Source organism: Streptomyces sp. NPDC014656, assembly GCF_043084305.1.
GTDB lineage: Bacteria > Actinomycetota > Actinomycetes > Streptomycetales > Streptomycetaceae > Streptomyces.
Window position 1 is genome coordinate 528433 of sequence record NZ_JBIBZN010000004.1, and the last position, 53993, is coordinate 582425.

Annotated in this window: 54 protein-coding genes, 1 pseudogene and 1 riboswitch (2 of these 56 only partly in view); of the genes and pseudogenes, 29 read left to right on the forward strand and 26 right to left on the reverse strand. The window is 74.8% G+C overall.

All coding sequences use genetic code 11. The features are described 5' to 3' along the window. Both ACF1ED_RS13090 and ACF1ED_RS13095 read left to right on the forward strand, forming a co-directional pair. Positions 1–1154: the 3' portion of a hypothetical protein gene (locus ACF1ED_RS13090; RefSeq protein ID WP_391759609.1), read on the forward strand. Its footprint begins 37 nt before the window's first position; the window shows 1154 of its 1191 coding nt (coding positions 38–1191); its start codon lies off the left edge, out of view; it ends in the stop codon at positions 1152–1154. Between the two features lie 54 nt (positions 1155–1208). After that, positions 1209–1352 (forward strand): hypothetical protein, encoded by a 144-nt coding sequence (locus ACF1ED_RS13095; RefSeq protein WP_391759611.1) that lies wholly within the window; start codon positions 1209–1211, stop codon positions 1350–1352. A gap of 84 nt (positions 1353–1436) precedes the next feature. Here ACF1ED_RS13095 and ACF1ED_RS13100 read toward each other — a convergent pair whose 3' ends face one another. The 3 genes from ACF1ED_RS13100 to ACF1ED_RS13110 form a co-directional block, all read right to left on the reverse strand. Continuing rightward, positions 1437–2381 carry a 3-oxoacyl-ACP reductase gene (locus ACF1ED_RS13100; RefSeq protein ID WP_391759613.1) on the reverse strand — a complete coding sequence of 315 codons (945 nt, stop codon included), beginning with the start codon at positions 2379–2381 and terminating at the stop codon, positions 1437–1439. A gap of 76 nt (positions 2382–2457) precedes the next feature. Continuing rightward, the gene (locus ACF1ED_RS13105; protein ID WP_391759615.1) at positions 2458–3534 is read right to left on the reverse strand and encodes a Zn-dependent alcohol dehydrogenase; all 1077 of its coding nucleotides are present in this window, start codon (positions 3532–3534) and stop codon (positions 2458–2460) included. Between the two features lie 59 nt (positions 3535–3593). Then, a complete protein-coding gene (locus tag ACF1ED_RS13110) occupies positions 3594–4448 on the reverse strand; it encodes a MaoC/PaaZ C-terminal domain-containing protein (protein WP_391759617.1) in 855 nt (284 codons plus the stop codon). A 294-nt stretch (positions 4449–4742) separates the two neighbouring features. Here ACF1ED_RS13110 and ACF1ED_RS13115 point away from each other — a divergent pair, with 294 nt between their 5' ends. From ACF1ED_RS13115 to ACF1ED_RS13130, 4 genes are read left to right on the forward strand one after another with little or no spacing between them, the layout of a single operon-like run. After that, the gene (locus ACF1ED_RS13115; protein WP_391759619.1) at positions 4743–5738 is read left to right on the forward strand and encodes an ATP-binding cassette domain-containing protein; all 996 of its coding nucleotides are present in this window, start codon (positions 4743–4745) and stop codon (positions 5736–5738) included. Further along, complete coding sequence (locus ACF1ED_RS13120; RefSeq protein WP_391759621.1) at positions 5735–6475, forward strand: ABC transporter permease; 741 nt, start codon at positions 5735–5737, stop codon at positions 6473–6475. The genes ACF1ED_RS13115 and ACF1ED_RS13120 overlap by 4 nt, the downstream gene beginning before the upstream one ends. Before the next feature lie 14 nt (positions 6476–6489). After that, positions 6490–7632, forward strand: a complete 1143-nt coding sequence (locus ACF1ED_RS13125; protein WP_391759623.1) for a sensor histidine kinase — start codon at positions 6490–6492, stop codon at positions 7630–7632. Between the two features lie 52 nt (positions 7633–7684). After that, positions 7685–8317 carry a response regulator gene (locus ACF1ED_RS13130; protein ID WP_391759780.1) on the forward strand — a complete coding sequence of 211 codons (633 nt, stop codon included), beginning with the start codon at positions 7685–7687 and terminating at the stop codon, positions 8315–8317. On the opposite strand, the gene ACF1ED_RS13135 is transcribed toward ACF1ED_RS13130, so the two are convergent. From ACF1ED_RS13135 to ACF1ED_RS13150, 4 genes are all read right to left on the reverse strand, one after another. Continuing rightward, the gene (locus ACF1ED_RS13135; protein ID WP_391759625.1) at positions 8314–9768 is read right to left on the reverse strand and encodes an MFS transporter; all 1455 of its coding nucleotides are present in this window, start codon (positions 9766–9768) and stop codon (positions 8314–8316) included. The two genes, ACF1ED_RS13130 and ACF1ED_RS13135, sit on opposite strands and share 4 nt — an antisense overlap. Positions 9769–9850: 82 nt before the next feature. Next, positions 9851–11053, reverse strand: coding sequence for a lipid-transfer protein (locus ACF1ED_RS13140; protein ID WP_391759627.1), 1203 nt, complete (start codon positions 11051–11053; stop codon positions 9851–9853). A gap of 11 nt (positions 11054–11064) precedes the next feature. Then, positions 11065–13251: an acyl-CoA dehydrogenase gene (locus tag ACF1ED_RS13145; RefSeq protein ID WP_391759629.1), complete on the reverse strand. Its 2187-nt coding sequence runs from the start codon at positions 13249–13251 to the stop codon at positions 11065–11067. A gap of 76 nt (positions 13252–13327) precedes the next feature. Continuing rightward, complete coding sequence (locus ACF1ED_RS13150) at positions 13328–14092, reverse strand: MarR family transcriptional regulator (protein ID WP_391759631.1); 765 nt, start codon at positions 14090–14092, stop codon at positions 13328–13330. A gap of 254 nt (positions 14093–14346) precedes the next feature. On the opposite strand from ACF1ED_RS13150, the gene ACF1ED_RS13155 reads away from it, so the two are divergent. Continuing rightward, complete coding sequence (locus ACF1ED_RS13155; RefSeq protein ID WP_391759633.1) at positions 14347–15018, forward strand: DUF4097 family beta strand repeat-containing protein; 672 nt, start codon at positions 14347–14349, stop codon at positions 15016–15018. 73 nt (positions 15019–15091) lie between these two features. Here ACF1ED_RS13155 and ACF1ED_RS13160 read toward each other — a convergent pair. Both ACF1ED_RS13160 and ACF1ED_RS13165 read right to left on the reverse strand, forming a co-directional pair. Beyond that, positions 15092–15259, reverse strand: a pseudogene (locus ACF1ED_RS13160) (AraC family transcriptional regulator); the annotation flags it as partial. Next, positions 15217–16380 carry a hypothetical protein gene (locus ACF1ED_RS13165; protein ID WP_391759635.1) on the reverse strand — a complete coding sequence of 388 codons (1164 nt, stop codon included), beginning with the start codon at positions 16378–16380 and terminating at the stop codon, positions 15217–15219. The pseudogene ACF1ED_RS13160 and the gene ACF1ED_RS13165, both read right to left, overlap by 43 nt. A gap of 83 nt (positions 16381–16463) precedes the next feature. Between ACF1ED_RS13165 and ACF1ED_RS13170 the strand changes: the two genes are divergently transcribed. Beyond that, entirely contained in the window at positions 16464–16868 is a 405-nt protein-coding gene (locus ACF1ED_RS13170; RefSeq protein ID WP_391759637.1) for a DUF4259 domain-containing protein, read from the forward strand. A gap of 583 nt (positions 16869–17451) precedes the next feature. After that, on the forward strand, positions 17452–18057 hold the full coding sequence (locus tag ACF1ED_RS13175; RefSeq protein ID WP_391759639.1) for a DUF1349 domain-containing protein: 606 nt from the start codon (positions 17452–17454) through the stop codon (positions 18055–18057). Here ACF1ED_RS13175 and ACF1ED_RS13180 read toward each other — a convergent pair. The 3 genes from ACF1ED_RS13180 to ACF1ED_RS13190 are packed head-to-tail and all read right to left on the reverse strand — an operon-like array spanning position 18017 to position 19484. Then, the gene (locus ACF1ED_RS13180; protein WP_391759641.1) at positions 18017–18442 is read right to left on the reverse strand and encodes a hypothetical protein; all 426 of its coding nucleotides are present in this window, start codon (positions 18440–18442) and stop codon (positions 18017–18019) included. The genes ACF1ED_RS13175 and ACF1ED_RS13180 overlap by 41 nt on opposite strands. A gap of 24 nt (positions 18443–18466) precedes the next feature. Next, a complete protein-coding gene (locus ACF1ED_RS13185) occupies positions 18467–18676 on the reverse strand; it encodes a DUF397 domain-containing protein (protein ID WP_391759643.1) in 210 nt (69 codons plus the stop codon). Continuing rightward, entirely contained in the window at positions 18636–19484 is an 849-nt protein-coding gene (locus ACF1ED_RS13190) for a Scr1 family TA system antitoxin-like transcriptional regulator (protein WP_391759645.1), read from the reverse strand. Before ACF1ED_RS13190 ends, ACF1ED_RS13185 begins: the two co-directional genes overlap by 41 nt. Before the next feature lie 173 nt (positions 19485–19657). Here ACF1ED_RS13190 and ACF1ED_RS13195 point away from each other — a divergent pair, with 173 nt between their 5' ends. Both ACF1ED_RS13195 and ACF1ED_RS13200 read left to right on the forward strand, forming a co-directional pair. After that, positions 19658–19978 carry an ATP-binding protein gene (locus ACF1ED_RS13195; RefSeq protein WP_391759647.1) on the forward strand — a complete coding sequence of 107 codons (321 nt, stop codon included), beginning with the start codon at positions 19658–19660 and terminating at the stop codon, positions 19976–19978. 50 nt (positions 19979–20028) lie between these two features. Next, the gene (locus tag ACF1ED_RS13200) at positions 20029–20661 is read left to right on the forward strand and encodes a class I SAM-dependent methyltransferase (RefSeq protein ID WP_391759649.1); all 633 of its coding nucleotides are present in this window, start codon (positions 20029–20031) and stop codon (positions 20659–20661) included. Between the two features lie 55 nt (positions 20662–20716). On the opposite strand, the gene ACF1ED_RS13205 is transcribed toward ACF1ED_RS13200, so the two are convergent. After that, the gene (locus ACF1ED_RS13205) at positions 20717–21382 is read right to left on the reverse strand and encodes a dihydrofolate reductase family protein (protein WP_391759651.1); all 666 of its coding nucleotides are present in this window, start codon (positions 21380–21382) and stop codon (positions 20717–20719) included. A gap of 121 nt (positions 21383–21503) precedes the next feature. On the opposite strand from ACF1ED_RS13205, the gene ACF1ED_RS13210 reads away from it, so the two are divergent. Then, positions 21504–22082: a TetR/AcrR family transcriptional regulator gene (locus tag ACF1ED_RS13210; protein ID WP_391759653.1), complete on the forward strand. Its 579-nt coding sequence runs from the start codon at positions 21504–21506 to the stop codon at positions 22080–22082. A gap of 95 nt (positions 22083–22177) precedes the next feature. On the opposite strand, the gene ACF1ED_RS13215 is transcribed toward ACF1ED_RS13210, so the two are convergent. Beyond that, complete coding sequence (locus ACF1ED_RS13215) at positions 22178–24130, reverse strand: hypothetical protein (RefSeq protein ID WP_391759655.1); 1953 nt, start codon at positions 24128–24130, stop codon at positions 22178–22180. 494 nt (positions 24131–24624) lie between these two features. Between ACF1ED_RS13215 and ACF1ED_RS13220 the strand changes: the two genes are divergently transcribed. The 3 genes from ACF1ED_RS13220 (at position 24625) to ACF1ED_RS13230 (ending at position 27594) form a co-directional block, all read left to right on the forward strand. After that, positions 24625–25527, forward strand: a complete 903-nt coding sequence (locus ACF1ED_RS13220) for an N-acetylmuramoyl-L-alanine amidase (protein WP_391759657.1) — start codon at positions 24625–24627, stop codon at positions 25525–25527. Positions 25528–25627: 100 nt separating this feature from the next. Next, entirely contained in the window at positions 25628–26458 is an 831-nt protein-coding gene (locus tag ACF1ED_RS13225) for a DUF5336 domain-containing protein (RefSeq protein WP_391759659.1), read from the forward strand. 125 nt (positions 26459–26583) lie between these two features. Then, entirely contained in the window at positions 26584–27594 is a 1011-nt protein-coding gene (locus ACF1ED_RS13230) for an LLM class F420-dependent oxidoreductase (protein ID WP_391759661.1), read from the forward strand. Here ACF1ED_RS13230 and ACF1ED_RS13235 read toward each other — a convergent pair. After that, on the reverse strand, positions 27591–27956 hold the full coding sequence (locus tag ACF1ED_RS13235; RefSeq protein WP_391759663.1) for a MerR family transcriptional regulator: 366 nt from the start codon (positions 27954–27956) through the stop codon (positions 27591–27593). The two genes, ACF1ED_RS13230 and ACF1ED_RS13235, sit on opposite strands and share 4 nt — an antisense overlap. 66 nt (positions 27957–28022) lie before the next feature. On the opposite strand from ACF1ED_RS13235, the gene ACF1ED_RS13240 reads away from it, so the two are divergent. Then, positions 28023–29150 carry an alkene reductase gene (locus ACF1ED_RS13240; protein WP_391759665.1) on the forward strand — a complete coding sequence of 376 codons (1128 nt, stop codon included), beginning with the start codon at positions 28023–28025 and terminating at the stop codon, positions 29148–29150. Positions 29151–29165: 15 nt separating this feature from the next. On the opposite strand, the gene ACF1ED_RS13245 is transcribed toward ACF1ED_RS13240, so the two are convergent. The 4 genes from ACF1ED_RS13245 to ACF1ED_RS13260 all read right to left on the reverse strand — a co-directional run bounded on the left by ACF1ED_RS13245 (position 29166) and on the right by ACF1ED_RS13260 (position 33164). Next, a complete protein-coding gene (locus ACF1ED_RS13245) occupies positions 29166–29714 on the reverse strand; it encodes a hypothetical protein (protein ID WP_391759667.1) in 549 nt (182 codons plus the stop codon). A gap of 150 nt (positions 29715–29864) precedes the next feature. Then, positions 29865–30956, reverse strand: coding sequence for a prenyltransferase (locus ACF1ED_RS13250; RefSeq protein ID WP_391759669.1), 1092 nt, complete (start codon positions 30954–30956; stop codon positions 29865–29867). Next, a complete protein-coding gene (locus ACF1ED_RS13255; RefSeq protein WP_391759671.1) occupies positions 30953–31726 on the reverse strand; it encodes a class I SAM-dependent methyltransferase in 774 nt (257 codons plus the stop codon). Before ACF1ED_RS13255 ends, ACF1ED_RS13250 begins: the two co-directional genes overlap by 4 nt. Positions 31727–31808: 82 nt before the next feature. Further along, positions 31809–33164 carry a glycosyltransferase family 4 protein gene (locus ACF1ED_RS13260; RefSeq protein WP_391759673.1) on the reverse strand — a complete coding sequence of 452 codons (1356 nt, stop codon included), beginning with the start codon at positions 33162–33164 and terminating at the stop codon, positions 31809–31811. Between the two features lie 251 nt (positions 33165–33415). Here ACF1ED_RS13260 and ACF1ED_RS13265 point away from each other — a divergent pair, with 251 nt between their 5' ends. Continuing rightward, positions 33416–34084: a TetR family transcriptional regulator gene (locus ACF1ED_RS13265; protein WP_391759675.1), complete on the forward strand. Its 669-nt coding sequence runs from the start codon at positions 33416–33418 to the stop codon at positions 34082–34084. A 41-nt stretch (positions 34085–34125) separates the two neighbouring features. Here the strand turns inward: ACF1ED_RS13265 and ACF1ED_RS13270 are convergent, their stop codons facing one another. The 3 genes from ACF1ED_RS13270 to ACF1ED_RS13280 all read right to left on the reverse strand — a co-directional run bounded on the left by ACF1ED_RS13270 (position 34126) and on the right by ACF1ED_RS13280 (position 36371). Beyond that, positions 34126–34602, reverse strand: a complete 477-nt coding sequence (locus tag ACF1ED_RS13270) for a hypothetical protein (protein WP_391759677.1) — start codon at positions 34600–34602, stop codon at positions 34126–34128. 75 nt (positions 34603–34677) lie between these two features. Continuing rightward, entirely contained in the window at positions 34678–34911 is a 234-nt protein-coding gene (locus tag ACF1ED_RS13275; RefSeq protein ID WP_391759679.1) for a ferredoxin, read from the reverse strand. Beyond that, positions 34911–36371 (reverse strand): aldehyde dehydrogenase, encoded by a 1461-nt coding sequence (locus tag ACF1ED_RS13280; protein WP_391759681.1) that lies wholly within the window; start codon positions 36369–36371, stop codon positions 34911–34913. The genes ACF1ED_RS13275 and ACF1ED_RS13280 overlap by 1 nt, the downstream gene beginning before the upstream one ends. Before the next feature lie 110 nt (positions 36372–36481). On the opposite strand from ACF1ED_RS13280, the gene ACF1ED_RS13285 reads away from it, so the two are divergent. The 7 genes from ACF1ED_RS13285 (at position 36482) to ACF1ED_RS13315 (ending at position 44583) form a co-directional block, all read left to right on the forward strand. Continuing rightward, positions 36482–37519: an MBL fold metallo-hydrolase gene (locus ACF1ED_RS13285; protein WP_391759682.1), complete on the forward strand. Its 1038-nt coding sequence runs from the start codon at positions 36482–36484 to the stop codon at positions 37517–37519. A 353-nt stretch (positions 37520–37872) separates the two neighbouring features. Then, a riboswitch (cobalamin riboswitch) is annotated at positions 37873–37945 on the forward strand. 98 nt (positions 37946–38043) lie between these two features. After that, positions 38044–39303, forward strand: a complete 1260-nt coding sequence (locus tag ACF1ED_RS13290; RefSeq protein ID WP_391759684.1) for a prenyltransferase/squalene oxidase repeat-containing protein — start codon at positions 38044–38046, stop codon at positions 39301–39303. After that, entirely contained in the window at positions 39300–39962 is a 663-nt protein-coding gene (locus ACF1ED_RS13295) for an SCO2322 family protein (RefSeq protein ID WP_391759686.1), read from the forward strand. The genes ACF1ED_RS13290 and ACF1ED_RS13295 overlap by 4 nt, the downstream gene beginning before the upstream one ends. A gap of 11 nt (positions 39963–39973) precedes the next feature. Beyond that, positions 39974–41215, forward strand: coding sequence for an energy-coupling factor transporter transmembrane component T (locus tag ACF1ED_RS13300; RefSeq protein ID WP_391759688.1), 1242 nt, complete (start codon positions 39974–39976; stop codon positions 41213–41215). Continuing rightward, positions 41212–43017: an ABC transporter ATP-binding protein gene (locus tag ACF1ED_RS13305; protein WP_391759690.1), complete on the forward strand. Its 1806-nt coding sequence runs from the start codon at positions 41212–41214 to the stop codon at positions 43015–43017. Before ACF1ED_RS13300 ends, ACF1ED_RS13305 begins: the two co-directional genes overlap by 4 nt. Continuing rightward, on the forward strand, positions 43008–43874 hold the full coding sequence (locus ACF1ED_RS13310) for an ECF transporter S component (RefSeq protein ID WP_391759692.1): 867 nt from the start codon (positions 43008–43010) through the stop codon (positions 43872–43874). Before ACF1ED_RS13305 ends, ACF1ED_RS13310 begins: the two co-directional genes overlap by 10 nt. A 307-nt stretch (positions 43875–44181) precedes the next feature. Further along, entirely contained in the window at positions 44182–44583 is a 402-nt protein-coding gene (locus tag ACF1ED_RS13315; protein WP_391759694.1) for a transglycosylase SLT domain-containing protein, read from the forward strand. Positions 44584–44826: 243 nt separating this feature from the next. Here ACF1ED_RS13315 and ACF1ED_RS13320 read toward each other — a convergent pair whose 3' ends face one another. After that, positions 44827–46005, reverse strand: coding sequence for a steroid 3-ketoacyl-CoA thiolase (locus ACF1ED_RS13320; protein WP_391759696.1), 1179 nt, complete (start codon positions 46003–46005; stop codon positions 44827–44829). Positions 46006–46501: 496 nt separating this feature from the next. Between ACF1ED_RS13320 and ACF1ED_RS13325 the strand changes: the two genes are divergently transcribed. From ACF1ED_RS13325 to ACF1ED_RS13335, 3 genes are all read left to right on the forward strand, one after another. Continuing rightward, the gene (locus ACF1ED_RS13325) at positions 46502–47755 is read left to right on the forward strand and encodes a cytochrome P450 (protein ID WP_391759698.1); all 1254 of its coding nucleotides are present in this window, start codon (positions 46502–46504) and stop codon (positions 47753–47755) included. A gap of 98 nt (positions 47756–47853) precedes the next feature. Beyond that, the gene (locus ACF1ED_RS13330) at positions 47854–48933 is read left to right on the forward strand and encodes a DUF2330 domain-containing protein (protein ID WP_391759700.1); all 1080 of its coding nucleotides are present in this window, start codon (positions 47854–47856) and stop codon (positions 48931–48933) included. After that, positions 48930–49598: an O-methyltransferase gene (locus ACF1ED_RS13335; protein WP_391759702.1), complete on the forward strand. Its 669-nt coding sequence runs from the start codon at positions 48930–48932 to the stop codon at positions 49596–49598. Before ACF1ED_RS13330 ends, ACF1ED_RS13335 begins: the two co-directional genes overlap by 4 nt. Positions 49599–49704: 106 nt before the next feature. On the opposite strand, the gene ACF1ED_RS13340 is transcribed toward ACF1ED_RS13335, so the two are convergent. Continuing rightward, positions 49705–50643, reverse strand: a complete 939-nt coding sequence (locus ACF1ED_RS13340) for a serpin family protein (protein WP_391759704.1) — start codon at positions 50641–50643, stop codon at positions 49705–49707. A 182-nt stretch (positions 50644–50825) separates the two neighbouring features. On the opposite strand from ACF1ED_RS13340, the gene ACF1ED_RS13345 reads away from it, so the two are divergent. Beyond that, on the forward strand, positions 50826–51152 hold the full coding sequence (locus ACF1ED_RS13345; RefSeq protein ID WP_190223561.1) for an antibiotic biosynthesis monooxygenase: 327 nt from the start codon (positions 50826–50828) through the stop codon (positions 51150–51152). Between the two features lie 34 nt (positions 51153–51186). Further along, the gene (locus ACF1ED_RS13350) at positions 51187–51672 is read left to right on the forward strand and encodes a GNAT family N-acetyltransferase (protein ID WP_391759706.1); all 486 of its coding nucleotides are present in this window, start codon (positions 51187–51189) and stop codon (positions 51670–51672) included. A gap of 52 nt (positions 51673–51724) precedes the next feature. On the opposite strand, the gene ACF1ED_RS13355 is transcribed toward ACF1ED_RS13350, so the two are convergent. Both ACF1ED_RS13355 and ACF1ED_RS13360 read right to left on the reverse strand, forming a co-directional pair. Beyond that, entirely contained in the window at positions 51725–52561 is an 837-nt protein-coding gene (locus tag ACF1ED_RS13355) for a hypothetical protein (protein WP_391759708.1), read from the reverse strand. A 111-nt stretch (positions 52562–52672) separates the two neighbouring features. After that, positions 52673–53993: the 3' portion of a DHA2 family efflux MFS transporter permease subunit gene (locus tag ACF1ED_RS13360; RefSeq protein WP_391759710.1), read on the reverse strand. It continues 755 nt past the right edge of the window; the window shows 1321 of its 2076 coding nt (coding positions 756–2076); its start codon lies beyond the right edge, outside the window — the gene reads right to left on this strand; its stop codon occupies positions 52673–52675.

A 53993-nucleotide genomic window follows, 5' to 3' on the forward strand; every position in this document is an offset into this window, starting at 1 on the left:
GCGACCACGAGGGGACGGCCGTCAGCCCCCCGGCGGGCTTCGCGATCACGGCGAACGGCGCGTACGCGGCCAGGCTCGCGGGTTCCGGGGACGCCCTGTACGCGGAGCGCTGGACCCTCGACGGGCCGGAGCCGTACGCCGTGCCGCTCCCCCTGGACCAGCCGGAGGAGCCGGACGCGCAGCTGCTGCCGCTCGCCGACGGGCGGGTCCTGGTGTGCCGCCGGGTGGACGGGCGGCGGCACACCTTCTCGCTGCTCTACCCGACCGGCCCCGGCACCGGTGAGCTGCGGCTCGGTTCGGTGGAGGCCCCCGGCCCGGGGCCGGTGGAGCTGCTGCCGCCGTCCCCGGACGGCATCTGCGCCTACGCGCGTCACATCGGCCCGGAGTCCACCACGCTCTGGCTGGTGGCGGGCGGCGCCTTCGGCCCGGAACGGGTCGCGGAGCTCCCGGGCCGCTGCGCGGGCGGGGTCTGGCTCGACCGTACGGGCCGGATACTGGCCCTGGACCGGCGGCTCGGCGACGGGCCGGTGAAGACGGTGGCGGTGGACCTGGAGCGGGGCGGCGAGGTGTCTCCGCTGCTCCAGATCACCGAGGCGAGCGACGACCGGCTGCTGCTCGCGGACCCGGACAGCGGGCTGCTGCTGATCCGCTCGGACGCGCCGTCGCCGGGGCACGAGCGGCTGGGCTGGGGGGTGCTGGGGAGCCTGCTGCCGGTGCGGTTCCCGGACTGCCTGCGGCTGGACGACGCGGCGGTGACGCCCTTCGCGGTCCAGCCGGGACAGGTGCTGATGCCGGAGAGCTGCGGGGTCGCGCTGCGGATCGACGCGGCGGCCGGCAGCTGGGTGGGGCTGTGGCGGCCCTCGGGGCGGCGGATGCACCAGGTGGCGGCGCCGCCCGGGTGGGTGGCGGGGGCCGGGGCGTGGTCGCCGGAGGGCGTGCTGCGGCTGCCGTGTTCGACTCAGGAGCTGCCGTGCGCGCTGGCCGGCCTCTCGGTGCCGGAGGAGCCCGGTCCGGTGCCGGAGGAGCCCGGGCCGGAGCCGGGCCCTGGCCCCGAAGGACACGCCGGCGACGGAGACGGGGACGCGCGGCCGCGCGCGTGCCGGCCGGTGCCGCTCCAGCAGGCGCCCCTGACCGACCGTAAACCCGCTGGTTAGACTCACCGCCGCAACACGGCACAGCACGAGCAAGTCAACGGGGTGAGTACGACCATGGCGGACGACAGCACGGAGACGGCGCAGGAGTCGCAGCAGTCGCGGAACACGGGTGCCGGACGGCACCGCGGCCCGGCCGCGCCGGCGGAGGAGCCCTCCTCCGCCCCGCACGGCCGGCACCGGCGCGAGGGCGACGGCTAGACCGGACCGCGCGCACGGGGCGAAGGGCCCCGGGGGATCCGCTCCCCCGGGGCCCTTCGCCGTCCCCGCCCCCGGGGCCGGGGATCAGCCCTTCTTCAGGCCCAGCACCTCGGCGGCCGCGAAGGTCTCGTTCGGCGGGCGCTCGGCGAAGTACGGGGTGAGCAGCCCGTCGAGCTCCTCGAAGCCGAAGACCTCCTTGGCGGTGTCGAACTTGGCCGCCACCCGGGGCCGTTCGACGACCGCGACCATCCCGCCGTGGACGACGAGCAGCTGTCCGTTGACCCGGGCGGCGGCCGGGGAGGCGAGGTAGCCGACCAGCGGCGCCACGTGCTCGGGCGACAGCGGGTCGAGCCCGTCCTCGGCGGCCGGCTCGGCGAAGCCGGCGAAGACGTCCTCCGTCATGCGGGTGCGGGCGCGCGGGCAGATGGCGTTGACGGTCACGCCGTACCGGGCGAGGGCGAGCGCCGACGAGGTGGTCAGGCCGACGATCCCGCCCTTGGCGGCGGCGTAGTTGGGCTGTCCGGCGGAGCCGGCCAGGAACGCCTCGGAGGAGGTGTTGACGATCCGGCCGTAGACGCCGCTCTCCCCCGCCTTGGACCGGCCGCGCCAGTGCGCGGCCGCGAAGCGGGTGGTGTTGAAGTGGCCCTTGAGGTGGACGCGGACGACCGAGTCCCACTCGTCCTCGCTCATCGAGAAGACCATCCGGTCGCGCAGGATGCCCGCGTTGTTGACCAGGACGTCGAGCTTGCCGAACTCGGCGACGGCCAGGTCGACCAGGGCCCGCGCGGTCTCGAAGTCGGAGATGTCGCCGAGGTGGGCGACGGCCCGGCCGCCGGCGGCGGTGATCTCGGCGGCCACCTCCTCGGCGGGGGTGGCCGACGCCTCCCCGGAGCCGTCCCGGCCGGGCTGTCCGTAGTCGTTGACGACGACGGCGGCGCCGAGCCGGGCCAGTTCGAGCGCCTCGGCGCGGCCGAGCCCGCGCCCGGCGCCGGTGACGATCGCGCTGAGCCCCTCAAGAGGCAGTGACATGACGGGGGTCCTCTCAGATCTCGGTGCGGGGACGGCAGGTCTCGGTGCGGGGACGGCAGGTCTCGGTGCGGGTGCGTCAGATCTCGACGCAGGTGCGCAGGGAGGTGCCGGTCCGCATCTGTTCCAGGGCCTCGTTGACGTTCGCCAGCGGGACCCGGTGGGTGATCAGCGACTCCAGGTCGATGCGGCCGGCCCGCCAGAGCGCGATGGCCCGCTCGTAGGACCGGAGCACGTCCCCGCCGCCGTACATGGAGGGCAGGATCCGCTTCTCGTCGAAGAACAGCTCGAACATGTTGAGCTGGAGGTTGTCGTCCATGGCACCGGCGCCGACGACGCAGAGGGTGCCGCCGCGGCGGGTCGTCTCGTAGGCGGTGCGCGCGGTGGCGGACTTGCCGACGACCTCGAAGACGTAGTCGAAGCCCTCTCCGGCGGTGATCCGCTGCTTGGCGTCGGCCAGGGCCTCGGGGGCGACGGCCTCGGTGGCGCCGAAGCGGAGGGCGGCCTCGCGGCGGGACTCGACGGGGTCGACGGCGACGATCTGGGCGGCGCCCTGGAGCCGGGCGCCCTGGATGGCGGAGACGCCGACGCCGCCGCAGCCGATGACGGCGACCGAGGAACCCGCCTCCACCTTGGCGGTGTTGATGGCGGCGCCGAGGCCGGTGGTCACGCCGCAGCCGATGAGGGCGGCGATGTCGAAGGGCACGTCGTCCGGGATGGGGACGGCGCAGCCGGCGTCGACGACGACCTCCTCGGTGAAGGTGCCGGTGCCGGCGAAGCCGAAGACGTCCCCGCCGGGGCGCTTGAAGTTGGGGGTGCCGGCGTTCATGAAGCCGGCGAGACAGAGCTGGGTCTGGCCGCGCCTGCAGGCGGCGCAGGCGCCGCAGGCGGGCAGCCAGCAGAGCAGGACCCGCTGTCCGGCGCTCAGTCCGGTGACGCCGTCGCCGACGTCGAGGATCTCGCCGGCGCCCTCGTGGCCGGGGATGAAGGGCGCGGGCTGCGGCAGGACGCCGCTCATGGCGGAGACGTCGGAGTGGCACAGGCCGGTGGCCCGCACCCGGATCCGCACCCTGCCCGGGCCGAAGCCCACCGCCTCGACGTCGTCGAGGACCTCCAGTTTGTCCTGGCCGATCTCGTGCAGTACGGCTGCGCGCATGGTGCGGCTCCCTCCGGGACGGGGCGGGTGGGGTCGGGTCGGGTCGGACCCGGCCGGGTCTACGAGTGTTCGACGAGGGTGTCGGCGAGGACCGGCGCGTCGTCGCGCTCCACGGCCGTCACCGCCACCTGGACGCGGCCGTCCCCGGCCCACATCCGGACGCGCAGGGTCTCGCCGGGGAAGACGATCCCGGCGAAGCGGGTGCGGTAGGCGCGGACCCGGGTGACGTCGCCGCCGAGCACCGTGTCCACCACCGCCTTGAGGGTCATGCCGTACGAGCACAGGCCGTGCAGGATCGGGCGGTCGAAGCCGGCCAGCGCGGCGAACTCGGGGTCGGCGTGGAGCGGGTTCCAGTCGCCGGAGAGGCGGTAGAGCAGGGCCTGCTCCTCGCGGATCGGGCGCTCGACGGTCTTGTCCGGTTCGCGTGCGGGGAGCTCCAGGCGCTCGGAGGGGCCGCGGTCGCCGCCCCAGCCGCCCTCGCCGCGGACGAAGATCTGGGCGTCGGAGGTCCACAGCGGGCCCTCGTCGTCGGCGGCCTCGGAGCGCAGCACGAGGATCGCGGCCTTGCCCTTGTCGTAGACGGCGGCGACGCGAGAGGTGGAGACGGCCCGGCCGCCGGTGGGCAGCGGGCGGTGGAGGGTGACCGACTGGCCGCCGTGGAGGACGGCGGCGAGGTCGATGTCGATGCCGGGGGCGGACAGTCCGCCGACGACCCCCATGCCGGCGCCGGCGACGGTGGCGAAGCTGGGCAGCACGTGGAGCCGGGATTCGAGGGTGTAGCGCAGCTCGGCCGGGTCGGTGGCGGGGCTGCCCGCGCCGAGGCCGAGGTGGTAGAGCTGGACGTCCTTGTGGTCCCAGGCGATCTCGGCGCTGCGGGGTTCGGCGGCGAGGGCCTCGGCGGGGTCAATGGGCATCGACTTGCTGCTCCTTGGAGGTCCTTGGAGTGGAAGACCTCGGCGCGACCGTCCGCACCGTCGGTCACGCCGAGGCCGTGCGGGAACCGTTCCGTACGCGTCGATGTAGAACGCGTTCCAGTTCGGTGTCCCCCATGTATAGCGGAGGGGCGGGGCGTTGGGAACCCTCGTACGCCACACTCCTGACGGTACGTCAGTTCAGGCGAAGTCCGCTGCCACCCAGGACATTTGTCACCGTCAGGCCGGTACGCCGCGGCCTGCCGGGGCGGGCTCCCCGCTCCGTACCTTCGGGGCATGACGAAGGAACCCGCGGCCGTCTTCGAAACGGTCACCAAGGCGTACGGCTCCGTCCGCGCGGCCGACGGCCTGGACCTCACGGTCCGGCGCGGCGAGACGGTGGCCCTGCTGGGGCGCAACGGCGCCGGGAAGTCGACCGCGCTCCACCTGCTCCTCGGCCTCGACACCCCCGACAGCGGCCGGGTCGCGCTCTTCGGCGGGGAGCCGGACCGGGCCGTCGCCTCGGGCCGGGTCGGGGCGATGCTCCAGGAGGGCCGCCCGGTCCCCCGCGTCACCGTCCGCGAGCTGGTCGGCTTCGTCGCCTCCGCCTACCCGGCGCCGATGCCGCTCGCCGACGCCCTCTCCCTCGCCGGGCTCACCGCCCTCGCCGACCGCCGGATCGACCGCCTCTCCGGCGGCCAGGCCCAGCGGGTCCGGTTCGCCGTCGCGCTGGCGGGCCATCCGGAGCTGATCGTCCTGGACGAGCCGACCTCCGCCCTCGACGTCGAGGCGCGCGGCGAGTTCTGGGCGGCGATGCGGGGCTACGCCCGGCGGGGCAACACCGTCCTGTTCTCCACCCACTACCTGGAGGAGGCCGACTCCTTCGCCGACCGGATCGTCGTCGTCGACGCCGGCCGGATCGTCGCCGACGGCACGGCCGAGGAGCTGAAGCGGTCGGCCGGCGGGGCGCTCGTCGCCGTCGACCTGGGCGGCGCCCCCGCGGCCTTCCTCGCCGGACTGCCCGGGGTGACGGCGGTGGAGCTCCGCGGCGACCGCGCCCGGCTCCGCACCGACGACCCCGACGCGACCGTGCGGGCCCTGGCCGCGCGGGACGCGATCCGGGGCGTGGAGGTCGCCCCGCTCACCCTGAACGACGCCTTCCTCACCCTCACCCGGGCCCGCGACGCCCACCGGGCGCAGGACACCGCACACCCCGCCGCGCAGGACACCGCACACCCCGCCGCGCAGGACACCGCGCACGCCACCGCACCGGAAAGGGAGCCGATCCGATGAGCACCGCGCTCTCCACCACGACCGCCTACGCCCGCCTGGAGATCCGCCGGACCCTGCGCGACCAGGGGTTCGTCATCTCCACCCTCGGCGTCCCCGTGATGATGTACCTGCTCTTCACCAACCTCAGCGGGCAGGACGACCCCGCCTACCGGACGGCCGCCATGGTGGGCATGGCCGCGTACGGCGCGCTCGGCGCGGCCCTCTCGCTCGGCGGCGGGGTCGCCGAGGACAAGTCCAACGGCTGGCTGCGCCAGCTGCGGATCACCCCGATGACCCCGCGCCGGGTGGTCACCGGGCGGGCCCTGACCGGCGCGGTGGTGGTGCTGCCGTCGATCGCGGCGGTGCTGCTGGCCGGCGGCCTGGTCAACGGCGTGCGGATGCCGCCGCTCCAGTGGGTGGCGGTGGCGCTCGCGCTCTGGCTGGGCTCGCTGCCCTTCACCCTGCTCGGCCTGGGCAACGGCTACCGGCTCACGCCGCAGGCGACCGGCGCGGTGAACGTGGCGTGCAACCTCGGGCTCGCCGTCGTCGGCGGCCTGTGGTTCCCGGTGGAGCTCTTCCCGCGCTGGCTGGCGTCCGTCGCCTCCTGGACCCCGACGTACCGCTTCGCCGAGGCGGCCCGGGCGCTCGCCGAGGGGCGGGTGCCGGGGACGGCGGCCATGGTGCCGCTGGCCGGCTGGGCGGTCCTCTTCGGGACGTACGCGGCGGTCTCGTACCGTCGTTCCGCACGGACGGTCTGACAGGGGTGGTCGGGATGAGGATCAGACGGCGCGAGCGGTGCGACCCACGGGAGGAGCGGGGGCCGAACGGCCTCAGCCTGCTGCCGTGGACGCTCATGGGCCTCGGCGCGCTCTCCCACCTGATCAGCGGCGAGGCGGCCAACCCGTGGCTGGGCGGGCTCGGCCTGCTGACCTTCAACACCCTCTACATCGCGGTCGTCTTCCGGTCCTTCGCCCCCACCCACCGCGACACCCCGGCCACCTGGACGCTGCTCGGCGCGCTCGCCGCCGTCACCTTCGCCCTGGCGGTCGGCTACGGCCGCGAGTGGCTGCTGCTCTTCCCGCTCCTCGGCCTGGCGGTGGGCACCGTGGTCCGGGGCCGCAACCAGCTCCGGGGCATCGTCCTCCCGCTGGTCGCGGCGGTCGGGCTCGTCACCTTCTGGCGGGACGGCTGGGACTCGGTCGGGATCGTGTACGGCACCTTCGTCTCGGTCATGGTGACGGCGGCGATCCTCGCGCTGAACGACACGGTGCGGGAACTGCGGGGGACCCGCGAGGAGCTGGCCCGGGCGGCGGTGGAGCGGGAGCGGCTGCGCTTCTCGCGCGACCTGCACGACCTGCTCGGCCACACCCTGTCGGTGATCGTGGTGAAGTCGGAGGCGGCGCGGCGGCTCGCGCCGCGCGACCTGGACGGGGCGCTCGGGCAGATCACGGACATCGAGGCGGTGGGCCGGCAGGCGCTCGCCGAGATCCGGGAGGCGGTGACCGGCTACCGCGAGGGCGGTCTCGGCACCGAGCTGGACCGGGCGCGCGACGTGCTGGCCTCGGCGGACGTGGAGCCGGTGGTGCGCCGCTCGGGCCCGCCGCTCGACCCGGCGGCGGAGGCGCTGCTCGGCTGGGTGGTGCGGGAGGCGGCGACGAACGTGGTCCGGCACGCGGCCGCCACGCGCTGCGAGATCGTGGTGTCGAGCGCCCCGGAGCGGGTCCGTCTGACCGTCACCGACAACGGCCGGGGCGCGGCCGCCGGGGGCCCCTCCGGCAGCGGCCTGCGCGGCCTGGCCGAACGGCTCGCGGCGGCGGGCGGCACCCTCACGACGGCCGGGGCGCCGGGCGGCGGCTTCCGCCTGACGGCGGAACTCCCGGAGGCGCCCGGGGCGGACGCTCCGGGCGACCGGTGACGTCAGCCCGCGGAGGAGGGCCGCCCGGCCTACGCTTCCGGGTGTGAACGAGATGCCGCGGGACCACCGGCCGGTCAAGTCCATCCGTGTCCTCCTCGCCGAGGACCAGGGGATGATGCGCGGGGCGCTCGCGCTGTTGCTGGGGATGGAGCCGGACATCGAGGTCGTCGCCCAGGTCGGGCGGGGCGACGAGATCGTGGACCGGGCGCTGGTGGCGCGGCCGGACGTGGCGCTGCTGGACATCGAGCTGCCGGGGCGGTCGGGTCTGGACGCGGCGGCGGAGCTGCGGGACGAGGTGCCGGACTGCCGGGTGCTGATCCTGACGACCTTCGGCCGGCCGGGGTACCTGCGGCGGGCGATGGAGGCGGGGGCGGCCGGGTTCCTGGTGAAGGACGGGCCGGTGGAGGAGCTGGCGGAGGCGGTCCGCACGGTGCTGCGCGGCGAGACCGTGATCGATCCGGCGCTCGCCGCCGCCGCGCTCGGCGCGGGGCCGAACCCGCTGACGGCCCGTGAGCGCGAGGCCCTGGCGGCGGCGGTGGACGGCGCGACGATCGCCGACATCGCGGGGCGGCTGCACCTGTCGGAGTCGACGGTGCGGAACTACCTGTCGTCCGCGATCGGGAAGACCGGTACCCGCAACCGCATGGAGGCGGCCCGGGCCGCCCGGCAGCAGGGCTGGCTCTAGCCCTTCCGTGCCGGGCGCGGCAGCCAGACGGTCATCAGGACGGCCGCGAAGAGGAGGACGCCGGCCGAGACGCGGAAGGCCATGGCGTAGCCGGGGACCAGGTGCGAGGGGTCCGGTTCGCCGAAGGAGACGGACGAGGGGGTGGCGGAGGCCGCCACCGTCGTCAGGGTGGCGAGGCCGAGGGCGCCGCCCATGGTGCGGGAGGTGTTGACCAGGCCGGAGACGAGGCCCGCGTCGCCGGGGGCGGCTCCGGAGGTGGCGAGGGTGGCCAGCGGGGTGGTGGCGAGGCCGATGCCGCCCATCATGAGGATGCCGGGGCCGAGGATGGTGGTGAGGAAGGTCCCGTCGGCGGTCATGGTGGACTGCCAGGCGAAGCCCGCGGCGGCGACGAGGACGCCGGTGACGGCGAGGGCGCGGGCGCCGGTGACGGCCATCAGGCGGGGCGCGGTCTTGGAGCCGACGAGGACGGCGAGCGAGCTGGGGACGAGCGCGAGTCCGGCCTGGAGCGGGGTGTAGCCGAGGACGTTCTGGGCGTAGACCGTCATGAAGAACCACATGGCGAAGGAGCTGGCGCCGCACAGCATGATCCCGGCGTTGGCCGCGGACACGGCCCGGTTGCGGAAGATGCCGAGCGGGACGAGGGGTTCCCCGGTGCGCTTCTCGACGGCGGTGAAGGCGGCGAGGAGCGCGAGGCCGCCGAGGAGCGGCAGGAGGGTCGCGGCGGAGGTCCAGCCGGCCATCTCGGTCTGCACGATGCCGTACGCGAGGGTGGCGAGGCCGGCGGTGACGAGGACGGCGCCGGGCAGGTCGAGGCGGCGGCCGGTGGTGGAGCGGGCCTCGCGGAGGCCGAAGGCGGCGGCGGCGAGGAGGGCGATGCCGAGGGGGACGTTGACGAGGAGGACCCAGCGCCAGTCGAGCAGGTCGACGAGGAGGCCGCCGACGAAGCCGCCCGCCGCGCCGCCGGCCGCGCCGACGGCCGTCCAGGTGGCGATGGCCCGGGTGCGGGCGGCGCCGGCGGGGACGGCGGAGGTGACGAGGGTGAGGGTGGCCGGGGAGAGCGCCGCCGCGCCGAGGCCCTGCGCGGCACGGGCGCCGATGAGGTAGGCGCCCTCGGGGGCGATGCCGCCGATGACCGAGGCGGCGGTGAAGAGCCCGAGGCCCGCCAGGAACATCGTCTTGCGCCCGTACAGGTCGGCCGCCCGCCCGCCGAGCAGCATGAAGCCGGCGAAGGCGATCGAGTAGGCGTTGAGCACCCACTGGAGGCCGAGGGTGCCGAGGCCGAGGTCGGCCTTCATGGAGGGCAGGGCCACGTTCATGACCGAGACGTCGAGGACGACGAGGAACTGCCCGGCGCAGGCGACGAGGACGACGAGCCAGGGGCGGGCGGCGGGTATGGAGGGGCGGGTCGAGGCGGATCCGGTGGCGGAGTCGGTCTGCGGCATGGCTGTCATGGTCGCAGACCGGCTCCGCCCCGTACATGCGGGGAAAGGACCTGTTCCGGGGGAAGAAGGTCCTACGACCCGCGGCGGACTTCTACGGCCTGCGCAGGAGGGTGACGACCGCCGCGCCGCCGAGGCCGATGTTGTGGGCGAGGCCGACGCGGGCGCCGACGACCTGGCGGCCGGCGGCCTCGCCGCGGAGCTGCCAGACCAGTTCGGCGGCCTGGGCGAGGCCGGTGGCGCCGAGGGGGTGGCCCTTGGAGATGAGGCCGCCGGAGGGGTTGACCACCCACCGGCCGCCGTAGGTGGTGGCGCCGGACTCGACGAGCTTGCCGGAGGCGCCGTCCTCGCACATGCCGAGGGCTTCGTAGGTGAGGAGTTCGTTGACGGAGAAGCAGTCGTGGAGCTCGATGACGTCGACGTCCTCGATGCCGAGTCCGGAGCTCTCGTACGCCTGCCGGGCGGCCTCCCGCGACATGGGGCGGCCGACGGCGTCGATGCAGGAGCCGGAGGCGAAGGAATCGCCGGTGTCGGTGGTCATGGCCTGGCCGGCGATCTCCACGGCCCGTCCCTCCAGACCGTGTTCGGCGGCGAAGCGCGCGGAGACGACGAGGGCGGCGGCGGCGCCGTCGGAGGTGGGCGAGCACTGGAGCTTGGTGAGGGGCCGGTGGACGGTCCGGGAGGCGAGGACCTCGTCGACGGTGTAGGCGTCCTGGAACTGGGCGTGGGGGTTGCGGGAGGAGTGCAGGTGGTTCTTGGCGGCGACGGCTGCGAGCTGCGCCTCGGTGGTGCCGTAACGCTCCATGTGCTCGCGGGCGGCGTTGCCGAAGATCTGGGCGGTGGGCGGGGAGGCCTCGAAGCCGTGGGCGGCGGCCATGATGCCGTAGTGGCGGGCGACGGGCGAGGTCGCGAAGTCCCCGGCGCCGCTGCCGCCGCCCAGCGAGCCCCTGCTCATCTTCTCGAAGCCGAGGGCGAGGACGCAGTCGGCGGTGCCGCCCTCGACGAGCTGCCGGGCGGTCATGAGGGCGGTGGAGCCGGTGGCGCAGTTGTTGTTGAGGTTGTAGACGGGCAGGCCGGTGAGGCCGAGTTCGTAGACGGCGCGCTGGCCCGCGGTGGAGGCCTGGAAGCAGTAACCGACGGCGGCCTGCTGGACCTTCTCGTAGGGGATCCCGGCGTCGGCGAGGGCGGCGGTGCCGGCCTCGCGGGCCATGTCCCAGTACTGCCAGTCGCGGGTCTCGGGCTTCTCGAACTTCGTCATGCCGACGCCGACGACGTACGACTTCCCAGCGTGCTTCATGGCGTGCCCTCTCAGTCCCTGGGGAGGCCGAGCAGCCGCTCGGCGACGACGTTGAGCTGTACCTGGGTGGTGCCGCCCGCGATGGTCAGACAGCGGGACATGAGGAAGCCGTGGACGGCCGAGGTGCCGGCCCCCTCGCGGACCGCGCCGTCGGGGCCGAGGAGTTCGAGGGCGAGTTCGGCGGTCTTCTGCTGGTGGAGCGTCTGGACGAGCTTGCGGACGCTGGCGCCCGCGCCGGGTTCGAGGCCGGACACCTGGAGGAGGGTGGTGCGCAGGCCGATGCAGGCGAGGGCGTGGGCTTCGGCGAGGAGGGCGCCGGTGCGGGCGCGGACGGAGCCGTCGGCCTCGGCCGAGGCCTTGATGAGCGCTTCGAGGCCGGTGTCGAAGACGACCTGGTCGGCCATGTGGACGCGTTCGTTGCCGAGGGTGGTGCGGGCGACCCGCCAGCCGTCGTCCACCTCGCCGACGACGGCGTCGGCGGGGAGGACGGCGCCGTCGAACCAGACCTCGTTGAAGAGGGAGTCGCCGGTGATCTCCTTGAGGGGCCGGATGTCGATGCCGGGGGTGTTCCGCATGTCGACGAGGAAGTACGTGAGGCCCCGGTGCTTGGGGGCGGCGGGGTCGGTGCGGGCGAGCAGGATGCCGTAGTCGGCCCACTGGGCGGCGCTCGTCCACACCTTCTGGCCGGTGATCCGCCAGCCGCCGTCCTCGGTGCGCTCGGCGCGGGTGCGCAGGGAGGCGAGGTCGGAGCCGGCGCCGGGCTCGGAGAAGAGCTGGCACCAGCGCCGCTCGCCGCGGAGGGTGGGCCCGAGGTGGTGCGCCTGCTGGGCGGGGCTGCCGTGGGCGAGGAGGGAGGGGACGACCCAGGTGGCGATGCCGAGTCCGGCGATGGTGACGCCGGCGTCGTCGAGTTCGCGCTGGACGGCGAGCTGCTGGAGCGGTCCGGCGCCGAGGCCGTACGGCTCCGGGAGATGCGGGGCGGCGTAGCCGGTGGGGGCGAGGGCGCGGCGGGCTGCGGCGGGGTCGAGTCCGGCGGCGGCGGCGACGGCTTCGCGGGCGGCGGCGCGGTAGGGCTCGGCGGCGGGCGGCAGGTCGAGGCGGAGCGCGCGGCGCTGTCCGGTGGCGGCGTGCCGGAGGGCGTCGAGCCGGAAGCGGTCGCCGGTGCCGAGGAGCTGGCGGGCGACGAGGGCGCGGCGGAGCAGGAGGTGGGCGTCGTGCTCCCAGGTGAAGCCGATGCCGCCGAGGATCTGGACGCAGTCCTTGGCGGTGGTGTGGGCGGCGTCGAGGGCGGTGGCGGCGGCGAGGGCGGCGACGAGGGGCCGGGCGGGGTCGTGGGTGGCGCGGGCGGCGTCCCAGGTGAGGGCGCGGGCCTGTTCGAGCCGGACGAGCATGTCGGCGCAGAGGTGTTTGACGCCCTGGAACCGTCCGATGGGCCGGCCGAACTGCTCGCGGGTGCGGGCGTGTTCGGCGGCGGTCTCGACGGCGCGGGCGGCGGTGCCGCAGGCGTCGGCGGCGAAGAGGACGGCGGCGAGGTCGTGGACGAGACCGGTGTCGAGGGCGAGGGTCCGGCCGGCCGGCACGGGCAGGGCGGCGGCGGTGACCTCGGCGGTGGGCCGGGTGGGGTCGGCGGAGGCGTGCGCGCGGACGGCGGGGCCGGGGCCTTCGGGGCCGTGCGCGTCGACGGCGAGCCAGACGGTGCCGTCGGCGGTGGCGGCCTGGAGGAGGAGCAGGTCGGCCTGGGCGGCGCCGAGGACGGGCGGCGCGGTGCCGTCGAGGAGGTACCCGCCCGGGGTGCGCACGGCGGTGAGGGTGCCGGGGCCGCCGAGGGCGACGGCGCCGACGCGGCGTCCTTCGGCGAGGTCGGCGAGGAGGGCGCCGTGGGCCGCGGGGCCCGCGCGGTGGAGGAGTTCGGCGGCGAGGACGGAGGGGAGGTAGGGGCCGGGGAGGAGGGCCCGGGCGGTCTCCTCGACGACCACGGCGAGGTCGTCGAGGCCGCCGCCCCCGCCGCCGTGCTCCTCGGGCACGTGGATCCCGAGGAGGCCCTGCGCGGCGGCGGCGTCCCAGTGGCCGGGCCGGCCGGCCGGCGGCTCGGGCGCGTCGAGCCACCGGCGGAGCTCCTCGGGGGGTGCGGCGCGGGTGAGCCAGGCGCGGACGGACCGGGCGAGATCCCGCTGTTCGTGCGTGATGGCGATACCCATGGCGCGCAGACTAGAACACGTTCCATTCTGATGGAAGGTCAGATACGGGGCGGATCCCGGGATTCGCGGGCCCTCGTCAGCCGCCGTCCGGCGCACCCTCCGGGGCGCCGCCCGGTACGCCCTCCGGGGCCGTGCCCGCCGGCTTCGTCAGGAGGATCTCCCGGGCCTGCTCGGCCGCGCGCACTATCCCCTCGCTGACGAAGTCCATGAAGCGGGCGACGTTCTCCAGGCGGGCGGCGGCCGGGGTGCCGGGACCGAGGACGGCGACGCCCTGGCGGGCGATCTCGACCATCTGCTCGTTGGCCTTGGCGGCGGCGATCATCGACTGGTACCAGAGTTCATCGTCGACGATGTAGCGCTCCCGGCGCCGGTCGTCGCGCTCGCGGCGGATGAGGCTCTGGCCCTCCAGGAAGGCGATGGCCTTGGAGACGGAGCCCGCGCTGACCTGGAGCCGCTCGCCGAGTTCGCCGGCGGTGAGGCTGCCCGCGTCGGTGGCGTAGAGGGCGGCGAGGACGCGGGCCGTCATCCGGGGCAGGCCGCTCTGCATGAAGACGGTGGCGAACGCCTCCTCGTAGTCCCGCACGGCCGCCGCGTCGCGCCCGTCGGCCCGCGCCGCCGGCACGGCGTCACCGCCGGGCCGGCGCCGGCGGGCGCGGCCCTCGGTGGCACGGTGGGCCAGGTCGGGGCGGTAGGCGGTGGGGCCGCCGTTGCGCATCACCTCGCGCGTGACGGTGGAGGTGGGCCGTTCGAGACGCCGGGCGATCTCCGCGTAGGCGAGCCCGTCGGCCAGTCCCAGCGCGATCTGCTGGCGTTCCTGCTGGGTGAGTCTGCCTCCCGGCATCGCGGATTCCCTTCCTCCGTGCGCCGCTTCCGTGCGCGAGGGGGCCAGCATAGCGTTCACTATCCAGCCATTGCAACGTCAAGGCATATGCCGTTGCGTCAATTCTTAACTCATTGCAATGAAATCGCTGGGCTGACCTGCGTAAATCACACTCCAGTGCAACGAAGATGTTGCCGAGAAGTGGAAAGCAACGTAGCTTTTCCCATGTCGGAAACGCCGACGGAACGCACTCCCCACCCACAGGAGCAGTCATCATGCAGACCTTCGCCACCACCGCCCCGATCGCCGCCGTCGTCGCCCTCCCGGCCGGCCGGCTCCGCTTCGTCGCCGCCGACCGCGCCGACGCGACCGTCGAGATCCGCCCCGCCGACGCCTCCGAGTCCCGCGACGTCAAGGCCGCCGAGCAGACCTCGGTCTCCTTCGACGGCGGCGTCCTGCGGATCTCGGCCCCCGAGCCGAAGAACCAGCTCTTCGGGCAGACCGGTTCGGTCGAGATCACCGTCCAGCTCCCGGCCGGCTCCTCCGTCGACGCGAAGGCCGCCGCCGGCGAGCTGCGGGGCGTCGGCCGGCTCGGGGACGTCGCCTTCGAGGCCGCCCGGGGCCCCGTCCGGCTCGACGAGGCCGCGAGCGCCCGCCTCGCCCTCCAGGACGGCGACATCACCATCGACCGCCTGCACGGCTCCGCCACCCTCACCACCGCCCGCGGCGACCTCACCGTCGCCGAGGCGACCGGCGGGGACCTCCTGCTCGACACCAAGGCCGGGTCCATCACCGTCGGCGCCGCCCGCGGCACCTCCGCCGTCCTCGACGCCGGCACCGCCCTCGGCCGCGCCGTCAACACCCTCCGGAACGCCGAGGGCAAGGGCGCCGAGCTCACCATCCGCGCCACCACCGCCCTCGGCGACATCACCGCCCGCTCCCACTGAGACCGCCGCCGCCCGCATGGCGCCCCCGTACGACCCGCACGATCCGCGCGACCCCCGCGGCCCGGGCCGGGACTCACGTCCCGCCCGGGCCGAAGCGGTGCCGGTACGCCGACGGCGACAGCCCCGTCTCGCGGCGCACCAGGGCCCGCAGGTGGGCCGCCGTGCCGAGCCCGCTCGCGCGCGCGGGGCGACTGAGTCTCAGTCCTCCGCGTCGAACCGGACGCGCAGCGGGCCGCAGCCGATGCGCTCGGCCTCCGCGGCCACGTAGCCGGGGAGGAGGGCGGCGGTGAGGTCGTAGGGATGGCCCTGGACGTTGTCCGACTGCTCCACCAGGAAGATCGCCTCACCGGACGGACACTCGGCCAGGTAGGCGGCCCGGGCGGCGTTCACGGAGCCGAAGCCCCTGTCCTCGGCGTCGGTGACCCTCGCACCTCCCCTCAGGGCGCTTGTGGCGAGGACGTTCACCAGCCCCGGATGGGTGACGGTGGTCAGCCGCAGCCGGGGGCTGGGGTCCTCACCCGCGTCGCACACCCGGATCAGGGCGTCGTCGCCGCTCCTGCGGTGCTCGCCGAACGGCTTCCAGCGGCCGGGCGGCGGCTTCTTCGCGTACGACGCGGGCAGATGGAGGCCCTTGACGCCGCACAGCGGTTCGCCGGCCGCGCGGGCCTCCTCGACGGTGTTGCCGAGGGCCGCGGGCGGGGCCGGGAGGGTGGTGGAACAGCCCAGGTACCGGAGCACGATCGTCGCCGTCTCGATGACGGCACGGCCCATCGCGGTCCGCCGGGCGTCACCGTCTTCAAAAGCCCAGTCGTCGTCGAAGTTCGCCGGTCCCCTGGACAGGTCGACGACCACCGGGCCGTCCCTGTCCTCGGCGTCGCCGCCCGCACAGCGGGCGGGCAGCGCCAGCCACGCGCGCGTGGTGGAGGCCATGCCCGGAAGGCCCTTCCCGAGCGGAGTCATGAACGGGTTGAGGAACTCGGCGGGCCAGTCGTGGGCGTCCGTCCCGCGGAGACCGTCGAGCCGGTGGACGCGGACGGTGAGCTGGTCACCGGGGAGCCGCTCCCCCTGCCCGGTGATCCGGCAGGTTCCGAGCGTCGATTCCCGCTCGCCCTGCACCAGTCTCTGCTCCTCGACGGCGAACCGGGCGCCGCCGAAGAGGCCCTTGAGCGTCTCGTCGCCGAGGGCGCCCCAGCACGGCGCCGCCTTCGCCTCCCGGTCGAACGCTCCGGTCCCCCAGGCCGTCAGGCCCGTGCCCAGCAGAGCCCCGGCCAGCCCCGCGACGACGGCGATCCGCGCGTCCCGCCGCCGCGGTGCGCGCAGGGCGCGCCGCCATAAGGGCCCCCGCTTCCCCTCGCTCTTCACGTCGCTCCTCCTCGTGTTGTCAGTGGGCGCTGCCACGATAGCCACGGGATCCGGAGAGATGATCACGAAAGGGCGTGCGTGCCATGGGGACCTGGGACATCGGACCGTTCGACAACGACGCCGCGGCGGACTTCTCGTACACGGTGGACGAGGCCGGGGCGGGGAAGAAGGCGGACGTGCTGCGCGCGGCCTTCCGCGAGGTGACCGGGACCGGGGACGACTACCTGGACGCGGACCTCTCCATCGAGGCCGTCGCGGCGGCCGCGCTGGTGGCGGCGCAGTGCCCCGGCGGGGAGCCGGTCACGACCTCGTACGGGCCGAAGGAGCCGCTGGGGGAGCTGCCGGTGGAGCTGCGCGCGGAGGCCGTCGCCGCGCTGGACCGCGTCCTCGCCGAGCCGTCCGAACTCCTGGAGCTGTGGGAGGAGTCGGGCGGCGAGGAGTGGAAGGCGGGGGTGCGGAAGCTGCGGGCCGTGCTGGCCGGGGGCTGACCGGCGCGCTCAGGTGCACGGGCCCTTCACGTGCACGGCGGTGCCGTACGTGTGGGGGTCCGGCTCGGCGGCCTCGAAGCCGGCCGAGGCGAGGATGCCCGACAGGGCGGCCCGCGTGTGCGCGTGGACGGCGCGGTGGTGGTGCGCCGTGGGCGGCGGGTCCTCGAATTCGATTCCGCGCGCGAAGAGTTCGAGGGCGGTGGTGCGCAGCTCGTCGTCCGTCGCCCGGTCGACGTGAACCCCGCCGTCGGCGAGCCGGTCGACGTGGACCTCCGCCCCGGGGGCGGAGAGCGGGCCGCCGCCGTCGCGGTCGCCCCTGCGGGCGGGCAGTCCGGCGCGGGCCAGTTCGCGGCGGACCCGGTCGGCCAGGTCGTCCCGGGCGGCGAGGTCGTCCCGGGCGGCGAGGATGTCGGGCGGGGCGAGGGGCGGCAGGTCGGAGTCGGGGCGGCAGGTCGGAGTCGGGGCGGCTCATGCCCGGGGATGCCGCCAGAGCGGTCCGACACCGGCTTGGACTTCCGTGCGGGTTGTTGGATCCTCGGCCGCCGGTACGGCTGCGGGGGCCGTGGAGGCCGATCATGGAGCCATGTCCTACGAAACCGACGCCCTGCCCCTCTCCCTGGACTGGGTGGTCCCGCCCGCGTCCTGGGCCTTCGACGGCGACGGCGGTGTCCTGACCGTCACCGCCGCGCCCCGCACCGATCTGTTCACCGACCCCCTCGACGGCTCACGGCTCCAGGACGCGGCGCTCGCCCTGACCGCGCCGCCGGAGGGCGACTGGCAGTGGTCGGCCCGGCTGAGGGTCGGGTTCGCGGACGCGTGGGACGCCGGCGCGCTGATCGTCCACGCCGACGACGACCACTGGGCGAAGCTGACGTTCGAGCGGGCGCCGGACGGGACGCCGGGCGTCTTCTCCGTCGTGACCCGCGGCCGCTCGGACGACGCGATCGCCGCCCCGGCCACCGTGGACGCGCTGTGGCTGCGGATCAGCCGCACCGGCGAGCGCTTCGCCTTCCACTCCTCCGAGGACGGGGAGAAGTGGAGTCTGGTGCGGCAGTTCACGCTCGGCGCCCCGGGCCCCGTACGGGTCGGGATCGTCGCGCAGTCGCCCGTCGGGGAGGGCTGCCGGACCGAGTTCGACTCCCTCCGCCTCACCCCCGCGCCCCTCGCGCACCTCTTCGACGGGCGGTGACCGCCGACACCACCGAAGCGGCCGTTGCCCCGACGGCGGTGACCGCGAGCACGAGCAGCCCCGGGTTCACCCACACGGGGACGATCTCCTCCCCCGCGCACACCAGACTCACCGGCAGCGCACTGCTGGAGTCCGGCACCGCCATGTGTCCCGCCTTGAACCAGCAGGCGTCCTCCGGCTGGAGGAACGGCATGTACGAGAGCCCGTACAGGTGCAGCGCCCCGCCGAGGAGGTAGGCGAGGACGGCCACCCAGGCGGCCTTCCTGGCCGGTGTACGCCGTGGGCGCGGTGACGGCGGCAGTCCGGCGCTCTCCCGGCGGGCCCGGACCAGCCCCACGTACGTGATCCCCGCCCACGTCGGCAGGACGAGGGCGAGGATCAGCATCCCTATGAGGGTCGCCACGGCCGGTCAGCGGCCGATGCGACCCTCGGCGGCGGCACTCACGAAGGCCGTGAAGGCGGCCGGGGTGGCCAGGAAGGCGGGGCCTTCGGGGTTCTTGGAGTCGCGGACGGCGATGTGGGCGGAGAGGTCGGCGACCTCGATGCACTGGCCGCCGTTGTCGGCGCTGTACGAGGACTTACGCCAGCTCGCTCCCGCCAGGTTCCGGTTGGTCTCCATAGTGTTCCTCCATGACGCGGGTGATCAGCGCGGACGAGTCCTCCACCGAGAGAGCGGCCGCTCGGAGGTGATCGTAACGGAGCGACCCCTCCTTGAACGCGGCCGAATCCACGGTCATATGCCCCTGCACAAAGTCCTCGGTGTAGACCAGATCCGGGTCGTCGTCGAAGCGGAGGAGGTTGAAGGAGCCGTGTGATCCCGCATGCGCGCCCACCTTGAACGGGAGCAACTGGAGGTTCACCCACTCGCGTTCCTGCATCTCCAACAGGTGGGCCAGTTGCTCTCGCATCACCTCCCGTCCGCCAATCTCCTGACGCAGCCCCGCCTCGCTCATGACGACCCAGAGCAGGGGCGGGTTCTCGCGGTCGAGAATCCGCTGGCGTTCGATACGGGCAGCGACCAGACCGTCGAGGTCACTCTCGAACCTGGCACCCATCAGAGCACGGGCGTACCCCTCTGTCTGGAGCAGGCCATCGACCAGCTGGGCCTGGAAGGAACAGAGGTACGTCGCCTTCGCCTCCATCTCCGCGTACGGACGGAACCACGACGGCAGTTGGCTCTTGAGCACCAGCCCGATCAGCCGCGAGAAGGACCCGCCCGTCATCAGCGCCGCGTCCAGCCGCTCCGAGAACTCCCTGGTCGGGACCTTTCTCGCGGTCTCGATCTGGCCGATGAGCGAGCCGGTGCAGTAGAGGATGTCGCCGAGCTGGGCCTGGTTCATCCCGGCTTCTTCTCTCAGCCGGCGGAGTTCGTAGCCGTAGTAGTCCAGCGGCGAGGCGCTGGGATCGAGGCTGCGGATGTTGACCATGACGAGGTCACCCCCCAAAGCGTACGCACCGTGGCGTTGCGTTCAGTCCGTAGCCGAGCGTAACGACTTGCGCTCACTCTGGAGGCATGAACGAACCAACAGACTTGCATCCTGCGGCACTTGAGGCCAGCTACCGGATGGGCTTCACCGTGGGTGAGGATTCGGCCCGCCACATGCGCCGCATCCTGCGCGTGTTCCTCACGCGTTGGGGACTCGACCGGGTGTCCGATTCCGCCGAACTGGCGCTGACCGAGCTGGTCGCGAACGTCGTGCGGCACGTGCCGGGGCGCCGCTGCTCGGTGCTGTTCCTGCGGGAGCCGTACGGGCTGCGGGTGGAGGTCGCGGACGGGGTGGCGGGAGCGCTCCACGCGAAGGTGCCGGACCCGGCGGCGGAGGGCGGGCGGGGGCTCGTGGTGGTGGAGGGCGTGACGGACCGGTGGGGGGTGGAGGAGCGGAGGGACGGGAAGACGGTGTGGTTCGAGTGCGACGGGTAGGGCACGATGGGCGCCCGTAACGACGTACTACTCGCCAGTAGGAGACCGCCATGTCCGAGCCCCGTCCCGAGATCCTCGCCGCCTTCGAGGCGGCCAAGGGCTTCATGCCCGTCGGGGAGGGCCTGGCGCTGTACGCGGCGGCGGCCGAGGCCGGGAAGCTCGGGCTGCCGCTCCTGGAGGTGGGGACGTACTGCGGGCGCTCCACGATCCTGCTGGCGGAGGCGGCGCGGGAGGCGGGGACGGTCGCGGTGACGGTGGACCACCACCGGGGCAGCGAGGAGCAGCAGCCGGGATGGGAGTACCACGACCCGACGGTGGTGGACCCGGAGGTCGGCGCGATGGACACGCTGCCGACCTTCCGGCGGACGCTGCGGAAGGCGGGCCTGGAGGACCACGTGATCGCGGTGGTGGGGCGCAGCCCGCAGGTGGCGAAGGTGTGGGGCGGGGAGCTGGGGCTCGTCTTCGTCGACGGCGGGCACACGGACGAGCACGCGACGAACGACTACGAGGGCTGGGCCCCCAGGGTCGCCCCCGGGGGCCTGCTGGTGATCCACGACGTCTTCCCGGACCCGGCGGACGGGGGCCAGGCGCCGTACCGGATCTACCTGCGCGCCCTGGAGTCCGGCGACTTCGAGGAGGTCTCGGTCACGGACTCGCTGCGGGTGCTGCGCCGCACCGCCTGAGGCGGGGCCGCCTCCGGGGCCGCCTACGGGGTCACTTCCGGGGCCGCCTCCGGGGTCACTTCCGCCAGAAGAGGTGGTGGGTGACCCCGCTCGGGCTCGGGACGACGTCCAGGTGGTAGCGGTCGGTCAGCTCCTCGGGCGAGTCCCAGAGCTTGAGGCCGGTGCCGAGTTCCACCGGGGAGACGGCGACGTGGAGGGTGTCGACGAGGCCGGCGTCCAGGAACTCGCGGATCGTGGTCACTCCGCCGCCGAGGCGGACGTCCTTGCCGCCGGCGGCCTCCCTCGCGCGCTCCAGGGCCGTCACCGGGTCGGCGTCGAGGAAGTGGAACGTGGTGTCGGAGAGGGTGAAGGACGGGCGCGGGTGGTGGGTGAGGACGAAGACCGGGGTGTGGAACGGCGGCTCCTCGCCCCACCAGCCCTTCCACTCCTCGTCCGGCCAGGGGCCGCGCACCGGGCCGAACTTGTTGCGGCCCATGATCTCCGCGCCGATGCCGTGGTGGAAGTCGCGGACCAGGTGGTCGTCGAGCCCGCGGCTGCCGCCGGGGCCGGTGCGGTTGGGCCAGCTCGCGGTGGCTCCCGCCCAGGCGAAGAGCCGGCCCGGGTCGACGTGGCCGAAGGGGCGTTCCAGCGTCTGGTCCTCGCCGGCGGCGATTCCGTCGGCGGAGACGCTGAAGTTCTGGACCTTGAGCAGCTGGGTCCCGGGGCGTGGGCCGGCGGTCATGGGGGGCCTCCTCGATCGGGTGTTCCGCGGTCATGACTGCCCGGGCGGCGGAAACTCATCGCGGGAGGCGCGTACGCTACCCAAAGGGGTCTAGGCGTAGTACTACGAGCGGAGTGGTGTCATGGCGAGACGGAACGACGGGCGGCGCGCGGCGCTCGTGGACGCCGCGATCGAGGTGCTGGCCCGGGAGGGCGCCCGCGGACTCACCTTCCGCGCGGTGGACACCGAGGCGGGCGTGCCCACCGGGACCGCCTCCAACTACTTCGCCAACCGCGACGAACTCCTCACCCAGGCCGGCGCACGGGTCTACGAACGGCTCCGGCCCGACGAGGCGGCCATGGAGGAGACCCGGACCGCGCCCCGGGACAAGGAGACGTACACCCGGATCATGCGCGAGCTGGTCGGGCGGGTCTCCGCCTTCCGCACCGGCTACCTCGCCCTGCTGGAACTGCGCCTGGAGGCCACCCGCCGGCCCGCGCTCCGCTCGATCCTGACCGAGCGGGTGCGGGCCGACGTCGAGGCCAACGTGGCCTTCCACGAGTCCTCCGGCCTCCCCGGCGACGCCACCTCCGTCAAACTGCTGATCCTCGCCCTGAACTGGCTGATCGTGGAGCGGCTGACCCTCCCCGACGTCTTCTCGGAGGAGGAGCGGGACGCGCTGGTGGCGGCGGCGGTGGACCGGATCGTGGACGGGTACTGACCCCGCCCGGCCACCGCCCCCGCCCGGCCACCGCCCCCGCCCGGCTGCCGTCCCCGCCCGGCTGCCGTCCCCTCCTGACTGCCGTCCTCTCCTGGTCAGAAGGTCGAGGTCACGTACAGGCAGTTGGTGTAGGTGTACCCCGGCTCGATCTCGGCCTTGCTGCTCTTGGTCTCGCCGGCCGCCGAGAAGCCGCCGCCGGCCCGCCGCTGGAGGAAGTGGTACGTGCCCGCCGGCAGCTGGAGCGTCGCCTTCGGGTACTTCGAGGACGGGCCGCCGCAGGGCTTGGCCTTCGGGTCGACGGCGCCGCGGATGCCGCCGTAGTTCGTGCAGGTGCCGCACGCCTTGAGGGTGATCTTCCCGGTGACCGGGCCGGTGTAGAGCAGTTCGACGGTGTCCTTGCCGTCGTTGCTGACCACCATCGGCATCCGGGAGCCGCCCGGCACCGTCGCCGACGGCAGCTTCTTCCCGGCGGCCGGCTCGTGGTCCGCGATCTGCGCGGCGATCGAGATCGTCCGGGCGTGCGCGGTCTGCGGGCTGTCCGGGTAGTCCTTGGCGTACTGGTCCATCGTCTTGACGGCGTCGGAGTACTCCTCGTCGCGGAACTGCTTGGTGCCGCAGGAGAAGACGCCCTTCTGGACCGCCCGGGCCGCGTCCGCGACCGGCCCGCCCAGCTCGTAGCCCTTGAGCGCGGCGACGTCGGACCGCCGGGTCCGCACCTCCTCGGTGGTGCGGCACGGGTCGGGCGCGCTGCCGTCGGAGAGCGGGGCCGCCGCCTTCCGCAGGCCGTCGCCGACCAGCTTCCCGGCCTTGCCGACGTACGGCGACTCCGGGAACGTCGAGGCCAGCTCGGTGAAGGACGCGTGGGCGGGCTTCGTCGCCTCCCGGCCCAGCTCGCCCGCCCCGCACTCGTACAGCGACTGCGCCAGCGGCTCGTCGAAGCCGTCCGCGCGGCCCCCCAGCACCTTCGCGTCCACCGTGTCCGGGAGGCCGCGCAGGTGCTTGAGCGGGTCCACCGCCTCGCAGTACTTCTTGTCCCGGTACGGCGCGGACACCGACGTGACGTACGCGTCCAGGCGCTCCGGCACCAGCTTCGCGGCCCGGGAGCCCGGGTGGTCGAGGGCCAGCTTCTCGTACGTGTCCAGCGCGGTGGTGTAGTCGCGCTCGGCGAGGTCGAAGCGGACGCCCCGCTTGGCCTTCACCAGCGCGTCGGCCGTGTCGAGCCGGGCCAGCAGGGACTGCTGGAACGCCTCCTCCTTCGCCTCGTCGCGGGCCGACCCGTAGGCGACGGCGCCACCGGCCGGCACGGCCAGCAGCACGACGGCGAGCGGCAGCACCAGGCGCCGGGCCGTGGCCCCCGCAGGGATCCGCGCCCGCAGCCCGCGCCGGGCCCCGTCGGCGACGGCGGCGAGCAGCACGGCCCCGTACCCGACGAGCACGCCGAGCGGCACCCCGTCCGCGTCCGCCGGGAGCGCGAGCAGCAGCAGCGCCGCCGTGGCGGCCCAGCAGACCGCCGCCCCGATCCACTGGCGCAGCAGGACGTAGCCGAGCCCGAGGCACGAGAGGTTCAGCAGGCCGACGGCCACGGCCTGGAGCGGCCGGGCCTCGCCCTGGCCGCCCCCGCCCCCGCCGCCGGGGCCGAAGCCCGGCGGGGCGGGGGGCGGCGGCGGGAGCGTGCCCGCCCCGGCCCACCCGGGCGCGGTGGCGGGCGCCTGCCCGTGCCCGTACGGCCCGCCCGCGCCCGCGCCGAAGCCGCCTCCGAAGCCGCCCGGGGGCGGCCCGAAGCCGGATCCGGACGTGCCGGAGGGGTCGGCGGGACCGGGCCCACCGAACGTGCCGGAGGAGCCGGCGGGACCGAAGCCGGGACCGGGCGCACCGGGCGCGCCCGAGGAGTCGGCGGGGCCGGAGGACGCGGCCGCGCCCGTCGAGCCGCCGTTCTGCGGCGGGGCCTCCCAGGGCGCCGGGCCGGCCGCGGGGGCCGGGGCGGGCAGCCGGAAGGACCCCGTGGGCGTGGCCTCCGGGGGCGCCGCGTCCCTGGGCGTGGCGTCCACGGGCGTGACGCCCGCAGGCGCGGCGTCCCCGGGCACAGCGTCCCTCGGCGCCGCGCCCCCGGGCGTGACGCCCGCAGGGGCAGCGTCCCCGGGCACAGCGTCCCTCGGCGCCGCGCCCCCGGGCGTGACGCCCGCAGGGGCAGCGTCCCCGGGCACAGCGTCCCTCGGCGCCGCGTCCCCGGGCGCCGCGTCCCTGGGCGTGGCTCCGCGCGCGGGTCTGATCATGACCGTCTCGCCGGAACCGGCGGGCGGCTCGTCGCCGGGTCCCGGCTTGTTCAGGTCGAGCTTGGGCGGCGCGTCCTCGGGACGCGCGTCGTCAGGGTCTTCCCCCACCGGTTCCCCCTCGTGGGTCCAGGCGCGGTGACACCCCCACGCCACTTCGTGCACCTACCCTTCACCCACCCCGCACACGCGTCCACCGTTTTGCGGTCGCGGTGACCGAGCCGGTACATCCGGTCCGTGGTTTCGGCCGGAAGAGGGCCTAGAGTCTCCGGGTGCCGTACGACCACAGGAACCCCGTGACCCGCTCCCTGCCCGCCGCCCTGGCGGCCCTCGTCTGTTCCGCCGCGCTCGCGGGCTGCGGTGCCGCCTCCGAGGCCGCGCGGGGCACCCAGGGCCCGGGCGCGGCCGCCACGACGGCGACGCCGGCCCCGGCCCGTACCCAGGCCGCCGCCTCCGCCGCCCCCGCCTCCGCCACCGCCGCCGCCCGGCCCCTCGCGGGCCGCACGGTCGTCGTCGACCCGGGGCACAACCCCGGGAACTTCCGGCACGGGCGGGAGATCAACGAGAAGGTCGACATCGGGACGAACCGCAAGGAGTGCGACACCACCGGGACCTCCACCAACGCGTCCGGGGGCGAGGCCGCGTACACGGAGGCGGCCTTCACCCTCGACGTCTCGCACCGGCTGCGCAAGCTCCTGGAGGAGCGCGGCGCGAAGGTCGTCCTGACGCACGACGCGGACCGGCCGTACGGGCCCTGCATCGACGAGCGGGCCCGGATCGGGAACGGCGCGGAGGCCGACGCCGTCGTCTCCGTGCACGCGGACGGCTCGGCGAAGGGCAACCGCGGCTTCCACGTGATCGTGCCCGCGAAGGTGAAGGAGGGCTCCGCGGACACCGGCCCGATCGTCGCCCCTTCGCGCGCGCTCGGCGAGCGGATCGCCGCCGCCTTCCGCCGGACGACCGGGACATCCCCGGCCAACTACCTCGGCGACGGCACCGGATTGGACGTCCGTTCGGATCTCGGAGGTCTCAATCTGTCAACGGTGCCCAAGGTCTTCGTCGAATGCGGCAATATGCGTGATCCGAAGGACGCCGCACTGCTGACGTCCGGGGCGTGGCGACAGAAGGCGGCCCAGGGCATCGCCGACGGCATCGTGACCTACCTCAAGGGGTAGAACCCGCGAGCGATAGATTCGCTCCGTACGATGGGGCCGCCCCCGTGCCAAGAACCGGCGCCTGCCCGACGCGACGACGACCCGACGAAGGACTTCTTACGTGAATATCCGCTCCCTCACCCGAGGCGATGGCGTGCTGATCGGTGCTGCGGTGGTGCTGTTCATCGCCTCGTTCCTCGACACCGCCGGCTGCGACGGCCCGGCCGCGATCTGCGACCAGATCGACTTCGGCAACTCCTGGGAGGCGTCGCCGCTCGGCTGGGGCGCCTTCTTCCTCGGCATCGCCGGTGCCGCGCTCGTCGTCCTCTCGCACGGCCTGCCGCAGCCGCGCAAGATCCTGGGCCTGGAGCTCGGCCAGATCGGCGCCGCCTTCACCGTCGCCGCCGCGTGGAACCTGCTCATGTGGGTCTTCGAGTCGGAGAACGCCGGCGCGGGCCTGATCCTCGGCGTCATCGCCGCGCTCGTCCTGGCCGCCGCCGCCGTCGCCGCCCCGATGATCCCCGCCCTCAAGGCCCCGCTCGTCGGCGCCCCGCGCCCGGCGGTCGCGCAGCCGTACGGCGCGCAGCCCGGCCAGCCGGGCGTCCCCGGCGGTGGCTACGGCTACCCCGGCGCCCAGCAGGCCCACCAGCCCTACCCGGCCCCGCAGGACGCCTCGCAGGGCGGCCAGCCCTTCGGCGGCCAGCCGCAGCCGCAGCCGGCCCCGCAGCCCGAGCCGCAGGCCCAGGGCGGTTCGGACTTCACGCCGTTCTGGTTCGCCGTGCCGGTCGCCCGTCCGCTGTACGCGGAGGACGGCTCCGGCTCGCAGATCGCCGAACTGGCCCCCGGCACCTGGTACCTGGCCGTGGAGCAGCGCGGCCAGGCGCTGATCGCGCAGACGCAGGACGGGCGCCGCGGCGTCCTCCAGGACGCCACGGGCATCCAGCGCGGCTGAGCCCGCGCGGCCGACCGCACCCGCTCCGCACGGCGGCCCCCCGACCGGAAGTCCTTCCGGTCGGGGGGCCGCTGCCGTACAGTCCCCGGAACCGAACTGACGCGCCGTCAGAAAGGAGTCCGGTCATGCGCCTGGGACTCGCGCTCGGCTACTGGGGCCGCGGCCCCTCCCCCGCCCACCTGGAGCTCGCGCGCGAGGCGGAGCGGCTGGGCTACGACTCGGTGTGGACGGCGGAGGCGTGGGGCTCGGACGCCTTCACCGCGCTCACCTGGATCGCCGCCCACACCAGCCGCGTCGGACTCGGCACGGCGGTGGCCCAGATGGCCGCCCGCACCCCGACCGCGACCGCCATGCACGCCCTCACCCTGGACCACCTGTCCGGCGGCCGGATGCGGCTCGGCCTCGGCCTCTCCGGCCCGCAGGTCGTGGAGGGCTGGTACGGCCGCCCCTTCCCCCGCTCGCCGCTCACCGCCACCCGCGAGTACGTGGACGTGATCCGGCAGGTGCTGCGGCGGGAGGCGCCCGTCACCCTCGCCGGACGGCACCACTCCTTCCCGTACGCGGGCGAGGACGGCACCGGCCTCGGCAAGCCCCTCAAGCCGATCACCCACCCGCTCCGCGCGGACCTGCCCGTCCTCCTCGGCGCCGAGGGCCCGAAGAACATCGCGCAGACCCTGGAGATCGCCGACGGCTGGCTGCCGCTCTACTGGTCCCCCACCCGCTGGCGCGAGGTGTACGCCCTGCCGGACCGGCTCCCCGACGGCTTCCGGATCGCCCCCATGGTCCGCGCCCAGGTCTGCGACGACGTGCCGAAGGGCCTGCTGCCGGTCAAGGCGATGCTGGGCTTCTACATCGGCGGCATGGGCCACGCCACCCGCAACTTCCACGCCGACCTCATGGCCCGCATGGGCTACGGCGCGGAGGCCCGCCGCGTCCAGGACCTCTTCGCCGAGGGCCGCCGCGAGGAGGCCGTCCTGGCCGTCCCGGACGCCTTCGCCGACGAGATCTCGCTGGTGGGGCCGAGGGAGCGGATCGCGGAGCGGCTGGCCGAGTGGCGGTCGGGACCGGTGACGGAGCTGCTGGTCACGGCCCCGGACCCGGAGACCCTGCGGACGCTGGCGGAGCTCTCGGCCTAGCGGGACGCCGGCGAGGCCAGGCCGATGACCTCGTCGAGGACGTCGCGGGAGCGGACCAGGTCGGCGATCATCGTGTCGATGCGGGCCCGCTCGGCGGCCAGTTCGTCGACCAGCCGGGCCGTGGCGATCTCGCTGGGCGCCCCGTCCGCGTCGCGCATGCAGGGCAGCAGCTGGGCGATCTTGCGGCTGTTCAGGCCCGCCGCGTACAGGGCCTGGATGCGGACGACCCGGTCCACCGCCCACTCGCCGTACCGCCGCTGGCCGCCCGGGGTGCGCTCGGAGCGCAGCAGGCCCTGGGTCTCGTAGTAGCGCAGCGAGCGCTCGCTGACGCCGCTGCGCCGGGCCAGTTCACCGATGCGCATCCGTCGTCTCGCCTCCGGCAGAAGGGACTTGAACCTGACACTGGTGTCAACTCCTACGGTACCCGCATGACGAACGCACCGGAGTCCTCCCGCCTCTTCGAATCCGCCTCCCTCGGTCCCCTCACCCTGCCCAACCGGCTGGTGATGCCTCCGCTGACCCGCAACCGGGCGGACGCCGACGGCGTCCCCCGGCCCCTCATGGCCACCCACTACGCCCAGCGGGCCACCGCGGGCCTGATCATCGCCGAGGGGACCACCCCGAACGCCGTCGGCCAGACGTACCCGAACATCCCGGGCATCCACACCGACGCCCACGTGGCCGGCTGGCGCAAGGTCACCGACGCGGTGCGGGCCGGGGGCGGGCGGATGTTCCTCCAGCTCCAGCACGGCGGCCGGGTCGGCCACCCCGACAACAGCGGGCACCTGCCCGTCGCGCCCTCGCCGGTCCCGCTGCCGGAGGAGATCCACACGCCCTCCGGCCGGCAGCCGTCCGTGGTGCCGCGCGAGCTGGACGCCGAGGGGATCCGGGAGACCGTCGCGGACTTCGCCGCCGCCGCGCGCCGGGCCGTCGACGCGGGCTTCGAGGGGGTCGAGGTGCACGCCGCCAACGGCCACCTGCTCCACCAGTTCCTGGCGAAGAACACCAACCGGCGCACGGACGCGTACGGCGGGTCCGTGGAGAACCGCGTCCGGTTCACGGTCGAGGTCGTCCGGGCCGTCGCCGACGCGATCGGCGCCGAGCGGGTCGGGGTGCGCGTCTCCCCCGGGGTCACGGTGAACGGCGTCGACGAGGGCGGCGAGGAGGAGACCGCCGCGCTCTACCGGGCGCTCGTCCCCGCGCTCGCCGCGCTCGGCCCGGTCTACCTGCACGTGATCTTCGCCGACCCCGGGCAGCCGCTCTTCCGGTGGATCCGCGCCGCCTGGCCGAACGCGCTGATCGCCAACCCGGTGCTCGGCTTCGGCGGTCCCCTGCCCGCCGACGGCGGGAAGGGCGCGGGCGAGCGGCTGCTCGCCGCCGGGGCCGACCTGGTCTCGCTGGGCCGCGCCTTCCTGGCCAACCCCGACCTGGTCGAACGGCTCCGCACCGGCGCGCCGCTCAACCCGCTCCGGGAGACGAACTGGATGTACTCGGGCGACGAGGCCGGCTACAACGACTACCCGACGCTGGCCGGGTCCGCCGCCGCCCTCGTCTGACGGCGGACCGGCCCGTCAGCCGCCGCTGAGCTGGGAGGCCGAGGGGACCTTGTCGACGACCTCGGCCCCGGCGGACTTGCCGGCGTCCTTGACGCCGTTGATGACGCCCTCCAGGCCGCCGACGTCCGCCGCGTCGAGCTCGCCCTTGCGGAGCTTCGTACCGAGGTCCTTGAGCGAGTCGATGCCGGCCGAGAGCGGGGCCACCGCCTTGGAGAGCAGCGGGTCGCCCTTGGCGTTGTTCACCGCCGCCTTGAGCCGGTTGTAGGTGAACGCGCCCGCCGCCCCCGCCTTGATCAGGGCGAAGGTGCGGCCGTCCGCGCCCTTCTTGAACTTGCCCGCCCGGTACGGCTTCACGATCCACTGGTACGCGGCTCCCGCGGCCAGCCCGGCGTTCGCGACGAAGCGGGTCTTCGCGAGCTTCTGCCGCTCGAAGGTGCCCGACGCCGTCGGAGTGGCGGCCGCGCTCACGCTCTGGGTGGTGTCGGCCCCGCACGCGGCGGTCGAGAGCAGCAGCGTGCTGGACAGGAGCAGCGCGGCGGCGCCGCGGTTCAGACTTCCGGACACAGCGGAACCTCCCTGGAACTGGTCCCGCCAGCCTCGCCCCGCCCCCGTCCCCCCGCCATCCGAACGGCCCCGAACGGGTGTCCTACCCGCGGGGGCCGCGGGCCGTGCCGGGGCGGCCGGTCCCCTCGGGTCCCGGCCGTCCCGTGCCGGTCACTCCCCGCAGCACTCCGGGGCCAGGCCCGTCGGCAGGGTCTCGCCGCCGAAGACGGCGACGGTGGCCTGTTCGCCGCCGAGGGCCGCGACGGCGAGGAGGAGGGAGCCCGCCGTCCAGGTGGTCTGCTCCTCGGGCCAGACCGCGGGCGCGCCGCCGTCCGCGCCCTCGTACACGTACCCCGTCCAGTACATGCCGTTCGCGGCCCGCAGGTGGCCGATGTCCTGGAGGATCGTCAGGGCCCGGTCGGACTCCCCCGACGCCCAGAGGGCGAGGGCGAGTTCGCAGCTCTCGCCGCCGGTGACCCACGGGTTGGGGACGACGCAGCGGACGCCGAGGCCGGGGACGACGAACTCGTCCCAGCGCGCGTCGATCCGGGCCTTCGCGGCCGCGCCGGTGACGGCGCCGCCGAGGACCGGGTAGTACCAGTCCATCGAGTAGCGGGACTTGTCGAGGAAGCGCTCGGGGTGGCGGCGGATCGCGTGCGCCAGGGCCCCGGCCGCCAGCTCCCAGTCCGGCTGCGGCTCCTCGCGGGCCTCGGCGAGGGCGAGGGCGCAGCGCAGCGCGTGGTGGATCGAGGAGGAGCCGGTGAGCAGCGCGTCCGTGACGGGGGTGCCGTCGGGCTCGCGCTTCCAGCCGATCTGGCCGCCGGCCTGCTGGAGCCCGAGGACGAACTCGACCGCCGCGTAGACGACCGGCCACATCCGGTCGAGGAAGGCGTCGTCGCCCGTCGACAGGTAGTGGTGCCAGACGCCGACGGCTATGTACGCGGTGAAGTTGGACTCCTCGCCGCGGTCGGTGACGTCGTCGGGGTCGCCGTCCCGGTAGGCCGCGTACCAGGAGCCGTCGCCGTTCTGGTGCCGGGCGAGCCAGGCGTAGGCGCGGGCGGCGGCCTCGTGCTCGCCCGCCGCGTCCAGGGCCATCGCGGCCTCGGTGTGGTCCCACGGGTCGAGGTGGTGGCCCCGGAACCACGGGATGGCGCCGTCCTCGCGCTGGGCGGCGAGGATGCCGGAGACGGTGGCGGCGGCCTGCTCGGCGGTGAGGACCCCGGGCAGGACCAGGTGCTCCGCGATCCGCTCGGGAGGGGTCACTTGGCCGCGTCCGCGGTGTCGGTGCCCTCGCCGGCGGCCCCGGTGGCGGCCTTCGGGAGGTGGGGCTTGGTGGCGTAGGCGACGAAGCTCTTGCCGACGACCGGGTTGAGCAGCTGCTCGGCGACCCGGGTCAGGGCGGGCTTCTTCATGATGTCCCAGACCAGGAGCTTGTGGTACGCCCGGACCGGCAGCGCCTTGTCGTTGTCGACGCCGAAGGCGCACTTCAGCCACCAGTACGGCGAGTGCAGGGCGTGCGCGTGGTGGGTGCCGTACGGCTTGAGGCCCGCCTGGCGGATCTTGGCGAGGAGCTCGTCCGCCTTGTAGATGCGGATGTGGCCGCCCTCGACCTCGTGGTACGCGTCCGACAGCGCCCAGCAGACCTTCTCGGGGCCGTAGCGGGGGACGGTGATCGCGATCCGGCCGCCCGGCCTGAGGACGCGGACCATCTCGGCGAGGACGCCCTTGTCGTCCGGGATGTGCTCCATGACCTCGGAGATGATGACGACGTCGAAGGACTCGTCGGGGAAGGGCAGGTTGAGCGCGTCGCCCTCCATGGCGGTGGCGGTGGCGCCCGCCGGGGCCTCGCCCGCCTCCTTCATGGCGGCGAACCACTTGGCGACCTCGCGGATCTCCTCGCCGTTCTGGTCGAGGGCCACGACCTGGGCGCCGCGCCGGTAGCACTCGAAGGCGTGCCGGCCCGCACCGCAGCCCAGGTCGAGCACGCGGTCGCCGGGGGCGAGCGGGAAGCGGGTGAAGTCGACGGTCAGCACGGGGTCTGCCCTTCCGAGTGGCGGGAGTTCGGGTGGTGCGGCGGTGGTACGAGGGGCCGGGGGCGGCCCGGGGGGGCCGGTCTCAGCGGCGGGCGGCGGCCTGGCGGGCCAGCGCCTCCCGGTACAGCTCGGCGGTGCCCTGCGCCGCCCGCGCCCAGGTGAAGCGGTCCAGGACCCGGGCGCGGCCGGCGGCGCCGAGCCGGGCGCGCAGCTCGGGATCGCCCAGCATCCGTCCGAGCGCGGCGGCCAGCGCCCCGGCGTCGCCGGTCGGCACCGCGAGGCAGGTCTCGCCGTCGGGGCCGGCGACCTCGGGGATCGCCCCGCCGGTGGTGGCGACGAGCGGCGTGCCCGTCGCCATGCCCTCGGCGGCCGGCAGCGAGAAGCCCTCGTAGAGGGAGGGCACGCAGGCGACCTCGGCGGAGCGGTAGAGGTCGACCAGCTCGGCGTCGCTGATGCCCTTCACGAAGCGGACGGCGCCGTCGAGCCCGTACCGCTCGATGGCCTGGGCGACCGGGCCGTCCTCGGCGCGCTTGCCGACGACGACGAGGTGCGCGTCGGGCCGCTCGGTGCGGAGCTTGGCGAGCGCCTCGACGAGGAAGACCAGGCCCTTGAGGGGGACGTCGGCGCTGGAGGTGGTGACGATCCGGCCGGGGACCTCGGCGACCGAGGGGTCCGGGGACCACAGCTCGGTGTCGGCGCCGATGTGCACGACCCGGATGCGGTCCTCGCGGACGCCGAGGTGCTCGACGATCTCGTCCCGGGAGGTGCCGGAGACGGTGAGGACGGACGGCAGCCGGCGGGCGACCCGCTTCTGCATGCGGGTGAAGCCGTACCAGCGGCGGACGGAGGCGCGGCGCTTCCAGTCGGCGGCGGCTTCGAGGTCGAGGCGCCGGTCGACGGTGATGGGGTGGTGGATCGTGGTGACCAGCGGGGCGCCGAGCGCGCGCGGGCCGCCGAGGAGGCCGTACCCGAGGGTCTGGTTGTCGTGGATCACGTCGAAGTCGCCGCGGCGGGCGGCGAGCGTGCGGCGGGCGCGCAGCGAGAAGGTCAGCGGCTCCGGGAAGCCGCCGGTCCACATGGTGCCGACCTCGACCGCGTCGATCCAGTCCCGGTACTCCTCGCGCTTCGGCGTCCGGAAGGGGTCGGGCTGGCGGTAGAGGTCGAGGCTGGCGATCTCGCTGAGCGTGACGCCCTCGTCGAGCGTCGGGTACGGCTGCGAGCCGAAGACCTCGACGGTGTGGCCCAGGCGGGCCAGCTCGCGGGAGAGGTGGCGGACGTAGACGCCCTGGCCGCCGCAGAAGGGGTTCCCCTTGTACGTGAGGAGAGCGATCCGCAACATGGGGGTCCCCCCTGATCGAGCGTAGCCGAGACCTTGGGGGAGGTCACCGGACGGGGCGGCACCCTGTCGGGGGCTTGCCTCTATGGCCTCAGCGGTCATGCGCGACCCCCTTCGAACGTGCGTTTCGCGCGAGCGTAACCGCTCGCGCTAATGTAGAACAAGTTACAGACTTGATCGTTCTCGACGCCCCTCGACGCGTCGCCCGACCCATCGAGAGGCACCGAATCTACCGGCAGGTAGCTTCGCTGTGAGCGCCGGAACAGGTGATTCGCGCCACCCGGCCGGAGAGGTTCGCGCCACGGCCGTCCTCCGCCATACTGGCGCTCCCCACCGCACGGAACGGGACCCCGATGACCGCAGAGAGCAGAGCGGACCACCGCCCCTCCGCCACGCCGCCCCTGACGGAACGGCAGGAGGCGCGCCGCCGGCGCATCCTCGACGCCAGCGCCCGGCTCGCCGCCCGGGGCGGCTTCGACGCGGTCCAGATGCGGGAGGTCGCGGAGGCGGCCGGAGTCGCCCTCGGCACGCTCTACCGCTACTTCCCCTCCAAGATCCACCTGCTCGTCGCGACCATGCAGGACCAGCTCCAGCACATGCACACCACGCTCCGGAAGCGGCCCCCCGGCGGCGCCGCCCCGGCCGCGCGGGTGGCGGAGACCCTGATGCGGGCCTTCCGCGCGCTCCAGCGCGAGCCGCAGCTCGCCGACGCGATGGTGCGGGCGCTGACCTTCGCCGACCGCGGCGTCAGCCCCGAGGTCGACACGGTCTCGCGGCTGACGACGGCGATCATCCTGGACGCGATGGGCGCCGAGCAGCCGACGCCGGAGCAGCTGTCGGCGGTCCGCGTCATCGAGCACACCTGGCACTCCGCCCTCATCACCTGGCTGTCCGGCCGGGCCTCCATCGCCCAGGTCAAGATCGACATCGAGACGGTCTGCCGGCTGATCGACCTGACGGCCCCGGCCCCCCGCCGGGAGGGGCCGCCCGCGCCCGCCGGGACGGCGGACACGGGCGGGTGACGGCCGAGGGGGCGCCTCGCCGCCCCCGGCCGCCGGGACCCCTACTTCCCCAGCTCGGACACGTAGAGATCGGTGCACTCCCGGGTCTCCAGGACGCCGGCGAACGCCACCATCTTGATCCCGGGGCCCAGGTCGGACGCGGCCCTGAGCGTCCAGTCGCCCTTCTTCAGGGACTTCACGTCCGCGGTGCCCTTCTTCGTGGCCTCCCCCTCGGTCCAGCCGGCCTCGACCAGGCCCGCGAGGGTGTCCGCGTAGGCCTTCCCGGGGTCGGCCTCCTCGCCGGGCTCGTCCGCCGCCCAGTTGACCATGCACTCCTTGAGCTTGGGCTTGACCGTGTCGAACGAGGCCTTGGTGAACCCGGCCGCGCCCGCGGCCGCCCCGATCTCCTCGTCGACCTGGGCGGCGGTCAGCGACACACCCGATCCACCGGACGACGAGCCCCCCTCGCCCTCGCCGCCGCAGCCCCCGGCGAACAGCACCACCCCGGCGGCCACGGCCACCATCCCCACCTTGCGCACGGAGCTCCCCCCACGTACACGGCGGCCCTGTGCCCCGTGACCCGGGGGCACAGTCTTCCACGGGGGGCGAGCCGCTCATTCCTCCGGCGGGTACACGGACTCCCCGCCGTCCGCGAGGGTGATGAGGATCGCCTCCACCGGGCAGCCCTCCGCCGCCGCGAGGATCCGTTCGCCCGCGTCGGCCTCGGGGGCCGCGGGATGGGACTGGCGGGCGGCGTCGAGCCGGAAGCCGTCCGGGGCGTGGTGGACGCACATGCCGGAGCCGATGCAGACCGCCCGGTCGACCTCCACGTGCCAGCGGTCGCCCATCAGTGGTCCCCGTAGCCGGCCGGGAGGTGGATCATCTTGTGCTCCAGGTACTCGGAGAGGCCCTCGGGACCGAACTCGCGGCCCAGGCCGGAGTTCTTGTAGCCGCCGAAGGGGCCGAGCATGTCGAGGCTGAAGGTGTTGACGTTGAAGGTGCCGGTGCGCACCTGACGGGCGAAGTCCAGGCCGCGCTCGACGTCGCCGGTCCAGACGCTGCCGCTGAGTCCGTACTCGGAGTCGTCGGCGATCCGCAGGGCCTCGGCCTCGTCCCCGTACGGCAGGAGGCAGACGACCGGGCCGAAGATCTCCTCGCGGGCGATCCGCATCGAGTTGTCGACGTCGCCGAAGAGCGTCGGCTCCACGTACCAGCCCCGGTCGAGGCCGTCCGGACGCCCGCCGCCCGCGAGGACCTTGGCGCCCTCGGCCTGCCCGATGCCGATGTAGTCGAGCGAGCGCCGCTGCTGGCGGCGGGCGACCAGCGGGCCGACCTGGGTGGCGGGGTCGAGGGGGTCGCCGACGACCAGCGCGGAGGCCGCGGCCGCCAGCGCCTCGGCGATCTCCTCGTAGCGGGAGCGGGGGGCGAGGATCCGGGTCTGGGCCACGCACGCCTGCCCGTTGTTCATCCAGGCGGCCGGGACGATCCCGGCGACGGCGGCGGCCACGTCGGCGTCCGGGAGGATCACCGCCGCCGACTTGCCGCCGAGTTCGAGGGTGACGCGGGTGAGGTTGCGGGAGGCGACCTCCATCACGCGCTTGCCCGCCGCGACCGAGCCGGTGAAGGAGACCTTGTCGACGCCGGGGTGCCCGACCAGGTACTCGCTGACCTCGCGGTCGGCGGGCAGGATCGACAGCACGCCCTCCGGCAGCCCGGCCTCGGCGGCGATCTCGCCGAGGAGGTACGAGTCGAGGGGCGACTCCGGCGAGGGCTTGAGGACCGCGGTGCAGCCGGCGAGCAGCGCCGGGCCCAGCTTGGCGGCGGCGGTGAACTGCGGCACGTTCCACGGCACGACCGCGGCGACCACCCCGACCGGCTCGCGCCGCACCAGCAGCGGGCCGAGGACCCCGCCGCGCCGCTCCTCGAAGACGAAGCTGCGCGCGACGGTGATCGCCGAGTCCCACACCATCATCGCGCCGAGCGCCTGCGCGAGGACGGACCAGGAGTACGGGGAGCCGTTCTGGGAGCTGATCGAGCGGGCCAGCTCCTCGTGCCGGACGGCGATGGCGTCCTTGATCCGGGAGACGACCCCGATCCGCTCCTCCAGGCCCATCCGCGGCCAGGGCCCCTCGTCGAAGGCCCGCCGGGCGGCCCCGACGGCCCGGTCGACGTCGGCGCGGGAGGCGTGCGGGACCCGGCCGATGACCTCCTCGGTGTGCGGCGAGACCACCTCGATGGAGGCGTCGCCGAGCGGATCGGTCAACTCCCCGCCGATGAACAGCTGTCCGTGCTCCACGAGCTCGCTCATGCCGGTCGCCTCCCGGGGGTATCTGACGGTGTCTCAGAACTGATATCAGTTCTAGTTATAGTGGGCAATGGTCGTACCGATAAGCAGAGATGAGTCCCAGGAGGACGCTCATGACGCAGGTGACCGAGCACGGGGGCGGCGTCTGGTCGCTGCGGGTGCCCATCCCGGACAACCCGCTGGGCCACACCCTGGTCCACGTCCTCGACACCGGCCGCGGCCCCGTCCTCGTCGACACCGGCTGGGACGACCCCGCCTCCTGGAGCGAACTGACCGCCGGACTCGGCGAACTGGGCATCGGGGCGCGGGACGTCCACGGCGTCGTCATCACCCACCACCACCCCGACCACCACGGCCTGTCCGGCCGGGTCAGGGAGGAGTCCGGCGCCTGGATCGCCATGCACGCCGCCGACACCGCCGTCGTCCGCCGCACCCGCGAGTCCGACCCCGGCACCTGGCTCGACTACCTCGCCCGCAAGCTCGCCGCCGCCGGAGCCCCCGAGGACCACCTCGCCCCGCTGCGCGCCGCCCGCTCCGGCGGCCGGATGCGCACCCTGCCCGGGCTCGGCGCCGCCCTCCCCGACCGGGAGATCGTCCCCGGCGAGCTCCTCGACCTCGCCGGCCGCCGGCTCCGCGCCGTCTGGACCCCCGGCCACACCCCCGGCCACGTCTGCCTCCACCTGGAGGAGGACCACCCGGCCGGGCTCCCCGGCCGGGGCCGGCTCTTCTCCGGCGACCACCTGCTGCCCGGGATCTCCCCGCACATCGGCCTCTACGAGGACCCCGACGACGCGACCGTCACCGACCCCCTCGGCGACTACCTCGACTCCCTGGAGCGGATCGGCCGCCTCGGCGTCGCCGAGGTGCTCCCCGCCCACCAGCACGCCTTCCCCGACGCCGCCGGCCGGGTCCGCGAGCTCCTCGGCCACCACGAGGACCGGCTCACCGGGCTCCTCGCCCTCCTCGCCACCCCGCTCACCCCGTGGCAGCTCGCGGAGCGCATGGAGTGGAACCGGCCCTGGGACCAGATCCCCTACGGCTCCCGCAACATCGCCGTCAGCGAGGCCGAGGCCCACATCCGCCGCCTGGTGAAACTGGGCCGCGCGGAGGCCGTGCCGGGGACGGAACCGGTGACGTACGTGGCGGTGTGACGGGGGTCGGGGTCGGGGTCGGGGTCGGGGTCGGGGTCGGTGGCGTACGCGGCGACGCGAGGGGCCCGGCACCGTGACCGTGCGCGGCGGTGCGGCGGTGCGGCGGTGCGGCGGTGCGGCGGTGACGGTCCGTGACCGCACGCGGCGGCACGACGGGCCCGGCACCGTGGCCGTACGCGGCGGTACGACGGGGACGGCGGGTGCCGGGGCGGAGAGCCCCGTACGCGGCGGTACGACGGGGACGGCGGGTGCCGGGGCGGAGAGCCCCGTGCGCGGCGGTGTGACGCGGCTCGCACGCCCGGGGCGCGGCCCGCGCAGGCCGGTACAGTGGCCCGGTCGTCTTCATGCCCAGCAGGGGAAAGCCGGTGCGAACCCGGCGCTGACCCGCAACCGTGACGTGCCCCGAGGCACGGAGCCGGAACGCCCTGCCCCGGGACGTGAGCGCCGGCACCGTCGAGGAATACGGCGCCGGACGCGGGCCCCCCGGGGGGCACCGGAGTCCGGTGCCCGCACGAGAGGCAACCATGATCAGCGTCCGTCGCGCCGCCGCCGCGCTCACCGCAGCGGCAGCCGTGCTCAGCACCGCCGCGACCGGCACGGCCTCCGCCGCGCCCTCTCCGAGCGCCTCCGCCGCCGCGCTCCCGCCCGGTCTGTACGGCACGAGCGACCCGACGTACGACGGCGTCTGGCGCCAGTCCCTCGCCTTCCTCGCCCAGCGCGCCACCGGCTACCAGCCCGCCGACCAGGCCGTGGACTGGCTGCTCGGCCAGCAGTGCGCCGACGGCTCCTTCGCCTCCTACCGCCCGGACACCACGAAGCCCTGCGACGCCACGACGACGCGGGACTCCAACGCCACCGCCGTCGCCCTCCAGGCGCTCGGCGCGGTCCGCCGCGAGGCCGCCGACCCGACCAGGATCGACACCGCGGTGAAGTCCGGCTACGGCTGGCTGCGCGGCGTGCAGAACAAGGACGGCGGCTGGAGCTACACTCCCGGCGGCCCCAGCGACGCCAACTCCACCTCCATCGTCGTCAGCGCGCTCGCCGCCTCGGGCGTCAAGCCCGGCTCGTACACCTCGGCCGAGGGCCGCACCCCGTACGACGCGCTGCTCGCGCTCGCGCTGCCCTGCGCCGACGACGAGGGGCCGGGCGCCTTCGCGTACCAGCCCGACAAGGCGGGCAAGCTGCTCGCCAACGCCGACGCGACCGCCGCGGCCACCCTCGCCGGACTCGGCAAGGGCATCACGGCCGTGAAGGCCACCCCGCCGCAGGCCCCGACCTGCGTCGACCTGTCCGAGCCGACCGTCGAGCGGGCCGCCCTCAACGGCGCCTCCTACCTGGCCAAGGCGCTCGTGCAGACCGGCCACCTGACCACCCCGCCGCTGCCGGGCGCCACCGAGACCGAGCCGAAGCCGGACTTCGGCAACACCGCCGACGCCGTCGTCGCCCTCGCCGCCGCCGGCACCGCCCGCCTCGCGGAGCCCGCGCTCCAGTGGCTGGAGCAGAACGCCGCCCCCTGGGCGAAGGAGTCCGGCCCCGCCGCCTACGCCCAGCTGATCCTCGCCGCCCGCGCGATGGAGGCCGACCCCCGCGAGTTCGGCAAGGCCGACCTGGTCGAGGCGCTGAACGCGACCGGCCCGACGCCGAAGACCCCCGACACCTCCGCCGCCTCCACCGAGGACGAGGACGAGGGCTCCTTCCTCGGCTTCGACGTGTGGTGGATCATCGGCATCGGCATGGTCGTCGGCGTCGGCATCGGCTTCCTCCTGAGCGGCCGCAAGAAGTGACGCGCCGGAGTTCCGCCGCCGGGGCGCTCGCCGCCGGCACGGCCGGGCTGCTGCTCGCCCTCGGCGCGGCGGCCCCCGCCCACGCGGCGGGCTACCGCTACTGGTCGTTCTGGGAGTCCGACGCCGGGAAGTGGACCTACGCCACCCAGGGCCCGGCCACCGCCCGGCCCGCCGACGGCGACGCCATCGGCTTCCGCTTCGCGCTCAGCGAGGACTCCGCCGACGCGACGAAGCCGACCGCCGCGCCCGACTTCGGCGCGGCCTGCGCGGACGTCGGGAAGAAGCCCGGCACGAAGCGGATCGCGGTCGTCGTCGACTTCGGCACCCGGAAGGACGCCCCTGCGGGCGAGGCCCCGCCGAAGGCCGCCCCGACGACCGGCTGCGCCCGCGTCGCCGAGGACGGCACCGGCGCGGACGCCCTCGCCGCCGTCGTCAAGCCGCTGCGCTACGACAGCTCCGCCATGCTCTGCGGCATCGCCGGCTACCCGGAGCGGGGCTGCGGCGAAGCGGTCGCCGACGGACCCGACTTCGCCGCCTCCGCCGCCCCGAAGGCGGCCGAGGAGGACGGCGGCGGCCCGTCGCTCGGCCTCCTCGTCGGCGGCGGAGCCGTCCTCGCCCTCGGCGCCGCGGCCGTCTGGAAGTCCCGCCGCCGCGCATGACCCCGGCGAGCATGACCCCGGCGAGCACGACCCCGGCGAGCGAGGTCCCGGCGGACGCCACCGCCGCCCCGACCGGATCCCGGCGCGACGCACGAGCGCTCCGCCGGGCCGGGTGGCGGGCGCGCCTTCTGGCGCCCGCGGCCGACCGGGGGAACGCGCTGCACCCGGGCGCCTGGTGGCTGTGGGCCCTCGGGCTCGCCGTCGCCGCCTCCCGGACCACCAACCCGCTGCTGCTCGGGCTGATCGTCGGCGTCGCCGGATACGTGGTCGCCGCGCGCCGCACCGACGCGCCCTGGGCCCGTTCGTACGGCGCCTTCGTCAAGCTCGGACTGTTCGTCGTCGGGCTGCGGATCCTCTTCTCGGTGGTCCTCGGCTCCCCCGTCCCGGGCTCCCACCCGCTGTTCACCCTGCCCGAGCTGCCCCTGCCGGGCTGGGCGCAGGGCATCCGGATCGGCGGCCGGGTCACCGCCGAACAGCTGGTCTTCGCGCTCTACGACGGGCTCAAGCTGGCCGCCCTGCTGATCTGCGTGGGCGCGGCGAACGCGCTCGCCAACCCGGCGCGGCTCCTGAAATCGCTGCCCGGGGCGCTCTACGAGGCCGGGGTCGCCGTCGTCGTGGCGATGACCTTCGCGCCGAACCTGGTCGCGGACGTGGTCCGGCTCCGTACCGCCCGGCGGCTGCGCGGCCGGCCCACGGGCGGGGTGCGGGCGGTCCTCCAGATCGGGCTGCCGGTCCTGGAGGGGGCGCTGGAGCGCTCGGTCGCCGTCGCCGCGTCGATGGACGCGCGCGGCTACGGCCGCACCGCCCACGTCCCGCCGGCCGTCCGTCGCACCACCGACGTCCTGGTCCTCGGCGGCCTGCTCGGCGTGTGCGCCGGCTCCTACGGGCTGCTCGCCGCGCAGGGCGCCGGGTACGGGCTGCCGCTGCTCGCCGCCGGACTCCTCGCGGCCGTCGCCGGGCTGCGGCTCGGCGGCCGGCGCAGCGTCCGCACCCGCTACCGCCCCGACCGCTTCGGCCCCCGCTCCTGGCTGGTCGCCGCCTCCGGCATCGCGGTCGCCCTCCTCATGATCAGGGCCAACGCCCACGCCCCCGGCGCCCTGCACCCCGGTGTCGTCCCCCTCACCGCCCCGGAGCTCCCCCTGTGGCCGGCCCTGTCGGTCCTCCCCGGCCTCCTCCCGGCCGTCGTCGCCCCCGTACCACCCGCCCCGCCCGCCCCGTCCACCCCGCCCGCTCGTGAGGAGCCGTCCGCGTGATCCGCTTCGAGAACGTCTCCGTGACGTACGAGGACGCCGCCGGGCCGACCCTGCGGGGCGTCGACCTCACCGTTCCCGAGGGGGAGCTGGTGCTGCTCGTCGGGCCGTCCGGGGTCGGCAAGTCGACGCTGCTCGGGGCGGTCTCCGGGCTCGTCCCCCACTTCACCGGCGGGACGCTGCGGGGGCGGGTCACCGTGGACGGCCGCGACACCCGCACCCACCATCCGCGCGAGCTGGCCGACCTGGTCGGCACGGTCGGGCAGGACCCGCTCGCCCACTTCGTCACCGACACCGTCGAGGACGAGCTCGCCTACGGCATGGAGTCCCTGGGCATCGCCCCGGCGGTGATGCGCCGGCGCGTCGAGGAGACCCTCGACCTGCTGGGCCTCGCCGAGCTGCGCGACCGGCCGATCGCGACGCTCTCCGGCGGGCAGCAGCAGCGGGTGGCGATCGGCTCCGTGCTGACCACCCACCCCAAGGTCCTCGTGCTCGACGAGCCGACCTCCGCGCTCGACCCGTCGGCCGCCGAGGACGTCCTCGCCGTGCTCCAGCGGCTCGTCCACGACCTCGGCACGACGGTCCTCATGGCCGAGCACCGCCTGGAGCGGGTCGTGCAGTACGCGGACCAGGTCCTGCTGCTGCCGGAGGCCGTCCTCGGCCCCCCGGCGGAGATCATGGCCGTCGCCCCCGTGCACCCGCCGGTCGTCGCCCTCGGCCGGCTGGCCGGGTGGGAGCCGCTGCCGCTGACGGTGCGGGACGCGCGGCGGCGGGCGGGGGACCTGCGGGCACGGCTCGCGGGACAGCACCCCTCGGGGCCTGCCCCCCGCCCCGCGCCTTCCCCCGGCCGGGGCCCGGCCGGGGCCCCCGCTCCCGGGACGCCGGACGGGCCGGCCGCGGCGGGCGGGGCCCCCGGCGCCGGGAAGGAGCGGGGCGGGGGAGGCTTCCTCCTCCGGCGCCGCCGCACCCGCACGGCCGCACCCGCGCCCTCACCCGGGGCCCCGGCCACGCACTCGGCCGCCCCCGGCCCCACCGCTCCCGCCCCCGCCGCCCCCCTCGTCGCCGTCGACCGGCTCGCCGTGCGCCGGGGCCGCGTCGAGGCGCTGCGCCGCGTCGACCTCCGGGTCGCCCCCGGCGAGGTCGTCGCGCTGATGGGCCGCAACGGCGCGGGCAAGTCCACCCTGCTCTCCACCCTCGTCGGCATGATCGCCCCCACCTCCGGCACGGTCCGCGTCTGCGGGCTCACCCCGCACGCCACCGACCCCCGCGCCCTCATCCGCCGGGCCGGCCTGGTGCCGCAGGAGCCCCGGGACCTGCTGTACGCGGAGACCGTCGCCGAGGAGTGCGCCGCCGCCGACGCGGACGCGGACGCCGCTCCGGGGACCTGCCGGGCGCTGGTGACGGAGCTCGTCCCGGGCGTGACCGACGCGACCCACCCCCGGGACCTGTCCGAGGGGCAGCGACTGGCGCTCGCGCTCGCCGTGGTCCTGACGGCCGCGCCGCCGCTGGTCCTCCTCGACGAGCCGACCCGCGGCCTCGACTACGCGGCGAAGGCCCGGCTGGTCGCCCGGCTGCGGGCGCTCGCCGCCGCGGGGCACGCGGTCGTGCTGGCCACGCACGACGTGGAGCTCGCGGCGGAGCTGGTGGACCGGGTGGTGATCGTCGCGGGCGGCGAGGTGGTCGCGGACGGCCCGACGGCCGAGGTCGTCGTCTCGTCCCCGGCCTTCGCCCCGCAGGTCGCCAAGGTCCTGGCGCCCGAGCCGTGGCTCACGGTCGAGCAGGTGGAGGAGGCGCTGTGCCCGTGAAGCGCGTCCACCCGATCCGGCTCGGCCCCCGCTCCGTCGCCGCCCTCGTCCTCGTCTCCCTCGTCGGGCTGGCCGGCGTCTGCTGGCCGCTGTTCGCGGACGCCGGGTCGGCCGTCACGGACCACGCCGCCGACGCGCCCTGGCTCTTCGCGCTGATCCTCCCCCTCCTCATCGCCGTCGTCGTGGCGACGATCGCCGACTGCAGGATGGACGCGAAGGCGGTGGCGATGCTGGGGGTGCTGGCCGCCGTGGGGGCGGCGCTGCGCCCGCTGGGCGCGGGGACGGCCGGCCTGGAGCCGATGTTCTTCCTGATGGTGCTGAGCGGCCGGGTCCTCGGCCCTGGCTTCGGCTTCGTGCTCGGCGCGGTGACGATGTTCGCCTCGGCGCTGCTCACGGGCGGGGTGGGCCCGTGGATGCCGACGCAGATGCTGGCGATGGGCTGGTTCGCGATGGGCGCGGGCCTGCTGCCGGCCGGGCTCCGGGGGCTGCCCGAGCGGCTGGTGCTGGCCGGGTACGGCTTCGCGGCGGCGTTCGCGTACGGCACGGTCACCAATCTGTACGGCTGGGTGACGGTCGGCGGCATGGCCCAGGCGATCTCGTTCGCCCCGGGCGCGCCGGTCGGCGACAACCTGGTGCGCTTCACGGCGTACGTGCTGGCCACCTCCCTCGGCTGGGACCTCGGCCGGGCCGTGCTCACCGTCGTCCTGACGCTGACGGTCGGCGGGCCGCTGCTGCGGGCGCTGCGGAGGGCCACGCGGCGGGCGAACTTCGAGGCCCAGGTCACATTCGAGGGGGCCCGGGAGGGGTCCCCGGGTGAGGCGCCTCATAGGACCCAGGTCACGTACGACCGGAAATAGTAGAGCCGGACGAGTCGCACAAAACACCCATCACCGACGATGACCTGCGAAAACGTCATGGCGGCGGTCTCCGGTCCGGGCACCCCGAGTCCGAACCTTCCTCGTACAGGGGGTCGTTGCGCCGGCTCCCGGGATTTGTTTGTGTAGTGGACGTCGCCAGGCAGCAGGTGCTCAGCGAAGCACCGCGGCAGGCCGGTTCCCCCCAGAACCCGGGTTCCCCCGGACTCTGGTTCCGGCTTGCCGAAAACGGTCGGAAACGGCCGTACGAGCCCGGCGCCACCCCAGTCCCCGACGTTAGGTAGACGTTTTGTTCCGCTCGATCACCACTCGTGCCGCCGCCCGCAAGAAGACCTTCGCCGCCACCGCAGCCGTGCTGCTCGGCGCCTCGGGTGCGGTGCTCGGCACGACGGGCTCGGCCTCGGCCGCCAGCCCGCAGGAGCTCGCCCGTGACATCGTGCCCGCCTCGCAGTACGCCGCCTTCAGCAAGATCGTCTCGCACGAGTCCGGCTGGAACTTCAAGGCCACCAACTCCTCCTCCGGCGCCTACGGCCTGGTCCAGGCCCTGCCCGCCTCGAAGATGTCCTCGGCCGGCTCCGACTGGAAGACCAACCCGGCGACCCAGATCAAGTGGGGTCTCAACTACATGAACGAGCGCTACGGCTCCCCGAACGCCGCCTGGGCGTTCTGGCAGGCCAACGGCTGGTACTAAGAGTCACCACGCCGCACGGCGCCCCCGCAAGGCCCCGCCCTCCACTCGGAGGGGCGGGGCCTGCGGCGTTTCCGGGGCCCGCCGCGCCGCCGGGAGCCTGCGCGCCGCCGCGGGCCGCGCCGCCTCCGGTCCCGCCGCACGGGCGCGGGGCCCCGCCCCTCCCGGGGGAGGGACGGGGCCCCGCGGTTTCCCGGGCACCCCTGCCAGGTCTCGTGGTGCCGGCCCGCGCCGGCGCCGGCCGCCCTACAGGCGCTGGATGATCGTCCCGGTCGCGAGCGCGCCGCCGGCACACATCGTGACCAGCGCGAACTCCTTGTCGGCGCGTTCCAGCTCGTGCAGGGCGGTGGTGATGAGGCGGGCGCCGGTCGCGCCGACGGGGTGGCCGAGGGCGATGGCGCCGCCGTTGACGTTGACCTTCTCCAGGCCGTCGAGCTCCTTGTCGAACTCCTGCGCCCAGCTGAGGACGACCGAGGCGAAGGCCTCGTTGATCTCGACCACGTCGATGTCCCGGAGGGACATGCCGGCCTTGCCGAGGACCGCGCGGGTCGCGTCGATGGGCCCGTCGAGGTGGTAGTGGGGGTCGGCGCCCACGAGGGCCTGGGCGACGATCCGGGCGCGGGGGCGCAGCTTGAGCGCGCGGGCCATCCGCTTGGAGGCCCACATCACGGCGGAGGCGCCGTCGGAGATCTGGGAGGAGTTGCCGGCGGTGTGGACGGCGGTGGGCATGACCGGCTTGAGCCGGGCGAGGCCCTCCATGCTGGTGTCGCGCAGCCCCTCGTCGCGGTCGACGAGTCGCCACATGCCCTGCCCCGCGTGCTGTTCCGCCTCGGTGGTCGGGACCTGGACGGCGAAGGTCTCGCGCTTGAAGCGTTCCTCGGACCAGGCGGCGGCGGCCCGCTCCTGGGAGATGACGCCGAGGGAGTCGACGCGCTCGCGGGTCAGGCCGCGGCGGCGGGCGATGCGCTCGGCGGCCTCGAACTGGTTGGGCAGGTCGACGTTCCACTCGTCGGGGAAGGGCTTGCCGGGCCCGTGCTTGGAGCCGGAGCCGAGCGGGACGCGGGACATGGCCTCGACGCCGCAGGAGATGCCGACGTCGATGACGCCGGCCGTGATCATGTTGGCGACCATGTGGCTCGCCTGCTGCGAGGAGCCGCACTGGGCGTCGACCGTGGTGGCGGCGGTCTCGTAGGGCAGGCCCATGGTGAGCCAGGCGGTGCGCGCGGGGTTCATGGACTGCTCGCCGGCGTGGGTGACCGTGCCACCGACGATCTGTTCGACGCAGTCGGCGGGGATGCCGGTGCGGCCGAGGAGTTCGCGGTAGGTCTCGCCCAGGAGGTAGGCGGGATGGAGGTTGGCGAGCGCGCCTCCGCGCTTGCCGATGGGGGTGCGTACGGCTTCGACGATGACGGGTTCCGCGGCCATGAGCTCGTCCTCTCCTCGACCGGACGGGGTGTCCCGGCATCCGCCGGTCGGAGTCACGGGAGAACTAGTACGCGTTCTAGTTCTGAGTGAAGTCTTATGACTGCTACCGCCGGTACGCAAGGGTCCGGGAGGCAGCAGTTCGGCGGCGGGGTCGGTATTCGGAAACGCACGCGGACGGGGCCCGGGGGTGCGCGGGGGCGGGTTTCAGAAGCGCATGGGACGAGGCGCGGGGGTGCGCGGGGCGGGATCCGGGAGCGCGCGAGGACGAGACCCAGGGGTGTGCGGGGCGGGATTCAGGAGCACGCGAGGACGAGGCCCGGGGGTGCGCGGGGGCGGGATTCGGGGGCACGCGGGGACGGGATCCGGGAGCACGCGAGGGTGAGGCCTGGGGATGCGCGAGGGCGTATTCGGCCCGTGCCTCTTGCCACTTGTAGAACTCGTTACTAACTTTCCCGGCAACTTCTGATGACCCATCAGATATTGGAGCGTGTTGCCGATGACCTGCCCCCACCTCCCCGAGGGATTCGACGCCACCGACCCCGACCTGCTGCGCAGCCGCGTCCCGCTCCCCGAGTTCGCGGAGCTGCGGCGGACCGCCCCGGTCTGGTGGTGCCCCCAGCCGCGCGGCGTCACCGGCTTCGACGACGAGGGCTACTGGGCCGTCACCCGCCACGCGGACGTCAAGTACGTCTCCACCCATCCCGAGCTGTTCTCCTCGCACGAGAACACCGCCGTGATCCGCTTCAACGAGCACATCGGACGCGAACAGATCGACGTCCAGAAGCTGATCATGCTCAACATGGACCCGCCGGAGCACACCCGGGTCCGCCAGATCGTCCAGCGCGGCTTCACCCCCCGCGCGATCCGCACCCTGGAGACCGTCCTGCGCACCCGCGCCCGGGCGATCGCCGAGGAGGCGCGGGCCGCCGCCGCCGAAGACCCGGACGGCGCCTTCGACTTCGTCACCCGGATCGCCGTCGAGCTGCCCCTCCAGGCCATCGCCGAACTCATCGGCGTCCCCCAGGAGGACCGCTCCCGGATCTTCGACTGGTCCAACAAGATGGTGGCGTACGACGATCCCGAGTACGCCATCACCGAAGAGGTCGGCGTCGAGGCCGCCATGGAGCTCATCGGCTACGCGATGAACATGGCCGCGGCGCGCAAGGAGTGCCCCGCCAAGGACATCGTGTCCCAGCTCGTCGCCGCCGAGGGCCAAGGGAACCTCTCCTCCGACGAGTTCGGGTTCTTCGTACTGCTGCTCGCCGTCGCCGGCAACGAAACCACCCGCAACGCGATCAGCCACGGCATGCACGCCTTCCTCACCCACCCCGACCAGTGGGAGCTCTACAAGCGGGAGCGCCCCGCGCCCACCGCCGAGGAGATCGTCCGCTGGGCGACCCCCGTCGTCTCCTTCCAGCGCACCGCCACCCAGGACACCGAGATCGGCGGCCAGAAGATCAAGAAGGGCGACCGGATCGGCCTCTTCTACTCCTCCGCCAACCACGACCCCGAGGTCTTCGAGAACCCGGAGGCCTTCGACATCACCCGCGACCCCAACCCCCACCTGGGCTTCGGCGGCGGCGGACCCCACTTCTGCCTCGGCAAGGCCCTCGCCGTGAAGGAGATCGAGCTGATCTTCGACGCCGTCGCCGACGTCCTGCCGGACCTCACCCTCGTCTCCGAACCGCGCCGGCTGCGGGCCGCCTGGCTCAACGGCGTCAAGGAACTGCGGGTCCGCGCCTCGCCCTGACGGTCCGCACCGCACCCTGACGACCCGCACCTCGCCCTGACGGCCCGCACCGCACCCTGACGGGGAACCGGGACCCTCCCCCGCACGTCCGAGCGGACATGCGGGGGACCACACACAGAATCCTGACCACACTCGTCGCGCTGCTCGCGCTCCAGCTCGGCTCGCTCGTCGCGCCCGCCTGGGCCTGCGGCTGCGGCGCCATGATCACGCACAGGTCGGAGCGGATCGGCGTCGACCGGGAGGAGTCCGCCGTCCACTGGGACGGCCGGAACGAGACCGTCGTCATGCGCTTCCGCGTCCACGGCGACGCCCGGCAGGCCGCCTGGGTCATGCCCGTGCCGCACCGCGCCGGCGTCACCCTCGGCGACCCGGAGCTCTTCGACGCCCTCGAAGGGCTCGCCGCGCCCGAACGGCGCGACCGCTTCTACTTCTGGCCCCGCGAGGACGACTGGCCCTTCGACGTCGGCTCCGGCGACGGGGCCGCGGCCGGCGCGGCCCCCGGCGGCTCCGTCGGCGTCGTCGGCCGCGAGCGGCTCGGCCCCTTCGACGTCGCCCGCCTCACCGCCACCGACCCCGAGGCCCTCGGCACCTGGCTGCGGACCAACGGCTTCGAACTCCCCGACCGGCTCACCCCCGAACTCCGGCCGTACGTCGACCGGAAGTGGGAGTACGTCGCCGTCCGCCTCGCCCCGGAGAAGCGGGGCGAGCGCCTCTACGGCGAGCTGACCCCGCTCCGCATCACCTTCGCCTCCACCGAACTCGTCTACCCCATGCGGCTCTCCCGGCTCGCCGCCACCCCGCAGACCCTCGGCCTGTCGATCCTCGCCGCCCATCGCATGGAACCCCGCTCGGCGATCGGCGGCGAGCGCCCCGAGGTCACCTTCTCCGGCCGCCTCGACCACCCGGAGGGCCCGGTGGCCGACCTCACCGGCGGCGCCCCGGCCCACCTCACCGTCCTCGAACAGCGCTTCCCGGCCCCGTCCCGGATCTCCGACGACCACGTGCTGCGCACGGTCGCCGACACCCCCTACCGCCAGGTGGTCCACCGGGACCGCCTGCTGACCCTCGGCGGCGTCCCCGCCTGGCTCCTGACCACGGCGGCCGGCGCCGCGCTCGCCGTGACGGCCGCGCTCCTGACCGTACGGGCGAGGCGCCGCCGGGTACCGTCGCTCGCATGACGAACCCCCAGTGGAACGACGTCGACCAGTACGTCACCGACCTGCTGGTCCCCGCCGACGAGGCCCTGACCGCCGCGCTGGCCGACAGCGCGGCGGCCGGCCTCCCCGAGATCGCCGTCGCCCCCAACCAGGGCAAGTTCCTCCACCTGCTGGCCCGGACGCAGGGCGCCCGCCGCATCCTGGAGATCGGCACCCTCGGCGGCTACAGCACGATCTGGCTGGCCCGCGCCCTGCCCGCCGACGGCCGCCTGATCACCCTGGAGCACGACCCCCGGCACGCCGGAGTGGCCCGCGGCAACCTCGCCCGCGCCGGCCTGGCCGACCGCGTCGAGGTCCGCACCGGCCCGGCCCTGGACACCCTCCCGCTCCTGGAGGAGGAGGGCGCCGGCCCCTTCGACCTGGTCTTCGTCGACGCCGACAAGGCCAACAACCCGCACTACGTCACCTGGGCCCTGAAGCTCTCCCGCCCCGGCACCCTGATCGTCGTCGACAACGTCGTCCGCGGCGGCCGCGTCGCGACCGAGGACCCGTCGGACCCCGCGATCACCGGCACCCGCGCGATGTTCGACCTCGTCGCCCGCGAGCCCCGCCTGGACGCGACCGCCCTCCAGACCGTCGGCACCAAGGGCCACGACGGCCTCCTCATCGCCCGCGTGACCGACTAGCCACCCGGCCACACGCCGGTCCGGCCCGTGGCCCGCCCGGTCACGGGCCCGCCCGGTCCGGTCCCGACACGTCCGGTCCCGACACGTCCAGCCCCTGGCCATCCGGTCACGGGGCGGCGTCCGGTCCCGGCCCCTCCACCCCGGCCCGCCATCCCGCGAAGAGCGGCAGTTCCCCTTCGGCGTCGAGGACGACGACGCCGAAGGGGCGGTCGAAGGCGATCCGTTCGAGGGGGCGCGGCCGGGCCGCGCTCCGCACCATCGTCACCTGCGTGACGGCCGCCGCCTCCACGCCCCGCTCGGCCACCTCGACCACCGCCTCCTGCACCACCCGGGAGACGAGGAGCGGCTCCGGCGACAGCCCGGAGAAGTCGGCGCCGGGCCGCAGCGCCCCGCCCGCCCCGAGCTCCTCCAGCCACGGCCGGAGGTCGAACCGGGACCGCAGCGAGAAGCGCGGCAGCGCCAGCTCCACCGCTTCGTCCTCCACCGGCTCCCGCCGCGCGTCCCAGGCGAGCGGCAGCACGTCGGCGGGCCCCCTCCCCGGCGCCCCGAGCACGAACCGCACCCGCACCGCCCGCGCCCCGGCCCCCGGCAGCTCCACCACGACGGCCCGGCTCCCCCACCGCCCCTGCCGCACCTTCCAGACCCAGGCACCCGGGATCCGCTGCCGCATGGTCGGCACGGGACGGACGGCGCCGGACGCGTCGGTGAACGGCTCGGGCCGCGTCGCCCCCGCCGGAAAGGCCGTCCGCCAGGCCGCCTTCAGCGCCAGCACCCCGAGCAGCACCAGGTCCTCGGACCCGTCGAGCCCGAGCGGCAGCTCCGGCACCCGCCCCCCGCTCTCCGCCCGCACCCACGCGTCGAGCTCCGCCTGCGCGTCCCCGCCCAGCCGGCCGAACCCGACGTCCGGCAGCCCGCCCCGGAACCCCTCGTACACCGGCACCCGGCTCCACACCCCCACGGCCCCGCTCACCCCACCGGTCCCCGCGACCGTCCGCCCGACGCCGGTCACGGCCGCCCCGGCCTCCTCCCCCGCCACCCCGAGCATCCCCCGCAGCCCCTCCGCGGTCCGCCCCGCGCCCCGGAGGCCACCGCCCCCAGCGCCAGCCACGCCCCCGCGGGCGACCACACGAAGTCCACGTCCCCGTTCCCGGGCACACGACGCGCCGCGAACGCCCGGAGGGCGCCCGCGCGCGGGACGGTGGGAGTGCCGGTCATATCCTGCCCCTCATGAGCATCGTGAAGATCAACGTCCTGACCGTGCCCGCCGAGCAGCGGGAGGTGCTGGAGCAGCGGTTCGCCTCGCGGGCCGGGGCCGTGGAGGGCTCCGACGGGTTCGAGTGGTTCGAGCTGCTGCGTCCGCTGGAGGGTACCGACCAGTACCTCGTGTACACCCGCTGGCGGAGCGAGGAGGACTTCCAGAACTGGATGAACGGTTCCATGAAGGCCGCCCACCAGGGCACCGCGGGCGGTGAGGGCGGCGAGCGGCCGAAGCCGGCCGCCTCCGGGTCCACGCTGTGGTCCTTCGAGGTCGTGCAGCAGGCCTCGCCGAAGTAAATCCGGCGGCGGAGACGGGTGCGCGGGTCGCAGAATGGCCCGCATGACCTGGAACTTCTCCGCCGAGCGCGTCGACACCCCGGACGCCACCGCCCTGCGCCGCGACTACTACGGCGACGTCGCCGGGCGGTACTTCGGACGCGTCCTGACCGAGGACGAGTACGACGACGACATGATCGGTGACGGGCTCGACCGCCTCGCGCCGCCCGCCGGGGAGTTCCTGGTCGGACGGTACCGGGGGAAGGCGGCCGCCTGCGGCGGGATCGTGCTGCTCGACGGCGGACGGGCCGAGCTGACCCGGGTGTTCCTCCGGCCCGCCTACCGCGGCCTCGGGGGCGCCGACCTCCTCATGACCGGACTGGAGGAGGCCGCCCGCGCGCTCGGCGCCCGCCGCATGGTGCTCAACACGCGCCTCGACCTGGTGGAGGCGCGGGCGCTGTACGTGCGGCACGGCTACGGCGAGATCCCGGCGTACTGCTCGGGGCCGTACATGGAGATCTGGTACGGCAAGGAGCTCTGAAGCCTGCGGCCCCCGGGCCGGGGCGGGTTCCGGGCCCCGGCCCGGTCCTCGTTCAGCCCGCCCAGACGACGACGTCGAAGGTGGCGTTCGTGTCGCTCGCCTGGCCGGCCATGGCCTTGACGGTCATCCGCAGGAGCTTGCCCTCGTCGGTGCGGCCGCAGAGGGTCAGGCCGGTCTTGATCTCGAAGTCGTTCGAGGTGGCCTGGGTGTCGACGACGCCCGCGCAGTCCCCGTACGACGGCGTCTTCGGCGTGCCCTTCCACACGAGGGCCTTGGCGCCGTTGTCGGGCCGCAGCATGTGACCGCCGAAGGGGTAGACGGCGAAGTCGTTGTCGCTGTTGATCTCGGACATGACGGGCGGCGCCGCGTCGAGGTCCTTGTCCTCCACGTACGTGATGACGAGGGTGCCCCGCCAGTGGACCGTGTCGGGCGCGGGCCCGGCCGGGGCGGCGGACGCCGTCTCCCCGGCGGGGGTGGCGGCCGTGCCCGTGGCCGACGTGGTGTCCTGCGCGGGCGTGGTGTCCCGCGTCGGCGTGGCGTCCCGCGCCGGCTCGTCGTCCGCCGCCGGGGCCGGGGCCGCCGTGCTCGACACGGGGGCGGGGGCCGGGGCTGCCTCCGGGCCGCCGTCGTCCGTGTTGACCAGGTACGTGCCGACGACGCCGATCACCGCCGCCACCAGGGTCGCGCCCGCGCCGATCCAGGCGCCCCGGTGCGACGGCGGGCGGCTCGGCGGGCCCGTGTACGCGCCGTGGGCCGGTCCGGCCGGCGGATACCCGGGGGCGTGCCCCGGCGCCTGGCCCGGCTCGTATCCCGGCACGTGTCCCGGCGCGTGTCCCGGCGCGTGTCCCGGTGGCGTCGGCCAGCCCTGGCCCGGCTCGTGGCTGCTCATCCTGTCCATCCCCCTGTGACTGGAGTCGATCTTCGACGGGACAGCGTACCGACCGGTCCTGAGCCCACGTCATCCCGCTTTCCCGCAGCCGGAGTTCCGCCCCCTCCTCCGTCAGGCCCGGTGGTCGCGGGGCGGTTCGGGGGCGCGGGGGCGCTCGGCGTCGGAGCCGCACAGCTCGGCGTTGAGCTGCTCGACCAGCTGCACGAGGTCGGTGGGGCGGTCGGGTCCCCACCAGTCGCCGAGGAGCGCGGCGAGGGACTCCTCGCGGGCCCGGGCGAGCCGGTCGGCGGTGGCGGCGCCGTCCTCGGTGAGGACCAGCCGCAGCCCCTCGCGCCGGGCGAGCCGCCGCTCCTCGACCTCGCGGGCCGCGTCGGTGATGACGCGCAGCGGCACGGGCGCGGCCTCGGCGAGCCGGGCGGGTTCGACGGTGCCGTGGCGGCGGATGCGCAGCAGCAGCCAGCTGGAGGCGGGCCGCAGGTCGAGCCCGGCGCGGGCGGTGATCGTCTCGTAGACCTCCTTGCGGCCCTCGCGGGAGCCGAGCACCGACAGGGCGCGGGCGGCCTCCTCGTACGAGGACCGCTCGACCGGGTTGGAGGCGAGGGTCTGGCTGGTGTCGGGCGCGGTCACCGAGGCGCGCAGCGGGTCCTCCTTGAGGAACCAGGCGACGACGAAGGCGACGAGGACGACCGGCGCGGCGTACAGGAAGACGTCCGTGATGGAGGTGGCGTAGGCGTGGAGGACCTCGGGCCGCAGTTCGGCCGGGAGCCCGCCGATGGCGCGCGGGTCGGCGGCGACCTGCCCGGGGCCGGTGCCGGGCGGCAGCTCCGTACCGGCCCGGGCGGCCCCGGCGAAGACGTCCTCCAGTTTGTGGGTGAGCCGGCTGGTGAAGACGGTGCCGAAGACGGCGACGCCGAAGGACGCGCCGATGGAGCGGAAGAAGGTCGCCCCGGAGGTGGCGACGCCCAGGTCCTCGTAGCCGACGGCGTTCTGCACGACGAGGACGAGGACCTGCATGACGAGGCCGAGTCCGGCGCCGAAGACGAAGAAGTACGCGCTCATCTCCCAGGTGGAGCTGGTCTCGGTCAGCCGGTGCAGGAGCAGCAGGCCGAGGGCCGTGACGGCGGTGCCGGTGACGGGGAAGACCTTCCAGCGGCCGGTCCTGGACACGATCTGGCCGGAGGCGGTGGAGGTGAGCAGCATGCCGACGACCATCGGCAGCATGTGGACGCCGGACATGGTGGGGCTGACGCCCTGGACGACCTGGAGGAAGGTCGGCAGGTAGGTCATCGCGCCGAACATCGCGAAGCCGACGACGAAGCTGATCACCGAGACCAGGGTGAAGGTCCGGATCCGGAACAGCTTGAGGGGGAGGACGGGTTCGGCGGCCCGGCGTTCGACGCGCACGAACCAGACGAGGAGCACCGCTCCGAGC

What these genes read in the sequence shown, in the direction of transcription:
- ACF1ED_RS13095 (WP_391759611.1), top strand. Translation starts at nt 1,209, where the DNA reads ATGGCGGACGACAGCACGGAGACGGCGCAGGAGTCGCAGCAGTCGCGG.
- ACF1ED_RS13100 (WP_391759613.1), bottom strand. Translation starts at nt 2,381, where the DNA reads ATGTCACTGCCTCTTGAGGGGCTCAGCGCGATCGTCACCGGCGCCGGG.
- ACF1ED_RS13105 (WP_391759615.1), bottom strand. Translation starts at nt 3,534, where the DNA reads ATGCGCGCAGCCGTACTGCACGAGATCGGCCAGGACAAACTGGAGGTC.
- ACF1ED_RS13110 (WP_391759617.1), bottom strand. Translation starts at nt 4,448, where the DNA reads ATGCCCATTGACCCCGCCGAGGCCCTCGCCGCCGAACCCCGCAGCGCC.
- ACF1ED_RS13115 (WP_391759619.1), top strand. Translation starts at nt 4,743, where the DNA reads ATGACGAAGGAACCCGCGGCCGTCTTCGAAACGGTCACCAAGGCGTAC.
- ACF1ED_RS13120 (WP_391759621.1), top strand. Translation starts at nt 5,735, where the DNA reads ATGAGCACCGCGCTCTCCACCACGACCGCCTACGCCCGCCTGGAGATC.
- ACF1ED_RS13125 (WP_391759623.1), top strand. Translation starts at nt 6,490, where the DNA reads ATGAGGATCAGACGGCGCGAGCGGTGCGACCCACGGGAGGAGCGGGGG.
- ACF1ED_RS13130 (WP_391759780.1), top strand. Translation starts at nt 7,685, where the DNA reads ATGCCGCGGGACCACCGGCCGGTCAAGTCCATCCGTGTCCTCCTCGCC.
- ACF1ED_RS13135 (WP_391759625.1), bottom strand. Translation starts at nt 9,768, where the DNA reads ATGACAGCCATGCCGCAGACCGACTCCGCCACCGGATCCGCCTCGACC.
- ACF1ED_RS13140 (WP_391759627.1), bottom strand. Translation starts at nt 11,053, where the DNA reads ATGAAGCACGCTGGGAAGTCGTACGTCGTCGGCGTCGGCATGACGAAG.
- ACF1ED_RS13145 (WP_391759629.1), bottom strand. Translation starts at nt 13,251, where the DNA reads ATGGGTATCGCCATCACGCACGAACAGCGGGATCTCGCCCGGTCCGTC.
- ACF1ED_RS13150 (WP_391759631.1), bottom strand. Translation starts at nt 14,092, where the DNA reads ATGCCGGGAGGCAGACTCACCCAGCAGGAACGCCAGCAGATCGCGCTG.
- ACF1ED_RS13155 (WP_391759633.1), top strand. Translation starts at nt 14,347, where the DNA reads ATGCAGACCTTCGCCACCACCGCCCCGATCGCCGCCGTCGTCGCCCTC.
- ACF1ED_RS13170 (WP_391759637.1), top strand. Translation starts at nt 16,464, where the DNA reads ATGGGGACCTGGGACATCGGACCGTTCGACAACGACGCCGCGGCGGAC.
- ACF1ED_RS13175 (WP_391759639.1), top strand. Translation starts at nt 17,452, where the DNA reads ATGTCCTACGAAACCGACGCCCTGCCCCTCTCCCTGGACTGGGTGGTC.
- ACF1ED_RS13180 (WP_391759641.1), bottom strand. Translation starts at nt 18,442, where the DNA reads ATGCTGATCCTCGCCCTCGTCCTGCCGACGTGGGCGGGGATCACGTAC.
- ACF1ED_RS13185 (WP_391759643.1), bottom strand. Translation starts at nt 18,676, where the DNA reads ATGGAGACCAACCGGAACCTGGCGGGAGCGAGCTGGCGTAAGTCCTCG.
- ACF1ED_RS13190 (WP_391759645.1), bottom strand. Translation starts at nt 19,484, where the DNA reads ATGGTCAACATCCGCAGCCTCGATCCCAGCGCCTCGCCGCTGGACTAC.
- ACF1ED_RS13195 (WP_391759647.1), top strand. Translation starts at nt 19,658, where the DNA reads ATGCGCCGCATCCTGCGCGTGTTCCTCACGCGTTGGGGACTCGACCGG.
- ACF1ED_RS13200 (WP_391759649.1), top strand. Translation starts at nt 20,029, where the DNA reads ATGTCCGAGCCCCGTCCCGAGATCCTCGCCGCCTTCGAGGCGGCCAAG.
- ACF1ED_RS13205 (WP_391759651.1), bottom strand. Translation starts at nt 21,382, where the DNA reads ATGACCGCCGGCCCACGCCCCGGGACCCAGCTGCTCAAGGTCCAGAAC.
- ACF1ED_RS13210 (WP_391759653.1), top strand. Translation starts at nt 21,504, where the DNA reads ATGGCGAGACGGAACGACGGGCGGCGCGCGGCGCTCGTGGACGCCGCG.
- ACF1ED_RS13230 (WP_391759661.1), top strand. Translation starts at nt 26,584, where the DNA reads ATGCGCCTGGGACTCGCGCTCGGCTACTGGGGCCGCGGCCCCTCCCCC.
- ACF1ED_RS13235 (WP_391759663.1), bottom strand. Translation starts at nt 27,956, where the DNA reads ATGCGCATCGGTGAACTGGCCCGGCGCAGCGGCGTCAGCGAGCGCTCG.
- ACF1ED_RS13240 (WP_391759665.1), top strand. Translation starts at nt 28,023, where the DNA reads ATGACGAACGCACCGGAGTCCTCCCGCCTCTTCGAATCCGCCTCCCTC.
- ACF1ED_RS13260 (WP_391759673.1), bottom strand. Translation starts at nt 33,164, where the DNA reads ATGACCGCTGAGGCCATAGAGGCAAGCCCCCGACAGGGTGCCGCCCCG.
- ACF1ED_RS13265 (WP_391759675.1), top strand. Translation starts at nt 33,416, where the DNA reads ATGACCGCAGAGAGCAGAGCGGACCACCGCCCCTCCGCCACGCCGCCC.
- ACF1ED_RS13275 (WP_391759679.1), bottom strand. Translation starts at nt 34,911, where the DNA reads ATGGGCGACCGCTGGCACGTGGAGGTCGACCGGGCGGTCTGCATCGGC.
- ACF1ED_RS13280 (WP_391759681.1), bottom strand. Translation starts at nt 36,371, where the DNA reads ATGAGCGAGCTCGTGGAGCACGGACAGCTGTTCATCGGCGGGGAGTTG.
- ACF1ED_RS13285 (WP_391759682.1), top strand. Translation starts at nt 36,482, where the DNA reads ATGACGCAGGTGACCGAGCACGGGGGCGGCGTCTGGTCGCTGCGGGTG.
- ACF1ED_RS13290 (WP_391759684.1), top strand. Translation starts at nt 38,044, where the DNA reads ATGATCAGCGTCCGTCGCGCCGCCGCCGCGCTCACCGCAGCGGCAGCC.
- ACF1ED_RS13300 (WP_391759688.1), top strand. Translation starts at nt 39,974, where the DNA reads ATGACCCCGGCGAGCACGACCCCGGCGAGCGAGGTCCCGGCGGACGCC.
- ACF1ED_RS13320 (WP_391759696.1), bottom strand. Translation starts at nt 46,005, where the DNA reads ATGGCCGCGGAACCCGTCATCGTCGAAGCCGTACGCACCCCCATCGGC.
- ACF1ED_RS13325 (WP_391759698.1), top strand. Translation starts at nt 46,502, where the DNA reads ATGACCTGCCCCCACCTCCCCGAGGGATTCGACGCCACCGACCCCGAC.
- ACF1ED_RS13330 (WP_391759700.1), top strand. Translation starts at nt 47,854, where the DNA reads ATGCGGGGGACCACACACAGAATCCTGACCACACTCGTCGCGCTGCTC.
- ACF1ED_RS13335 (WP_391759702.1), top strand. Translation starts at nt 48,930, where the DNA reads ATGACGAACCCCCAGTGGAACGACGTCGACCAGTACGTCACCGACCTG.
- ACF1ED_RS13340 (WP_391759704.1), bottom strand. Translation starts at nt 50,643, where the DNA reads ATGCTCGGGGTGGCGGGGGAGGAGGCCGGGGCGGCCGTGACCGGCGTC.
- ACF1ED_RS13345 (WP_190223561.1), top strand. Translation starts at nt 50,826, where the DNA reads ATGAGCATCGTGAAGATCAACGTCCTGACCGTGCCCGCCGAGCAGCGG.
- ACF1ED_RS13350 (WP_391759706.1), top strand. Translation starts at nt 51,187, where the DNA reads ATGGCCCGCATGACCTGGAACTTCTCCGCCGAGCGCGTCGACACCCCG.
- ACF1ED_RS13355 (WP_391759708.1), bottom strand. Translation starts at nt 52,561, where the DNA reads ATGAGCAGCCACGAGCCGGGCCAGGGCTGGCCGACGCCACCGGGACAC.